Here is a 56621-nt window from a genome sequence, read left to right as displayed (position 1 = left end):
CGGTCCTCGTACTTGGCGATGGCGAGGAGCCGGAACATGTCCTCCATCTCCTGCCCGGTCAGTCCGACGGCCCGCGCGACCGACTCGTCCCTCTCCTCGCCGAGGTTGACCGCGCGCATGTAGGAGCGCATGGCCGCCATGCGGCGCAGCACCGCCTCGACGGGCACGGTGTCGCCGGCGGTGAGCAGCTCGGCGAGGTACTCGACGGGGATGCGGAGCGCGTCGATCGCGCCGAAGAGGTTCCCGGCGTCCTCGCCGTCGCTGCCGGTGGCGGCGACCGCGTCGACCACCGGGGAGAGCGGCGGCACGTACCAGACCATCGGCATCGTGCGGTACTCCGGGTGGAGCGGCAGCGCGACCTGGTAGGTGGCGATGAGGTCGTGGACCGGGGAGCGGCGGGCCGCGTCCAGCCACTCGTCGGTGATCCCGGCGGCCCGCGCGGCGGCGGCGACCGCCGGGTCGTGCGGGTCGAGGAAGCACTCCAACTGGGCCGGGTACAGGTCGTGTTCGTCCTCGACGGCCGCCGCCTCCGCGACCTTGTCGGCGTCGTACAGCATCACGCCGAGGTACCGCATGCGGCCCACGCAGGTCTCGGAGCAGACCGTCGGCATGCCGACCTCGACGCGCGGGAAGCAGAAGGTGCACTTCTCGGCCTTGCCGGTGGCGTGGTTGAAGTAGACCTTCTTGTACGGGCAGCCGGTGACGCACATCCGCCAGCCCCGGCACTGGTCCTGGTCGACGAGGACGATGCCGTCCTCCTCGCGCTTGTACATGGCGCCGGACGGGCAGGCGGAGACGCACGCCGGGTTGAGGCAGTGCTCGCAGATGCGGGGCAGGTAGAACATGAAGCTCTGTTCGAACTCGAAGCGGATCTTCTCGCCGACCTGCTTGCGCACCTTCTCGACCAGCGGGTCCTGGGGACCGTGCTCGGGGGCGCCGCCGAGGTTGTCGTCCCAGTTCGGCCCCCACTCGACCTTGTCGAGCGGTTCGCCGGTCACCTGGGAGACGGGCCGCGCGGTCGGCAGGTCGTCACCGGCGGGTGCCTCGGTGAGGTTCTTGTACTCGTACGTCCACGGCTGGTAGTAGTCGTCGAGCTCCGGCAGCTCCGGGTTGGCGAAGATCTGCCCGAGCCGCTTCAGCCGCCCGCCGGCCCGCAGCCGCAGCCGCCCCGAGCGGGTGCGCTCCCAGCCGCCCTTCCAGCGCTCCTGGTCCTCCCAGCGGCGGGGGTAGCCCTGGCCGGGGAGGGTCTCGACGTTGTTGAACCAGACGTACTCGGTGCCCTGCCGGTTGGTCCACGCCTGCTTGCAGGTGACCGAACAGGTGTGGCAGCCGATGCACTTGTCGAGGTTCATGACCATGGCGACCTGTGCCATGACGCGCATCTCAGTACTCCACCTTCTGGTCGCGGCGGCGGATGACCGTCACCTCGTCGCGCTGGTTGCCGGTCGGGCCCAGGTAGTTGAAGGCCCAGGTCAACTGGGCGTATCCGCCGACGAGATGGGTCGGCTTGAGCATGACCCGGGTCAGCGAGTTGTGGATGCCGCCCCGGCGGCCGGTCTTCTCCGTCTTCGGGACGCCGACCGTGCGCTCCTGCGCGTGGTTCATGTAGACCGTGCCGGCGGGCATCTTGTGGGAGACGATCGCGCGGGCGGTGACCACGCCGTTGCGGTTGACCGCCTCGATCCAGTCGTTGTCCCTGACCCCGATGGCGTCGGCGTCCTGCGGCGACATCCAGATCGTCTGCCCGCCCCGGCCGAGCGTCATCATGTACAGGTTGTCCTGGTACTGGGAGTGGATCGCCCACTTGTTGTGCGGGGTGAGGTAGCGCACCGCGACCTGCTTCCCGTCGCTCGACCCCAACTCCGGTTCCCCGTACAGCCGGTGCATGTCCAGCGGCGGCTTGAAGACGGGCAGCGACTCGCCGACCTCGTGCATCCAGTCGTGGTCGAGGAAGAAGTGCTGGCGCCCGGTGAGCGTGTGCCAGGGCTTGAGGTGCTCGGTGTTGACGGTGAAGGCGGTGTAGCGGCGCCCGCCGGACTCGCTGCCCGACCACTCGGGCGAGGTGATGACCGGCACGGGCCGGGCCTGGGTGTCGGCGAAGGTGATCCGCTTGCCCTCGGCCTCGGCCGCGAGGTGGGCCATCTCCTGGCCGGTCCGCTTCTCCAGCGTCTCGAAGCCCTGGGTGGCGAGCCGCCCGTTGGACGTGCCGGAGAGGGAGAGGATCGCCTCGCACGCCCGCTGCGCGGTGTCCAGACGCGGACGCCCGTCCGCGACCCCGCCCCTGACCAGGCCGTTCTTGGCGCCGAGGTAGGCGACCTCCTCGGCGACGTCGAAGGTGATCGCCTTCGTCGTCACCCCGAGCCGGTCGACCAGCGGGCCGAGCGCGGCGAACTTCTCGCCGACGGCGCCGTAGTCCCGCTCGACCACCGCCAGGTTGTACATCGTGCGCCCCGGCACCGGCTCGCACTCGCCCTTCGACCAGTCGAGCGCCACCCCGCCGGGCTGCGCCATCTCGCCGCCGGCGGTGTCGTGCTGGAGCGCCGTCGTGACGAGGTCCTTGCGCACGCCCAGGTGCTCCCCGGCCAGCTCGCCGAAGCGGCGGGCGAGGGCGAGGAAGGCGTCGTAGTCGGAGCGGGCCTGCCACGGCGGGTCGACGGCCGGGGTGAAGGCGTGCAGGAAGGGGTGCATGTCCGTGGAGGACAGGTCGTGCTTCTCGTACCAGGTGGCGGCCGGGAGGACGACGTCCGAGAGGAGCGTCGTCGACGTCATCCGGAAGTCCATGGCGAGCAGCAGGTCGAGCTTGCCCTCGACGTCCTCCTCCCGCCACGTCACGTCCCTCGGGGTGCAACGCGGGCCGTCGGAGGGGAGGTTGGAGTGGGTGCCGAGGAGGTGCTTGAGGAAGTACTCGTTGCCCTTGGAGGAGGAGCCGAGAAGGTTGGCCCGCCACACGTTGAGCACCCGGGGCCAGTTCCCCGGCGCGTCCGGGTCCTCCCCGGCGAAGCCGAGCGTGCCGTCCTTCAGCGCCTTCACGGTGTCGGCGACCGGGTCGTCCTGCGCGCCGAGCTCCAGCGGGTTGCGGTCGAAGGTCGGGTACGAGGGCATCCAGCCCATCCGCGCCGAGGCGGCCAGGCAGTCGGCGCCCGTCATGCCGTCGAAGCGGCCGGTGCCGAGCGGTGAGGCCAGCGACTCGGCGGGCAGGGTGTCGTACCGCCACTGGTCGGTGTGGAGGTAGAACCAGCCGGCGCCGATCATGTGCCGGGGCGGCCGGCCCCAGTCGGAGGCGCTCGCGAGGGTGGCCCAGCCGGTCACAGGACGGCACTTCTCCTGGCCGACGTAGTGGCCCCAGCCGCCGCCGTTGCGGCCCTGGCAGCCGGTCAGCGTCAGCAGGGCGAGGAAGGCGCGGTAGATCGTCTCGGAGTGGAACCAGTGGTTGGTGCCCGCGCCCATCAGGATCATGCAGCGGCCGTGCGAGCGCTCGGCCGTGTCGGCGAACTCCCGTGCCACGCGCGCCGCCTGGGCCGCCGGGACCGAGGTCAGCGTCTCCTGCCAGGCGGGGGTGCCGGGCTGCGAGGCGTCCTCGTACGACTCCGGCCACGCGCCCGGCAGACCCTCGCGCCCGACCCCGTACTGGGCGAGCAGCAGGTCGTACACGGTGGTGACCAGCGGCCCGCCCTCGGAGAGCCGCCGCACCGGAACCCCGCGTCGCAGCACCTCGCCCTCCTCGTCGAAGCGCGGCAGCACCACCTCGGCGGAGGCGCCCTCCTCCAGGAGGGAGAGCCGGGGGCGTACGTCTCCGAGGTCGAGGTTCCAGTCGGGTTCGCCGGCCGTGCCCCAGCGGTGTCCGAGGGTGCCGTTCGGCACGATCGGCTCGCCGGTGGCGTCGTCGACGAGGACGGTCTTCCACTCGGCGTTCTCGACGTCCTGACCGAGGTCGGCCGCGGTGACGAACTTGCCCGGGACCAGGCCCTGTTCGGTCTCCTGGAGGGTGATCAGGAAGGGGAGGTCGGTGTAGGTGCGGACGTAGTCCGCGAAGAACGGCGTCTCCCGGTCGACGAAGAACTCCTTGAGGACGACGTGCCCCATCGCCAGGGCCAGCGCCCCGTCCGTCCCCGGGTGCGGGTGCATCCACTCGTCGGCGAACTTGGTGTTGTCCGCGAAGTCCGGCGAGACGGTCACGACCTTCTGGCCCCGGTAGCGCGCCTCCGTCATCCAGTGGGCGTCCGGCGTGCGCGTCACCGGCACGTTCGAGCCCCACATCATCAGATACGCCGCGTCCCACCAGTCGCCGGACTCCGGCACGTCCGTCTGGTCGCCGAAGACCTGCGGCGAGGCCACCGGCAGGTCCGCGTACCAGTCGTAGAAGGAGAGCATCGGCGCGCCGATGAGCGAGTGGAAGCGGGCGCCCGCCGCGTGCGAGGCCATCGACATCGCCGGGATGGGGGAGAAACCGGCCACCCGGTCGGGGCCGTGCTCCTTGATGGTGTGGACGTGCGCGGCGGCGGCGATCTCCACCGCCTCCTCCCAACTCGCCCGCACCAGACCGCCCTTGCCCCGGGCCTGCTGGTAGGTGCGGCGGCGCACCGGGTCGCGCTGGATGTCCGCCCAGGCCAGCACCGGGTCCTTCAGGCGCTTCTTCGCCTCGCGGTACATCGCGAGGAGGGTGCCCCGGACCATGGGGTGCCGGACCCGGGTGGGGGAGTAGCTGTACCAGGAGAAGGAGGCGCCCCGGGGGCAGCCGCGCGGCTCGTACTCGGGCCGGTCGGGGCCGACGGACGGGTAGTCGGTGGCCTGGGTCTCCCAGATGATGATCCCGTCCTTGACGTACACCTTCCACCGGCACGAGCCGGTGCAGTTGACGCCGTGGGTGGAGTACACGACCTTGTCGTGGCTCCAGCGGTCCCGGTAGAACGACTCGCCCTCCCGCCCTCCGGTGCGGTGCACCGTCCGAAGGTCCTCGGAGACCTCGGAACGGGAGAAGAACCTTCCCGCTCGGAGGAGGATCTCGGCGGCTTCGGGCTGCTCCTGCTGCACGTCAGGCTCCTTCACGACGATGCGTTCAGCAGCCCGAGCCTAGGCCGGGCGAAAGGGCCGGAAGGGGGGCCAATGGTCCCGTACGGGTGTGACCAAATCCCGCATTTGTCCCGGGGCCCGATGTGTGAGGCTGTCCCGGTGAGCACTCTGAGACGGTGGATACCGAACCAGCACGGGGCCTGGGCCATGCTCGCCGTGCCCTACCTCGCGGGAGTCCTGACCGGCTCCCCGACCTGGCTCCAACTCCCCGTCTTCCTGGCGTGGTTGCTCGGCTACTGCGCCGTCTTCCACGCGGAACAGTGGGTACGGCTCCGACGCGCGTCCCGCAACCCCCGGGCCGCCGCACGGCACTCCCGCCCCGCGCTGGTCCTCTCCACCGCCACGACCGCCTTCGGCCTGCCCCTGCTGGTGGCCGAGCCCTGGCTCGCGGTGGCCGGCGCCCTGATGGCGCCCTTCCTCGCCGTGAACGTCGTCTACGCCCGCCGCAACCGCGAACGGGCCCTCGCCAACGGCCTCGTGGCCGTCGTCCCCGCCTGCGGGATGCTGTTCGTCGCGCTCCGGCTCGGCGGCGGCACGGTCACCGAGGGCCTCGCCCCCGCGCTCGCCTGCCTGCTGTACTTCGCCGGCACCGTCCCGTACGTGAAGACGATGATCCGCGAGCGGAACTCGGCGGCGTACCGGAAGGGCTCGGTCGCCTACCACGCGGTGGCGCTGGTGGCGGCGACCTTCCTCAGCCCCTGGCTCGCCGTCCCCTTCGCCCTCTACCTCGCCCGCGCGGTCGCGCTCCCCGGCCGGGGACTCAGGGTCCCGGTCGTGGGAGCCGTCGAGGTCGGCTGCTCGGTACTGCTGCTCGCCTTCCTGGTGGGCGTCTACGGCTGATGCCCCCGGTGTCCACGGCCGGGCTACAGCGCTCCCCGCTTCGTCAGCCAGTTGAAGCAGATCCAGCCCGGCAGGACCGGCAGCCACAGGGTCAGCAGACGGTAGAGCAGCACCGCCGGGGTGGCGACCTCGATGGGCAGGCCCACCGCGACGAGGCCGCCGATGAGCGCGCCCTCGACCGCGCCGACACCACCGGGCGTCGGCGCCGCCGAGCCCAGCGCGTTGCCCGCGAGGAAGACCACGGCCACGCCCGCGAAGCTGACCGACGCGCTGCCGTGCCCGAAGGCGCGGATCGACGCGTCGAGGCAGAGGACGAACACACCGGTCAGCAGCAGCATCCCGCCGATGCCCGTGACGAGCTTCATCGGCCGCTGGAGCACGTCCAGCATGCGCGGCACCACGCCCGCGAAGAGCGACCGCAGCCGGGTGGAGACGAACTTCCGGATGAACGGGATCGCCGTCATCACCAGGACCAGCACCGCCACCGTCAGCAGACCGGCGATCACCGTCCTCGACGGCGTGAACGACTGCGACTTCTCGGTGCCCGTCAGATAGCCGAAGGAGAGCAGCAGCAGGATGTGCGCCCCGAGCCCGAAGAGCTGCGAGGCGCCGACGCTCGCCACCGCGAGCCCCGGGCGCACGCCCGCGCGCTGGAGGAAGCGGGTGTTGAGGGCGACACCGCCGACCGCCGCCGGGGCGACGATCTTCACGAACGAGCCGGCGACCTGCGCCACCACCGTCCGCCAGAAGCCGACCCGCTCCGGCACGAAACCGAGCAGGCTCATCGCCGCCGCCAGATAGCTGATCGCCGAGAACACCACGGCCGCGGCCACCCACCGCCAGTCCGCCTCGGCGACCGTGGACAGCGGGGTCCTGGCGATCTGCGAGAGCAGGAAGTACGCGGCCACCGCGCCCGCGATCAGCGAGATCAGCGTCCGCGGCTTGATCCGCTCCAGCCGGACCGGCTCCACCGGCGCCTGCGGCCGGATCAGCAGCACCTGCCGGCGGATCTGCGCGAGCATGTCCTCCTCGCGGGCCTCGTCCAGGGCCTCGTCGAGCGCCCGCTTCTCCGCCTTCTTGTCCGCCTTCTTCTCGGCCTTCTCGGCCTTGGGGTCGGCGCCGGGCGCCGGAAGGCCCGCGTGGGCGGCCTCCTTGGCCTGCTCCCGCTCCTTCTTCGCCTCCTCGGAGGCGGCGAGGACCGCCTCGCGCTCCCGCTGCGAGCGCTCCCGCGCCAGCCGCCGCAGGGTCGCGCGGGTCGACCGGCTCAGCGCGATCGGCTGGAGCAGCGGCAGACAGTCCGCCACCGCGTCCGGGCCCAGCACCTCCACGGCCGCCGCCACCGTCCGCTCCGCCCCGACCCGCAGGCCCAGGGTGGTGAGGAACTGGGCGATGTCCATCCGCAGCACCAGATCGCCGGCCGCGATCTCGCCGCCGCGCAGATCCGTCAGGAAGACCCTGCCGGAACGATCCATCAGGATCGCGTCCCCCGACAGCCTGCGGTGCGCGATCCGGCGCGACTGGAGCGCCTTCACCTGCTCCCACGCGCCGCGCGCCAGCTCGTCGGTGATCTCGCCGTCGTCCAGCGAGTCCAGGCTGCGGCCGCCGATGTGCTCGTACACGAGCATCACCGCGTCCGGCCCCAGCTCGGAGGTGGCGATCAGCTTCGGCGCGTTCGCCCCGGCCGCGATCGCCGCGTACGCGAGCAGCGCCTCCTGCTCCAGCGCCTGCCGGAGTGAGACGATCGACCGGCGGGTGGTCACCGTCCGCAGGGTGATCCGCCGCCACAGCCGGTAGAAGAAGCCGTGCGCCTGCTGCTCCCGGTCGACGACGGTGACGTCCAGCGGCGGCCCGTCCTCCAGGGTCACGATGTACCGGCGGCCCCGGTCCCCGCTCTCCGCGGTCTCCGGCACCTCCTCCGCGCGCAGCGCCGTCACCGGCCGGAAGCCGACCCGGCGCAGTCCGGCGAGGAGGGTCTGCCCGGTCGGCCGGACGTTCGGGGAGCCGACCGCATACAGCGTGCCGTACGCCACCGTCCAGCCGATCAGCACGGTCAGGATGATCGAGAAGGCGGTGGTGTAGCCCGCCACCAGCATGGTGAAGGCGTCGAGGAGCAGCACCGTCCACAGCGAGAACCGCCAGCGGGGCCGGCGGGCCATCCCGACGGCCGTCATGTACGCGATCACCGGCGCGAGGTAGTTGTGCACCGGGTCGGTCAGCCCGCCGCCGCCCGCCGACTGGGTCAGCGCGTCCTGGATCGTGTCCGGCGCGGCCCTCGCCACCCACAGGTCGATCGCGAGGGTGACGCCGTGCGCGAGCACGGCCGCGAGGACGCCGTCCGCGATCCGCAGCCCGTCCCGTTTCACCAGCCGCTCGATGGCGAAGGCCACCGGCAGGACCAGGATCGCGATCGACGAGACCAGCCCGGCGATCTTGACGAAGACGTCGGAGGCGCCGACGGCCCCCTTGTTGATGTCCTGCTCCAGGCCGGACGTGGTGCCGTGGGCGAAGGCGGCGATGGCGAGGACGAGGGCGATGGCCAGCACACCGGCCAGCAGACGCATCAGGTCGGAGGGCCGGTGGACACGGGCGGCGAGCAGCGGCTCGTCGCCGGAGACCCGCTCGGGAGGCATGTCGGGCCGAGCCTCACCGGGAGGCTGAGTGTCCTGACCCATCACCATGTCCGTCTCTGCGTGTACTTCTGTTACTTCTACCGCGTCTGCTGTTTCTGCTCGCGTCTGCCGCTGTTGATCTCGTATCACCAGTCACCGCCCGCACGATGGTGGCATGAAGAGCCGCCCGGCGGAGGCATCAGGGGCATGTCGGTGGGGTGAGGCAGGATGAGACGGATGAGCCTGGAGGGACCCGTGGGACAGACCGGAGCGAGCGGAGCGGAAGACTCCGGACCGGCGGGGGAGCTGCCCCCGTACGCCGAGGCGGTGCTCGACGTCGCCGACCGCATCCCGCCCGGCCGGGTGATGACCTACGGCGACGTCGCCGAATGGCTCGGCGAGGGCGGCCCCCGCCAGGTCGGCCGCGTCATGTCCCTCTACGGCGGATCCGCCCCGTGGTGGCGGGTCGTGCGCTCCGACGGCACCCTGCTCCCCGGGCACGAGCTGCGCGCCCTCGGCCACTACCGCGACGAGGGCACACCGCTGCGGCAGCGCGGCCCGGCCGCCGACGGCCACGTCCCGAAGATCGACATGCGCCGCGCCCGCTGGGACGGCCAGGGCGCCGGCCCTCACGGGCACGAACCGGAATGAGCGGTACGGCGCCCGGCGGGCACCGGGCGTGCCGGATCTCACACGGCGCCCACGGGCCCGCGTCGTCCCCGCGGAGGCCGGGAGACCGCCCGTCCGGTCCGGAAGCCCGCCCGTCCGGTCCCGGAGACCAGGGCCCACCGCCGCCCGGTTTCGCGTAACGTCGACGGGCGTGCCGCGGAGGGCACGGACACGGGTACGCGCGCGTGCCGGGGTCCGTACCCCGCTCCGTACGCTCGTCACCCCGGTGACTCCTGCCGTCACCGGGATCACTCGCCTCACCCGCACAGCCCGCACCGCCCGCATCACCGGCACCACATCACCACCGACCAGGACCGGCCAACCACGTGAGCTCCTCCTCCACCACCCGGCCGACGCCGCCGCACCAGGGACAGCCGTACCCGGGCGCGGGCCGGCAGCGGACCCCCGGCGCGTACCGGCTCGTGCGCACGGCTCCGGCCCCGGTGGATCCCCCTCAGCTGGACGCAGCGCAGCGGGCGGTGGTTGAGCACGACCGGGGGCCGCTCCTCGTCCTCGCCGGACCCGGCACCGGAAAGACGACGACGCTGGTGGAGGCCGTCGCCGCCCGTATGGAACGCGGCACCGACCCCGAGCGGATCCTCGTCCTCACCTTCAGCCGCAAGGCCGCCGTCGAACTCCGCGACCGGATGGCCACCCGGCTCGGCGGCCGCCGCCCGCCCCAGGCCACCACCTTCCACTCGTACTGCTACGCCCTCATCCGGGCCCACCAGGACGCCGAACTCTTCGCCGAACCCCTCCGGCTCCTCTCCGGCCCCGAGCAGGACCTCGCCGTCCGCGAACTCCTCGCCGGCCAGATCGACCTCGAACGGACCGGGATAGGCGGCGTCCGCTGGCCCGACGAACTGCGCGCCTGCCTCACCACTCGCGGCTTCGCGGACGAGGTCCGCGCCGTCCTCGCCCGCTCCCGTGAGCTCGGCCTCGGCCCCGACGCGCTCCGCCGCTTCGCCGAACGCGTCGGCCGCCCCGACTGGAAGGCCGCCGCGGGCTTCCTCGCCGAGTACCTCGACGTCCTCGACCTCCAGGGCGTCCTCGACTACACCGAGCTGGTGCACCGGGCCGTCCTGCTCGCCGAACGGATCACGCTGCCCGGGTACGACGCCGTGTACGTCGACGAGTACCAGGACACCGACCCCGCCCAGGTCCGGCTCCTGACCGCCCTCACCGGCGGCGGGCGGAACACGGTCGTCGCCTTCGGCGACCCCGACCAGTCGATCTACGCCTTCCGCGGCGCCGACGTGAACGGCATCCTCGACTTCCCCGCAGCCTTCGGCGGAGCCCCCGTCCGCGTCCTCGGCACCTCCCGCCGGGCCGGCGCGGGCCTCCTCGCCGCCACCCGGGAGCTGACCCGGCGGATGCCGATGACCCGCCTGCCCGCGGCGGCCGTACGCGCCCACCGCGAGCTGTCGCCGGTACGCGAGGGAGGCCGGGCCGAGGCGTACACGTACCCCACCGCCTCCGCCGAGGCCGAGAACATCGCCGACCTGCTGCGCCGCGCGCACCTGGAGGACGGCGTCCCCTGGCACGACATGGCCGTCCTCACCCGAGCCGCCGCCCCACTCCCCTCCCTCCGCCGAGCCCTCACCTCAGCAGGCGTCCCAGTAGAAACAGACGCAGCAGACACCCCCCTCCGCCACGAACCAGCAGTAGCCCCTTTGCTACTGGCCCTCAGGGCTGTAGCCGCTGCCCCCCAGGTTGTGGGCGCCGCCGCCCCCACCCAGGTTGTGGGCATGCCTCCCGCCCCCACGCCGGTTGTGGGCATGCGTTCCGCCGGGGCGGAACGGGTGGGCACAACCGACCACGGCGCTGAGCCGCCCCCCGAGCCTTCACCCGCCGAGCCCGCACAGGACGAGCCCGCACAGGCCGAGCCCGCACGGGACGAGCCCGCACAGGCCGAGCCCCCCGCATGGCTGGACGTCCAGACGGCCCTAGAGCTCCTCGCCTCGCCCCTAGCCGGCGTAGACCCCGCAGACCTGCGCAGACTCGGCCGCGCCCTCCGCGACGAGGAACGCGCCGCGGGCAACAAGATCCCACCCCCCTCCGACACCCTCCTCGCCCGCGCCCTCGCCGAACCCGAACGCCTCGCCGCCCACGACCCCGCCTACGCCCGAGGCGCCCACCGCCTGGGCCGCCTCCTCCAGGACGCCCGTGCCCTGCTCGCCGCGGGCGGCACCGCGGAGGAGGCCCTGTGGGCGCTGTGGAACGGCACCCCCTGGCCCGGCCGCCTGGAGCGCGCCGCCCTCCGCGGCGGCCCCGCCGGCCGCAACGCCGACCGGGACCTCGACGCCGTCTGCGCCCTCTTCGAGACCGCCGCCCGCGCCGAAGAGCGCCTCGGCGGCCGCGGCGTGCTCAACTTCCTCGAAGAGCTCGACGCGCAGGACATCGCCGCCGACACCCTGACCCGCCGCCACACCCGCCCCGACGCCGTCCGCCTGATGACCGCGCACCGCTCCAAGGGCCTGGAGTGGAGCCTCGTCGTCGTCGCCGGCCTCCAGGAGGGCCTGTGGCCGGACCTGCGCCGCCGCGGCTCCCTCCTCGAAGCCGACCGCATCGGCCGCGACGGCCTCGCCGAGCCCCTCACCCCCGGCGCCCTCCTCGCCGAGGAGCGCCGCCTCTTCTACGTGGCCGCCACCCGCGCCCGCGAGCGCCTCGTCGTCACCGCCGTGAAGGCCCCCGCCGAGGACGGCGACCAGCCCTCCCGCTTCCTCACCGAGCTGGGCGCCGAGCCGAAGGAGGTGCCCGGCCGCCCCCGCCGCCCGCTCGCCGTCTCCGCGCTCGTCGCGGAACTGCGGGCCACCACCGTCGACCCGGACGCCTCGCCCGCGCTCCGGGACGCCGCCGCCCGCCGCCTGGCCCAGCTGGCGGCCCTCGCCGACGAGGACGGGCAGCCGATGGTCCCGGCCGCCCACCCGGACCGCTGGTGGGGCCTGCACGAGCCCACCCGCTCCGCCGTGCCGCTGCGCGACCGCGACCGCCCCGTCGCCCTCTCCCCGAGCGCCCTGGAGAACCTCGCCGCCACCTGCTCCCTCCAGTGGTTCCTGGGCCGCGAGGTCAAGGCCGCCGAGCCCGCCTCCGCCGCCCAGGGCTTCGGCAACGTCGTCCACGTCCTGGCCGACGAGGTCGCCTCCGGCCGCACCCCCGCCGACCTGGACGTCCTCATGGCCCGCCTCGACACCGTGTGGGACGCGCTCGCCTTCGACGCGCCCTGGAAGTCCGAGCAGGAGAAGGGGCACGCGCGCGTGGCGCTCGAACGGTTCCTGCGCTGGCACGTGATGGACCGCGGCGGCCGCACCCCCGCCGCGTCCGAGCACGGCTTCGACGTCACCCTGGAAGCGGGGGAGTACCAGGTCCGCATCCGCGGCTCCATGGACCGCGTGGAGACCGACGAGGAGGGCCGCGCCTACGTCGTCGACTTCAAGACCGGCAAGGCCGCCCCCACCCGGGACGAGGTCGCCCACCACCCGCAGCTCGCCGTCTACCAGCTCGCCGTCCGCGAGGGCGCCCTGGACGAGGTCTTCGACGGGCGCCGTCCCGAACCCGGCGGCGCCGAACTCGTCCAGCTGCGGCAGGCCGCCCCCAAGAAGGAGGGCGGCGACGCCCTGCCCAAGGTCCAGGCCCAGCAGCCCCCGGAGGGGGAGTGGATCGGCGACCTGCTCGCCACCGCCGCCGGCCGGGTCCTCGACGAACGCTTCACGCCGACGGCCGGCCAGCACTGCGCGACCTGCTCCTTCCGCGCCGCGTGCAGCGCCCGGCCCGAGGGCCGCCAGGTCGTCGACTGAGCGAGTGACGCGGGTCACGTTTCCGTTTGCGCATCCTTTGTCCACCCCCGTTCACCGTCCGTTGCGCGCCACCCCATAAGGTCTGCGTGAAGAGAACCTGTGAATATTCGCTTTCGAACACATCGAAGGCGCGTCGAACACGCTGAGGAGTACGTGCATGAGGGCCAACCGGAAGCTCTGGGCCGCGACGACGATCTGTCTGACCGCCGTCATCGGTCTCACGGGCTGCGGCAAGGGCGACGACAAGGCCGCCGACCCCTTCGCGGGCGTCTCGGCCGACGACATCGCCAAGAAGGCCGTCGAGGCGACCAAGGCCGCCACCTCCGTCCACATGAAGGGCGAGGGCAAGAACGACGGCAAGGACATGACCCTCGACTTCAGCGTTGACGACAAGGGCACCTGCCAGGGCACGATGTCCGCCGGCACCGAGGGCAAGGCCGAGGTCATGCGCACCGGCGGCTTCACCTACATGAAGGCTGACGACGCCTTCTACAAGAGCACCGGTGGCGAGGAGGGCGCCTCCGCCGAGGAGGGCGCCGCCATCGCCGCCCTGCTCAACGGCCGCTGGATGAAGATGCCGGCCGATGACGCGGACTCCAACGACCTCGGCGAGTTCTGCGACCTGAAGGCGATCTTCGCCGACATGGACAAGGAGACCGAGACCACCGGCCTCACCCGTGAGGCCGACGCCGACGTCGACGGCACCGCAGCCGTCGTCCTCAAGAGCAAGGCGGACAAGAAGGGCGAGACCACCACGCTGTACGTGGCCAAGGACTCCGCCAAGCCGTACATCCTCCGCTCCGTCACCGCCGGCGGCGAGGAGCCCGGCACGGTCACCCTCAGCGACTACGGCAAGCCGCTGACCGTCACCGCCCCGCCCGCCGACCAGGTCATGGACCTGGAGGCGCTCATGAAGGCCGGCGCCGGCAGCTGACCCCCCGGCCGAGTAGCGACCACGCGCGCGTGGGGCGACCCTGGTGACAGGGTCCGGGGGGACGAGGAGGCTCGTATGCGGTCCCAGTCCAGCCACCGGAAGCTCCGCGCCGCGGCGGTCGTCTGCGTCGCCGTCGCCGTCGCGGGCCCCGCCCCGGCGGCGGCCTGGGCGGCCACGACGGCACCCCAGGGCCCCGCCGTCGCCCCGACGCCCGACCCCTTCGACGACCTCACGCCCGCAGCGATCGCCGACCGGGCCGTCGACGCCACCCGCTCCGCCGACTCCCTGCGCATGACCGGCAGGATCGTCTCCGACGGGCAGAGGCTCGACGTCGACTTCTCCGTCGACGACCGGGGCGCCTGCCAGGGCCGCATCGGCATCGACGAGGGCAGGGCCGAACTCCGCAGGCTCGACGAGATCACCTACATGAAGGGCGACGAGGCGTTCTGGCGGACCTCGATGGCCTCCCAGGGAGTGCCCGAGAACCAGATCGCCCCGATCATCGAACTCGTCAAGGGCCGCTGGCTCAAGATCGCCCCCGGCCAGGCCGGCAGCGGCGACCTCAGCGAGGTCTGCGACCTCGACTCCCTCCTCGACGGCCTCGGCGAGGACAAGGACGACCGCCAGGGCCTCACGCGCGGCCCCGACCGCGAGATCGACGGCACCCCCGTGGCGACCCTCGTCACCAAGAAGTCCGACGGCGTGACGACCACCGTCTCCGTCGCCCAGGAGGGCAAGCCGTACATCCGCGAGGTCGTCAGGACCGGCGGCGACGAACCCGGCAGGATGACGCTCTCCGACTACGACCGCCCCGTGAACGTCACCGCCCCGCCCGCCGACCAGACCGTCGACCTCTCCCGGCTCGACCCCGGCACCCGCGCCTGACCCCCCGCACGGAACCGCGAGGAGGCGCACGGAACCGCACGGAACCGCAGGTGGGAGCCGTAGGGGACGGGAATGTCCGACCGCCCCGTTAGCCTCTTCAAGGTGACCGCACGCATCACCGACCCCGAGCAGCTCAAGGAGCTCCTCGGCATCCCCTTCACGCCGGAGCAGACGGCCTGCATCACCGCGCCGCCCGCCCCGCAGGTCATCGTGGCCGGAGCCGGCTCCGGCAAGACCACGGTGATGGCGGCCCGCGTCGTCTGGCTGGTCGGCACCGGCCAGGTCGCCCCCGAGCAGGTCCTCGGCCTCACCTTCACCAACAAGGCGGCCGGCGAACTCGCCGAGCGCGTCCGCACCGCCCTCGTCCGCGCCGGCGTCACCGACCCCGACCCGATCGACCCCGAGAACCCCCCGGGCGAGCCCCGCATCTCCACGTACCACGCCTTCGCCGGGCAGCTCCTCACCGACCACGGCCTGCGCATCGGCCTCGAACCGACCTCCCGGCTCCTCGCCGACGCCACCCGCTTCCAGCTCGCCGCGCGCGTGCTGCGCGAGGCCCCCGGCCCGTACCCGGCGCTCACCAAGTCCTTCCCGACCCTCGTCGAGAACCTGCTCGCGCTCGACGGCGAGCTCGCCGAGCACCTCGTCGAGCCCGGGGACCTCCTCGCGTACGACGCCGAGCTCCTCACCGCCCTCGCCGGCGCGAAGCTCACCAACGACGACCTGCGCAAGCTCCCCGAGACCGCCGCCGCCCGCCGCGAACTGACCGGACTCGTCACCCGCTACCGCGCCGCCAAGCGCTCCCGCGACCTCCTCGACTTCGGCGACCAGATCGCCCTCTCCGCGCGGCTCGCCACCACCCGCCCCGAGGTCGGCGCGATCCTCCGCGACGAGTTCCGGGTCGTCCTCCTCGACGAGTACCAGGACACCTCCGTCGCCCAGCGGCTCCTCCTCTCCGGCCTCTTCGGCCAGGGCACCGGCCACCCCGTCACCGCCGTCGGCGACCCCTGCCAGGCCATCTACGGCTGGCGCGGCGCCTCCGTCGCCAACCTCGACGACTTCCCCGCCCACTTCCCGCACGCCGACGGCACCCCCGCGAGCCGTCAGTCCCTCTCCGAGAACCGCCGCAGCGGCGGCCGCCTCCTCGACCTCGCCAACGGCCTCGCCACCCCCCTGCGCGCGATGCACGCGGGCGTGGAGGCACTGCGCCCCGCCCCCGGCGCCGAGGCCGACGGCACCGTCCGCATCGCCCTCCTCCCCACCCACGCGGAGGAGATCGACTGGCTCGCCGACTCCCTCGCCCACCTCGTCCGCACCGGCCGCGAGCCCGGCTCCATGGCCGTCCTGTGCCGCACCGCCGGCGACTTCCCCGCGATCCACGCGGCCCTCGTCTCCCGCGACGTCCCCGTCGAGGTCGTCGGCCTCTCCGGGCTGCTCCACCTCCCCGAGGTCGCCGACCTCGTCGCCGTCTGCGAGGTCCTCCAGGACCCCGGAGCCAACGCCTCCCTGGTCCGCCTCCTCACCGGCCCCCGCTGGCGCGTCGGCCCCCGCGACCTCGCCCTCCTCGGCCGCCGCGCCCGCCTCCTCGTCCACCGCGGCGGCGCCGGCGCCGACCCCGCGCAGAAGCTCGCCGCCGCCGTCGAGGGCGTCGACCCCGCCGAGGTCGTCTCGCTCGCCGACGCCCTCGACACCTTCCTCGACTCCGGCGGCCACCCCGACGACGGCCTGCCCTTCTCCGCCGAGGCCCGGGTCCGCTTCGCCCGCCTCGCCACCGAGCTCCGCTCCCTGCGCGCCTCCCTCGCCGACCCCCTGATGGACGTCCTCCACCGGGTCCTCTCCGTGACCGGCCTGGAGGTCGAGCTGTCGGCCTCCCCGCACGCGCTCGCGGCCCGCCGCCGCGAGACCCTGGGCAACTTCCTGGACGTCGCCGCCGGCTTCGCCTCCCTCGACGGCGAGGCGAGCCTCCTCGCCTTCCTCGGCTTCCTGCGCACCTCCGTCCAGTTCGAGAAGGGCCTCGACAACGCCCTGCCGGGCGGCGAGAACACGGTGAAGGTCCTCACCGCGCACAAGTCCAAGGGCCTGGAGTGGGACGTCGTCGCCGTCCCCGGCCTGGTCGCCGGCCAGTTCCCGTCCGCCCGCGCGCGTGAGTCCTGGACCTCCCAGCCCCAGGTCCTCCCGCACGCCCTGCGCGGCGACGCGGCGACCCTCCCGGACCTCGACACCTGGGACGCGGCCGCCATGAAGTCCTTCAAGGCCGCGATGACGGACCACCAGCACACCGAGGAACTCCGCCTCGGCTACGTCACCTTCACCCGCCCCCGCACCCTCCTCCTCGCCTCCGCCCACTGGTGGGGCCCCGCCCAGAAGAAACCAAGAGGCCCCTCGGCCTTCCTCCAGGAGCTGTACGCCCACTGCGAAAAGGGCCACGGCGACATCGAGGCATGGGCGCAAGAACCCGAAAAGGGCACCGAAAACCCCCTCCTGGCAGAAACGGACCAGGACCTCCCCTGGCCCCTCCCCCTGAACGAGGAGGCCCTGACCTGGCGCAGGCAGGCGGCGGAGGCTGTACGGACCCAGTTGTGGGCAATTGTTCCGCAGGGCGGAACGGGTGGGCACAACCCCCCCAGCACGGCGCCCGACCTCCAGGACCCGCACCCCGAGGACCTCTGGCTCCCGGGCGAGGCCCAAGAGACAATCCCGCACCCCAGGGAAACCCTCACTCCGGAGGAAGCGAGAACCATCGCCTCCTGGGACAGAGACCTCACCGCCCTGACAGCGGAGCTGCACCGCACCCGCGCCACCACCAGAGACGTCCTCCTCCCCGCCTACCTCTCCGCCTCCCAGGTCCTCCGCCTCGCCGAGGACCCGGACGGCTTCGCGCAGGAGCTGGCCCGCCCCATGCCGAAGCCCCCGCAGCCCGCGGCCCGCCGCGGCACCCGCTTCCACGCGTGGGTGGAGTCCCGCTACGAGGAGCTGCCCCTGCCCTTCCTCGGCCCGGAGGAGCTCCCCGGCGGCGAGGACTTCGCCGGCGAGCCGGAGATCGTCGACGAGCGGGACCTGGAGACCCTCAAGGAGGCGTTCGCCCGCACCCCGTACGCCCACCGCACCCCGTACCGCGTCGAGGTCCCCGTCCACCTCACCCTCGCGGGCCGGGTCGTCCGGGGCCGGATCGACGCCGTCTACCGGGACCCGGAATCGGGGGCGTACGAGATCGTCGACTGGAAGACCAGCCACCACCGCTCCGCCGACCCCCTCCAGCTCGCGCTGTACCGGCTCGCCTGGGCCGAGCAGCACGGCCTGGAGCCCGAGGAGGTGGCCGCCGCCTTCGTCTACGTCCGGACGGGTGAGGTGGCGCGTCCGGCCCGGCTGCCCGGACGGGCGGAGCTGGAGGCGATCCTGCTGGGCGGGGCACCCTCCGGCGCCGGATAGGCTCGGGAGCATGAGCGAGACCCCGGACAGCGTCGTCCAGCCCGTACGCGCGTACATCGAGCAGCACCGCGCCGCCTTCCTCGGCGAGCTCGCGGAGTGGCTGCGCATCCCGTCCGTGTCGGCGCAGCCGGAGCGGGCCGGGGACGTGCGGCGCAGCGCCGACTGGCTCGCCACGGCCCTGAAGGACACGGGCTTCACCACGGTCGAGGTCTGGGAGACCGACGGGGCCCCGGCGGTCTTCGCCGAGTGGCCGTCCGCCGACCCGGACGCGCCGACGGTGCTGGTCTACGGCCACCACGACGTGCAGCCGGCGGCCCGCGAGGACGGCTGGCACACCGACCCGTTCGAGCCGACCGTCGTCGACGGGCGGATGTACGCGCGCGGGGCGGCCGACGACAAGGGCCAGGTGTTCTTCCACACCCTCGGGGTCCGCGCCCACCTCGCCGCGACCGGCCGCACGGCGCCCGCCGTCCACCTCAAGCTGCTGGTGGAGGGCGAGGAGGAGTCCGGCTCCCCGCACTTCCGGGCGCTCGTCGAGGCCCACGCCGGCCGGCTCGCCGCCGACGTCGTGATCGTCTCCGACACCGGCATGTGGTCCGAGACCACCCCGACCGTCTGCACCGGCATGCGCGGCGTCGCCGACTGCGAGATCGACCTGTACGGCCCCGACCAGGACATCCACTCCGGATCGTTCGGCGGCGCCGTGCCCAACCCGGCGACCGTCGCGGGCCGGATCGTCGCCGCCCTGCACGACGCCGACGAGCGGGTCGCGATCCCCGGCTTCTACGACGGGGTGAGCGAACTCACGGAGGCCGAGCGGCGGCTCGTCGCCGAGCTCCCCTTCGACGAGGCGGCCTGGCTGCGCACCGCCCGCTCCCACGGCACCCTCGGCGAGGCCGGCCACTCGACCCTGGAGCGCGTCTGGGCCCGCCCGACCGCCGAGGTCAACGGCATCGGCGGCGGCTACCAGGGCCCCGGCGGCAAGACGATCGTGCCCGCCTCCGCCCACCTCAAGCTGTCCTTCCGGCTGGTCGCCGGCCAGGACCCGGACCGGGTCGAGACGCTGGTGCGGGAGTGGCTGGCCGGGCTCGTGCCCGCCGGGATCCGGTACGAGATCGTCTTCGGCGCCCCGACCCGCCCCTGCCTCACCCCGCTCGGCCACCCGGCCCTCACGGCGGTGGCCGGGGCGATGAGCCGGGCCTTCGACGGGGCCACCGTCCGCTACACGCGCGAGGGCGGCTCGGGACCGGCCGCCGACCTCCAGGACGTCCTGGACGCGCCCGTGCTCTTCCTGGGCATCTCGGTCCCGTCCGACGGCTGGCATGCGCCGAACGAGAAGGTCGAGCTCGACCTCCTCATGAAGGGCGTCGAGACGACCGCGTACCTGTGGGGCGACCTTCCGGCCGCCCTGAGCGCCGGCGAGCGCTGAGCGCCGGGCCGGACGCCGTAATGACTGACACCGAACCGGGGGAGCTGGAAGCACCTGTGAGCACCTTGAACAACGCGTTCGCGGACCGCCCGATCTCGCTCACCGCCCCGAGCGGGATCGACCGCGCGGCCCACCACCGGCTCGACGAGGCATGGCTCGCGGCCGCCTGGAGCCACCCCACCACCCGGGTCTTCGTGGTGTCGGGCGGCCAGGTGCTGATCGACGACCGCCCCGACGGCACGACCGAGCTCGTCATGACCCCGGCGTTCGAGGCGCCGGTCACCGAGACCCACCGCTACTTCCTCGGCACCGACCCCGACGGCGTCTCGTACTTCGCGCTCCAGAAGGACTCGCTGCCGGGCCGCATGGACCAGTCGGCCCGTCCGGCGGGCCTGCGGGAGGCCGGTCTGCTCCTGTCGCCCCGCGACGCGGGCCTGATGACCCACGCGGTCGCCCTGGAGAACTGGCAGCGCCTGCACCGCTTCTGCTCCCGCTGCGGCGAGCGCACGGTGATCGCGGCCGCCGGGCACATCCGCCGCTGTCCGGTCTGCGGCGCCGAACACTACCCGCGCACCGACCCGGCGGTGATCATGCTGGTCACGGACGACCAGGACCGGGCGCTGCTCGGCCGCCAGGTGCACTGGCCGGAGGGCCGCTTCTCGACGCTGGCCGGGTTCGTCGAGCCGGGCGAGTCGATCGAGCAGGCGGTGGTCCGGGAGGTCTTCGAGGAGGCCGGCGTCACCGTCGGCGAGGTCTCCTACGTGGCCAGCCAGCCGTGGCCCTTCCCGTCCAGCCTGATGCTGGGCTTCTTCGCGCGGGCCACCTCCCCGGAGATCGAGGTCGACGGCGAGGAGATCCACGAGGCCCGCTGGTTCTCCCGCGAGGACCTGGAGGCCGGCTTCGCCTCGGGCGAGGTACTGCCCCCCTACGGCATCTCGATCGCCTCCCGCCTCATCGAACTCTGGTACGGCAAGCCCCTCCCGAAGCCCGGCGACATCATCTGAACCGCCACCCCCACACAACGAGGAGCCCCCACCGGAAGCATCCGGCGGGGGCTCCTCACTGCGTACGGCTCAGGCCCCGAGCTTCTGCTTGACCTGAGCGAGCGACGGGTTCGTCAGCGTCGAGCCGTCCGGGAAGAGGACGGTCGGGACGGTCTGGTTGCCGCCGTTGGCCTTCTCCACGAACTCGGCCGAGGCGGGGTCGTGCTCGATGTTGATCTCGGTGTACGCGATGCCCTCGCGGTCCATCTGGCCCTTCAGCCGGCGGCAGTAGCCGCACCACTCGGTGCTGTACATCGTCACGGTGCCCTGCATGGCCAGGCGCTCCTCATGGTTCGGGGGTAGGTGCCGAAAGGGAGAACGTACGCCACCGGGCCCGCCATTCCCGCACGCCGGGTGACCTGCGCCGCTTCCGGCCCGCCGGGGTGATCATGCGACCGTACGACCACGGCCCCCGGCCTGTGGACGACGCGCCGCACCGGCCCGCCCGACCTGGCAGCATGGCGGAGTGACAGCAGCGACGCACTCCCCCCTCTTCCCCCGGGTCCCGGACACGGCCGACGCGGTGCTCGAAGGGCTCGACCCGGAGCAGCGCGAGGTCGCCCTGGCCCTGCACGGCCCGGTGTGCGTCCTCGCGGGCGCCGGCACGGGCAAGACGCGGGCCATCACCCACCGGATCGCCTACGGGGTGCGGGCGGGCGTGCTGCCGCCCGCGAGCGTGCTCGCCGTCACCTTCACCAACCGCGCCGCGGGCGAGATGCGCGGCCGGCTCCGCCAGCTCGGCGCGGGCGGGGTGCAGGCCCGTACCTTCCACTCGGCGGCCCTCCGGCAGCTCCAGTTCTTCTGGCCGAAAGCGATCGGTGGCCCGCTGCCCCGGCTCGTCGAGCGCAAGGTCCAGCTGGTCGCCGAGGCCGCGGCCCGCTGCCGGGTCAGGCTCGACCGGAACGAGCTGCGGGACGTCACGGCGGAGATCGAGTGGGCCAAGGTCACCCAGACCGTGCCCGCCGACTACCCGGCGGCCGTCGCCCGCTCCCGGCGGGACGCCCCCCGGGACCCGGCGGAGATCGGCCAGATCTACGCGATGTACGAGCAGCTCAAGGGCGAGCGCTCGGTGATCGACTTCGAGGACGTGCTGCTGCTCACCGTCGGCATCCTCCAGGACCGCCACGACATCGCCGAGCAGATCCGAAGCCAGTACCAGCACTTCGTCGTCGACGAGTACCAGGACGTCTCCCCGCTCCAGCAGCGCCTCCTGGAGCTGTGGCTGGGGGAGCGCGACAGCCTCTGCGTGGTCGGCGACGCCAGCCAGACGATCTACTCCTTCACCGGCGCCACCCCCGACCACCTGCTGGACTTCCGCACCCGCCACCCGCGCGCGACCGTGGTCAAGCTGGTCCGCGACTACCGCTCCACCCCCCAGGTCGTCCACCTCGCCAACGGCCTGCTGAACCAGGCGAGCGGCCGGGCCGCCGACCACCGCCTGGAGCTGATCTCGCAGCGCGAGCGCGGCCCCGAGCCCGTCTACACCGAGTACGGCGACGAGCCCGCCGAGGCCGAGGGCACCGCCCGCCGGGTGCGCGACCTGATCGCCGCCGGAGTCCCGGCCGGCGACATCGCCGTCCTCTACCGGATCAACGCCCAGTCGGAGGTCTACGAGCAGGCCCTCGCCGACGCCGGCGTCCCCTACCAGCTGCGCGGTGCCGAGCGCTTCTTCGAGCGCCAGGAGGTACGGGAGGCGGGCGCGGCCCTGCGCGGCGCGGCCCGCTTCGGCGCGAACGACTCGCTCCTCGACGGCGCCGACGACCTCCCGGCCCAGGTGCGGGCGGTGCTTTCCGGCCAGGGCTGGTCCAGCGAGCCGCCGGCCGGCTCCGGCGCCGTCCGGGACCGCTGGGAGTCGCTCGCCGCGCTCGCCCGGCTCGCCGACGACTTCGCCGCCGCCCACCCCGGCGCCACCCTCTCCGACCTGGTCGCCGAGCTGGACGAGCGGGCCGCCGCCCAGCACGCCCCCACCGTCCAAGGCGTCACCCTCGCCTCCCTGCACGCCGCCAAGGGCCTGGAGTGGGACGCCGTCTTCCTGGTCGGCCTCACCGACGGCATGCTGCCGATCACCTACGCGAAGACGGACGAGCAGATCGAGGAGGAGCGCAGGCTCCTCTACGTGGGCGTCACCCGCGCCCGCGTCCACCTCACGCTCTCCTGGGCGCTCTCCCGCTCCCCGGGCGGCCGCGCCTCCCGCGTCCCCAGCCGCTTCCTCAAGGGCCTGCGCCCCGGCTCCGGCAGCCGCGCCGGGGGCTACGGCGGGGCCGGCGGCATCGAGCGGGGCGGCCCCGGCGGCCCGCTCGGCGAAGGCGCCCGCCGCCGCCCGCGCGGCCCCGTCCGCTGCCGGGTCTGCGGCACCACCCTCACCGAGGCCGGCGCCATGAAACTGCTCCGCTGCGAGGACTGCCCCTCCGACATGGACGAGGGCCTGTACGAGCGGCTGCGCGACTGGCGCGCCGACCGGGCCCGCGAGCTCGGCCAGCCGGCCTATTGCGTGTTCACCGACAAGACGCTCATGGCGATCGCCGAGCGGGTTCCCGGTTCCGGGGGCGAACTCGCCGTGATCGCCGGGGTCGGCGCCCGCAAGCTGGACCGCTTCGGAGCCGACGTCCTCGCCATCTGCGCAGGTCAGGACCTGAGTGAGGAGGGTCTCACGAGTGCGGAGGACGTCTGATCGAAACTCGTGGGAAAAATAGTTTGCGCCTGCCCCGTCAAGCCCCATAGGTTCTTAACCACGCAGCAGCGGCTTCTATGAAGCCCTGTCTCGTGCTGTACTTGTCCAAATGAACATCGAGAGCCCGGCTCACCCCCGAGCTCTCCGAGACGCCGAGAGGAGGCGATTCCAGTGATCAGCAACATCAAGAGCAACACCGTCGTCAGCACCGCCAAAATGACCGATCGCTCGGTCGCCTCCGCCTGCTCGCTCGGCCTCTCCGCCATTGCGCTCCTTGGCAGCGGTCTGCCCGTCACCGGTCTGTCCGGTCGCGGCATGGCCCCCATCGAGCGCGATGAGCGACCGACCAAGGCACGGGTGGCTGAAGAGGGCAAGGCCGGATTTACGGCCTATGGCTTCGCGGCAGCCGGTGCCGGCAAGCAGCAGACGACGCAGCACCACACGATGTGGGCCTTCCGTGGGCTCGAACCCTGGAGTGATCCAGCCTGACCTGATCAGGCCGGCGCCTTCAGGGCCGCGGAACCCCACCCGGGATCCGCGGCCCTTCTGTTTGTCCCCGAACGGGGGCGACGGAGCGAAGGGGCCTCGGGACAAGAAAACCCGGTACCAGCCGAAGACCCGGCCCACCGGCCGGAAACGACCAGACGAGGAAAGACACCCGTGCAACTCGAAGCGCACGCCCCGTCCGTACCGCCTTCCGAAACGATCCCCCCGTCCGGCCTCACGGAGGACCACGCCTTGACCCCCCTGACATCGCTCACCGCGCTCGACGACGCCATCGAGAACCTCGGCGTCCCCGTCCCCTGCCGTGCCTACGACCCGGAGGTCTTCTTCGCCGAGTCCCCGGCCGACGTCGAGTACGCCAAGTCCCTCTGCAAGACCTGCCCGCTGGTCGCGGCCTGTCTCGCCGGCGCCAAGGAGCGCCGTGAGCCCTGGGGTGTCTGGGGCGGCGAGCTATTCGTCCAGGGCGTGGTCGTCGCCCGCAAGCGGCCCCGTGGCCGTCCGCGCAAGAACCCGGTCGCGGCATGACCGCCCTGACCTGGGAGGCACCGCACAAGGCCCCCAGGCGCACCGGAACGATCGACCACCCCCTCACGCACGATCCCCAGAAGCAGGCCCCGATGACCACGCCCGCCACCGAGCCCACCGGCTCCGCTACCCCCGACTTCACCACCGCCGGCGCCCCCGCGCCGCGTCAGAACAGGACCCGTGACATGCAACTCATCCCAGAAGCCCTGGCCCGTGCCCATATGCACGAGCGCCGGCGTGAGGCCGACGCGGAACGTCAGGCCGTGCGCCTGGTCGCCGCCCGGCGTATGCAGCGCCGCGCCGAGCGCGTCTCGCTGCGCGCCCGCCGCGCGCTGGCCATGGCCGTCATGAACTGAGCGCCCCACCAGGCGTCCCCGCGGGGGCCGGTCCGAACGGACTGGCCCCCGCGGTGCGTTGCCCCGCCGAGACCGCCCCGCCGGGCTATCGTCACGAGGATGAACGAGCCCCGCGCCGCGGAGGAGCCCGTGGCCTGCGCACGCTGCGGCAGGACCGCCGACACCCTCCCCCTCACCTGGACCTGCTCCGTCGAGAACGGCCGCCGCACGTACTTCTGCGAGGAGTGCGCCCGCGCCAACATCCGGGCCATCGAGGGCCGCCTCGACTCCTCCTGGTGGTGAGCGGCCCCCCGCCCGCCAGGACGCCCGCTAGGCCGCCGGGTCGAAACCGGGCAGCCAGGCGGTCAGCTCGTCCCGCAGCCGGACCGTCGCGTTCAGCTGGCAGAGCACGCCGATCGTGGACAGCGTCACCCGGTGGATCAGCAGATACGACGGCGGCAGGTTCAGCTGCCGCCCCAGCTGGTGCGCGGGGGAGCGGGGATCGGCGATCCGGGCCGCCTGCGTCCGCATCCAGCCCCGGGTGAAGACGAAGGACTCCACCTCCGCCGGCTCGATGATCGGCAGCAGGTAGGCCAGGACCTCCTCCGGGTCGAGCGCCACCGACTCCTTCACGAAGCCCTCCGAGCGCAGCATTCCGTACACCCGCTCGGCGTCGCCCTCCAGCGTCATCCGCAGACAGGCCCCGATCGTCTCCGGAAGCCCGCCCGGCAGCCGGTCCACCGTGCCGAAGTCCAGCACCCCGAGCCGCCACCCCGCCGGATCGTCCGCCCCGCCGTCACCGGCCGCCGGCAGCAGCCGGAAGTTCCCCGGATGCGGATCGGCGTGCAGCAGCCCCGTCCGCGCCGGACCCGAGAACAGGAACCGGGCCAGCAACTGCCCCGCCCGGTCCCGCTCCTCCTGACCGCCCTCCGCGATCACCTCCGCGAGCGGGATCCCCTCCATCCACTCGGTCACGAGCACCTGCTCCGCCTGGTGCACCACCTGAGGCACCACCACGTCCGGATCGTCCGCGAACACCTCCGCGTGCTCCCGCTGGGCCCGCGCCTCCAGGGCGTAGTCCAGCTCCTCCGACACCCGGTCGCGCAGCTCCGCGATGAGCGGCTTCACCTCGATCCCCGGCACCAGCGGCCCGAGCAGCCGGGCGAACCGGCCCAGTTGCGCCAGGTCCGACAGCAGGGCCTCCCCGGCACCCGGGTACTGCACCTTGACCGCGACCTCACGCCCGTCGTGCCAGACCGCCCGGTGCACCTGCCCGATCGACGCGGCCGCCGCCGGCTTGTCCTCGAACTCCAGGAACAGCTCCCGCCACTCCGACCCGAGCCGCTCCTCCAGGACCCCGTGCACCGTCCGCACCGGCATCGGCGGCGCCGCCTCCTGAAGCTTCGTCAGCGCCGCCCGGTAGGGACCGGCGATCTCCTCCGGCAGCGCCGACTCGAAGACCGACAGCGCCTGGCCGAACTTCATGGCCCCGCCCTTGAGTTCCCCGAGCACCTTGAACAGCTGCTCCGCCGTCCGCTCCTGGAGCTCCCGCGCCACGAACTCGGCCGACTTGCCCCCGATCCGCTTGCCCAGACCCCATGTCGCCCGGCCCGCGAAGCCCAGCGGCAACGCGGCCAACTTGGCGGTCCGGGTGACCGCCTTCCGGGGAAGATCAGACATGAGCCCCTCCAATTCCCAGACTGCCGTGCCGCGGGGAGCCGCGCCCCGCCATTGTGGACCGCGCCTCCCCGGCTGCGGAGGCGCCCACCCCCACCCTGCCGCGCGCGGCCCCGCAGGGACAGGCCGGGTGCGGGACCAGCCGCTCCGACCGCCACGCCAGCGACGGCAGCGCCGCCTCCCAGCGCGTCCCCGTGCTCGACGGCAACTCCCCGTCCAGAAAGGCCAGCGCGTGCGCCGCCGCGAGCCCCGCCACCGCCGTCGCCAGCGCCACGTCACAGGCCGGCAGCGGATGCGGCGCCCCCGAACGCCACTGCGCGAGCAGCCGGGGCCACGCCGGGTCCCGGTCCGTCGCCTCCTCCTGGAGACACCGGGCGCACGCCGTCCCGCCCGGCAGCACCAGCGGGCCCACCACCCCCGTCGCCTCCACCACCCCCGCGTACAGATGGGGGACCCCGGCCGCCGTCCACGGCTCCGCCGCCACCGGATCCGGCACCCGCACCCCCAGCCCGTCCCGGTCCGTCACCACCACGAGTGACACCGCCACCCCGCCGTCCCCGTCACCCCCCACCGCGCGCCGGCCCGCCCGCCGCGCGGCCACCGGACCGCGCGCCCAGCGCCCCACCAGCCGCCGCACCGCCGCCACCCGCCGCTCGCCGACCGCCTCCGCCGGCAGCCCGCCCGGCGCCGTCTCCCACGGCTCGACCCGGCCCCCGTCCACCACCTCCACCCCGCCCACGCCCGCCGCCGCGAGCAGCGCCGCCACCATCGCGCCCACCCGCCCGGCGCCCCGCACCCGCACCCGCCGCTCCCGCCGGGCCGCCAGCGTCCGCAGCGCCCGGTCCGGCTCCGGGCACACCACCGACAGCGAGGCCAGGTCCGCCCGCAGCGGATCCAGCGCCGTGTCCACCGCCCCCGCCTCGGGACCGGCCCGCCCCGGCCGACCGGCGGCCGCCTCCACCAGCAGCCCCACCGCCGCGAGCCGTCCGAGCAGCGCGTCGAGCCGCCCCTCCGGCAGCCCCAGCGCCGCCGCCTCCGCCCGCAGCAGCGCCGTCCCGCGCGTCCCGTCCATCAGCCCCAGCAGCCGGCCCGTTGCCGCGTCCACCGGATCCAGCACCACCGCGTGCGCCGGCGTCACTCCGTACTGCACACACGTCAGACTCCGCCACGCCCGGCGCAGCGCCGGCTTCACCATCGGATGCATTCCCGCCCCCGTTCCTCGTGCCCTCCGGAATCAGACTGCCCCTCGGCGCGCAACGGTGCGGAAAGTTGTCCACAGGCACGCCCGAAAGTCATATAGGTCATACGAAGGGGATTCCGTAGGCCCCGCCCGGTACCGTCGACGGCGTGCCAGTCGAGATCCGCAGGAGCGCCCGCCGCACCCGTTCCGTCTCCGCCTACCGCGAGGGGGACCGCACGATCGTCCTCATCCCGGCCCGGATGTCGGAGGCCGAGGAGCGCCGCTGGGTCGGGGTGATGCTGGAGAAGCTCGACGCCAAGGACCGGGACAAGGAGCGCCGCGCCACCCGCGGCGACGCCGAACTGGCCGAGCGCGCCGCCCGCCTCTCCGCTCAGTACCTCGGCGGGAAGGCCCGGCCCGACTCGGTCCGCTGGGTCACCAACCAGAACAGCCGCTGGGGCTCCTGCACCCCCGCCGAGGGCAGCATCCGGCTCTCCCACCGCCTCCAGCCGATGCCCGAGTACGTCGTCGACTACGTCCTCCTGCACGAGCTCGCCCACCTGCTCGTCCCCGGCCACGGCCCCGGATTCTGGCGGCTCCTGGAGGCGTACCCCCGCACCGAGCGGGCCCGCGGCTACCTCGAAGGAGTGGTCGCCGGGGACCGCCTCCCGACCCCGCCGGACGGCGACCGCACGCCCTGACGCGCGATTTCCCGATTCCGTACCGGATCCGACCTCCCCTGTCTCAATGTCGGCCCCAGCGGTTAGCCTGGCGCGAGTCATTCGCCATCGGGATGGGGGACGGTCGTTACGCATGGCCAGGGAATTCCAACGCGGCCACAAGGCCAAGATCAGTGATCTGACCGCGGGCACCGATCTGTACGTGGGCGTGCAGATCTCGGCTCCCGGGCTCACCTTCGACATCAGCTGCTTCGGCCTCGACGCCGACGAGCGGCTGTCCGACGACCGGTACTTCGTCTTCTTCAACCAGCCGAAGTCCCCCGAGGAGTCCATCCAGCAGCTCGGGGCGCAGGCCGGGGACACCGAGTCCTTCCGCGTCACCCTCGACCGGATCCCCCCGCAGATCCACAAGCTCGCGTTCACCGCCACCATCGACGGCGACGGCCAGATGTCGCAGGTCGGCCCCGGCTGGATCCGGATCGTGGCCGGTGGCGAGGAGGTCGCCCGCTACGCCTTCACCGGCGCGGAGTTCTCCACCGAGCGCGCGGTCATGCTCGGCGACTTCTACCTGAAGGACGTGTGGCGGTTCGCCGCCGTCGGCCAGGGTTTCGACGGCGGCCTGGAAGCGCTGCTGCGGAACTTCGGTGGCGAGGTCATGGAGGAGGAGCCCGCCGCCCCCCAGCAGGCCCCCGCCCAGGCCGCTCCCGCCTTCGGCGCCCCCGCCCAGGCCGCGGCGCCCCCGGCCTTCGGAGCCCCCGCGGCTCCCGCGCCGGCCCCCGCTCCCGCCCCCGGCTACGGCACCCCGCAGCCCGGCTACGGCGCGCAGCCGCCCACCCCACCGCCCGCCCCGCAGCCGGTGCACACCCAGCCGACGATGGTCGCGCCGCTCGCCCCCGCCCCGGTGCCGCCGCCGGCTCCCGCCCCGGCCGCCCCCGGCCCGTACGGGCAGCCGCCGCAGGCCCCCTACGGGCAGATCCCGGGCCAGACCCCGCCGCCGGGCGCCTCCTACGGCCAGCCGCCCGCGGCCCCGTACGGCCAGCAGCCCGGCTACGGCCAGCCCGCCCCCTACGGGCAGCAGCCCGGCATGCCCCCGGGCGTGCCGCCGCAGGGAGTCCCGCAGGGCGCGCCCGCGACCGGCGCCGGACTCGCCGCCGCGCTCGCCCCGTTCAAGGAGACCGCCACCGGCGCCCGCTGGACCCCGCAGAACCAGCAGCTCCTGCGGGTCGACCTCGCCATGGGCGGCACCCCCGTCCTGGCCCGCCAGGGCTCCATGGTCATGTACCAGGGCAAGGTCGACTTCTCCTACAAGGGCGCGGGCTTCGCCGGCCGGATCGTGGGCAACGCCACCGGCCAGGAGATGCAGCTGATGCGCTGCACCGGCCGCGGCCAGGTCTTCCTCGCCGAGAACGGCGCCCATCTGCACCCGATCGAGCTCCAGGGCGACGCCATCTGCGTCTCCGCGGAGAACGTGCTCGCCTTCGACGAGTCGCTCCAGTACGAGGTCCGCCGCATCGAGGGTCACGGCATCCCCGGCGGCGCGCTGTTCACCATGCAGTTCCAGGGCACCGGCACCGTGATCGTCAAGACCCACGGCATCCCCGTGGTCCTGCCCGTCACCCCGACGACCTTCGCCGACTGCAACGCGGTCGTCGCCTGGTCCGCCGCCTCGCAGGTCATCCTCTCCAGCCAGGTCCGGCTCCGGCGCAACGCCTACCCCGGCCACAGCGGGGAGACCGTGAACCTCCAGTTCCGGGGTGCCCCCGGCAACTTCATCGTCGTCCAGCCGTACGAGGTCTGAGGGAGCCCGACACCATGAACCAGCAGCTCGCGGGCTATGCCCCGACCCCCATCGCGGCCCGCATGGAGAACCACGGCCGCGCCATGCTCAAGGTCGCCATGGCCACCGGCCAGGACCTCTACGCCCGGGCCGGCTCGATGGTCGCCTACGAGGGCTTCATCAGCTACGAGCCCAACCCGCCCGCCGTCCGCCAGGTCGCCAAGGACTGGGCCACCGGCGAAGGCGCGCCGATCATGAAGTGCGTCGGCGACGGCCTGCTCTACCTCGCCGACTACGGCGCCGACGTCGTCGTGATCAACCTCCAGAACGACTCGATCTCCGTCAACGGCAGCAACCTCCTCGCCTTCGACGCCCACCTCCAGTGGGGCGTCGAGCGGGTCAAGGGCCTCGCCAAGTTCGCCGGCCAGGGCCTGTTCAACGTGGAGATCTCCGGCACCGGCTGGGTCGCCCTCACCTCGCGCGGCACCCCGATCGTCGTCGACTGCGGACGCGGCGAGGACGAGACGTACGTCGACCCCGACGCGCTCGTCGCCTGGTCGCCGGCGCTCAAGGTCAAGGGCAAGCGCAGCTTCAAGGCGTCCTCCCTCATCGGGCGGGGCAGCGGCGAGGCATACCAGATGGCCTTCTCGGGCCAGGGCATCGTCGTCGTACAGCCGAGTGAGGACAGCAGCGATCGCCTGCGGGTCCGGGGCTGAGGGGGAGCGAGAACACATCATGCAGAGCCCGCTTTTCAACCACGCCGAGCAGCAGAGCCAGGAGCGGTACGTCGTCCAGAACCCGCAGCTGCTGCGGGTCAGCCTCACCGGCCACGACGACATCCTGGCCCGCAAGGGCGCCATGGTCGCCTACCAGGGCCTCGTCGACTTCGACGGCGAGTACCAGAGCGGCAGCCAGCGCCAGGCCCGCGCCCGCACCGGCGAGGGCCTCGACCTGATGCGCTGCTCCGGACAGGGCACGGTCTACTTCGCCAACCTCGCCCAGTACATCCACGTCATCGAGGTCGAGCAGGAGGGCCTCACCGTCGACAGCTCGTACGTGCTGGCGCTCGACACGAGCCTGCACACCGAGGTCATCGCCGTCGACAGCCAGTACGGGGTCTCCGGCACCGGCAAGTACCAGCTGAACATCACCGGCCGCGGCAAGGTCGCCCTCATGACCTCCGGCCAGCCGCTGATGCTCCAGGTCACGCCCGACAAGTACGTCAGCGCCGACGCGGACGCGATCGTCGCCTGGTCCACCTCGCTGCGGGTCCAGATGCAGGCCCAGACGCACAACAGCAGCGTCCGCAGCCGCCGCGGCAACACCGGCGAGGGCTGGGAGCTCAGCTTCCTCGGCCAGGGCTTCGCCCTGGTCCAGCCCAGCGAGGTCATGCCCCCGCAGAACGCCGCGATCGGACAGGGCGCCGCCGCCCAGTTCGGCGTCGGCCAGCACGGCGCCCACGCCCAGAACCAGAACAACGCCTGGAACTGAGCGGACAGGGACACGGACACGGCGAAGGGCCCCCGGGAGAACCGGGGGCCCTTCGCCGTCACCTCACAGCCGGGCCAGCGTGCCCTCCAGGAGCCGCGCCACCGAGGTGTCCGCGACGCCGGCCACCTCGTCGTACGCGAACCACCTCAGGTCCAGCGACTCCTCGCTGATCCGCTCCACCCCGTCCGCCGGGGCCAGCGCCGCGTACTGCACGTCGAGGTGCCAGTGGCAGGGCGCCGGGATCGGATGCCGGTCGAGCCGCACCGGCCCGCCCGGCAGCAGCGTCAGACCCGCGATGCCCGACTCCTCGCCGGCCTCGCGCAGCGCCGCCTCCTCGACCGTCGCGTCACCCTCCTCGCAGTGGCCGCCCATCTGGAGCCACATGCCGAGCTTCTTGTGCAGGGTGAGCAGCACCCGCCCGCGCGAGGGGTCGATCACCAGCGCGCTGCTGGTGAGGTGCCCCGCTCCGCACGGCTTGTACATCCCGTCCGGATGCGCCGCCAGGTGCTCCAGGTAGAGCTCGCGCAGCTCCGGCTGGCCCTCGTACCCCTTCAGGACGAGGACCGCGTCGTCGTGCAGGCTCACTTCTCGTCGTCCCCGTCCTCGGGCTTGTCGCCCTGGGCCGCCTCGCCGAGCATCTTGTCGAGCTCGGAGAAGTCCAGGTGCTCGCGGTGGACGAAGCCGTCCGGGTCGTCGAGGTCGGTCGCCGTCGGCAGCATGTCGGGGTGCTCCCACAGGCCGTCGCGCCCGTCGACACCCCGGGCGTCGGTGAGCGAGGCCCACAGCCGGGAGGCGTCCCGCAGCCGGCGCGGGCGCAGCTCCAGACCGATCAGGGTGGCGAAGGTCTGCTCCGCCGGGCCACCGGTGGCCCGGCGCCGGCGCAGCGTCTCGCGCAGCGCGTCCGCCGAGGTCAGCCGGGTCTTGGCGGCCTCGTGGACCACCGCGTCCACCCAGCCCTCGACCAGCGCGAGCGCCGTCTCCAGACGGGCCAGGGACGCCTTCTGCTCGGGCGTGTCCTGCGGCTGGAACATGCCGGACTGGAGCGCTTCCTGGAGCTGCTCGGGGTGGGTCGGGTCGAGCTGGGAGACGGCCTCCTCCAGCTTCGAGGTGTCGACCTTGATCCCGCGCGCGTAGCTCTCGACCGCGCCGAAGAGGTGCGCCTTCAGCCACGGCACGTGCGCGAAGAGACGCTGGTGGGCGGCCTCGCGCAGGGCCAGGTAGAGCCGCACCTCGTCGGAGGGCACGCCCAGGTCCTTGCCGAAGGACTCCACGTTCAGCGGGAGCAGCGCGGCCCGGCCGGCCGGGCCGAGCGGCAGGCCGACGTCGGTGGAGCCGACGACCTCGCCCGCGAGCGCGCCGATGGCCTGCCCGATCTGCTGGCCGAACATGGCGCCGCCCATCGACCGCATCATGCCGATCAGCGGGCCCGCCATGGCCTGCATCTCCTGCGGCAGCACGTCGCCCATGGCCGTGCCGACCCGCTCGGCGACCGGGTCCACCAGCGCCTTCCACGCCGGGAGGGTCGCCTCGACCCACTCGGCGCGGCTCCACGCCACGGCGGTGCTCGCCCCGGAGGGCAGCGAGGTGGCCTGGTCGAGCCACAGGTCGGCGAGGCGGACCGCCTCCTCGACCGCGGACTTCTCGGCCGGGCCCACGCTGGCGTCCTTGACGCCGTCGGCGGTGCCCTGGGCGACCACCTGGCGGGCGATCTGCTTGGCCATGTCCCAGTTCACGGGACCGCCCTCGTAGCTGAGCATCTGCCCGAGCTGCTGGAAGGCCGCGCCCAGGTCCGACGGGTTCATCGACCCGAACATCGCGGCGAACGGATTGTCCGCGCCGCCCTGGCCGCCCATGCCGGGGAGGCCGCCGAATCCGAACGGGTTCGCCCCGAACGGATTGCCGCCGCCCTGGCCACCGGACCCCTGGCCACCTCCGGCGGGGTCCTTCTTCTTGCCTTCGTCGCCGTCCTCCGGCTCCTCCGGCGGAAGGCCGAATCCGAATGGGGTGTCACTCACAGGTTTCCTCGGCTCCTAGGGCCACCGGCTCCTGCCGGTGGCGACTGCCCGCTGCACAACACCAGCGTAGACATCCGGGTCGGATATGGGCTCATGTCTCCGCCGGGCCGTGCCCTGCGGCAGGATGGACGCCACCTGGTACGTACGCGTCATCCGCGTACGTACTGAAGACAACCACTGGAGTCGGTCGGTGAGTTCCCCAGATCCGCAGGTTCGCGGAGCGCGAAACCACTCAACCCGGTCCGCCGCGCGCGGTCCCGTCGTCGCGGTCACCGGCGCCGCCACGGGCGTCGGAGCCCTGCTGACCAGGCGTCTCGCCGATTCGGACGAGGTCCGGCAGGTCATCGGCATCGACGAGCGGCGCGGCGAGGTCGCGGAGGCGACCTGGCACGTCCTCGACGTGCGGGATCCGGCCATCGCGGAGAAGCTGCGCGGCGCCGACGTCGTCGTGCACCTCGCCGTCGACCTCGACCTGGAGACCGACCCCGCCGCCCGGACGGCCTACAACGTGCGCGGCACGCAGACCGTCCTCACGGCCGCCGCCGCGGCCGGTGTGCACCGGGTCGTCCTGTGCACCTCGACGATGGTCTACGGCGCGCTGCCCGACAACGACATCCCGCTCTCCGAGGACGCCGAGCTGCGGGCCACCGCCGAGGCCACCGGCGTCGGCGACCTGCTGGAGATCGAGCGGCTCGGCCGCCGCGGCTCCCGCGCCCACCCCGGCCTCAACGTGACCGTGGTCCGCCCGGCCGTCCTCGTCGGCGGTACGGACACGGCGCTGACCCGCTACTTCGAGTCGCCCCGGCTGCTCGTGGTCGCCGGCTCCCGCCCCACCTGGCAGTTCTGCCACGTGGACGACCTGGTCAGCGCCCTGGAGTACGCGGCCCTGGAGAAGGTCGACGGCGAGTTCGCGGTCGGCTGCGAGGGCTGGCTGGAGCAGGAGGAGGTCGAGGAGCTGTCGGGGATCCGCCGCATGGAGCTGCCCTCCGCGGTCGCCCTCGGCGCCGCCGCGCGGCTGCACCGGATCGGCCTCACCCCGTCCCCGGCCGGGGACCTCGCCTACACCATGCACCCCTGGGTGGTGAGCGTCGGCCGGCTCCACGACGCGGGCTGGCGGCCGAAGTGGACCAACGAGGAGGTCCTCGCGGCGCTCCTGGAGGAGGTCCAGGGCCGGCACACGGTCGCGGGCCGCCGGCTGGGCCGCAAGGACGCCACGGCGGCGGGCGCGGCGGGTGCCACGGTGGCCCTCCTGGGCACGGCGGCCCTGGTGCGGCAGATGCGGAAGCGGCGCGGACTGTAGGACCCTCCTACGGAGGGTCCCGGTCCACCGGTCGAAAACGCTATTCCGGGATGTCGGCGGCGTGCGGCACCATGGACGGCATGACCACGACGCACGACCACCCCGGTGAGCACGCAGCGGAAGACCCGATCAAGCTGCTCGCGATCCGCGACACCCCGCTCTCGGTCGACGAGGTCTTCCGGGCCGTCGGCGACTCAGCCGCGGGCGGCACGACCCTGTTCGTGGGCACCGTGCGCGACCACGACGGCGGCGCCGACGTGGACGCGCTGGGCTACTCGTGCCACCCGAGCGCCGAGGACGAGCTGCGCCGGGTCGCCGAGAAGGTCGTGGCGAACTACCCGGTCCGCGCCCTGGCGGCCGTCCACCGCGTCGGCGACCTCACGGTCGGCGACCTGGCGGTCGTCGTCGCCGTCTCCTGCCCTCACCGCGGCGAGGCGTTCGAGGCGTGCCGCATGCTGATCGACGACCTCAAGCACGAGGTCCCGATCTGGAAGCACCAGACCTTCTCGGATGGCACAGAGGAGTGGGTCGGAGCCTGCTGAGGGGGGTTTTCGGGGCGCAAGGCGACGCGCCGACACGGCGTAGCCGAACGCCCGATTTGCGTAACCGGCCCCCAGGCCCGAGCGTTGGTGACACAGATGAATAATCTGCTGATCAACTCACTGGGGATGGGAGGTCGGGATGGCAGCGCTGGCCTGGTTGCTGATTCCGCTTTTCGCAGTCGTCGGCGCGGCGATATGGGGAAGCTGGGTCCAGAGGAACAAGACCATAGGTGACGTGGCCGAGCTCGCCGGCTACGCCCGTTTCAGGGACGCCATGGAGCGTGCCCACCCGACCGCACCCGATTCCGCTCCGCTCCTCCCGGTCCACGAACCGGCCCCGACGGCGACCCCCGCCACCACCTCGCCCACGAGCTGAGGCCCGGCAGGGAGGGTCCCGTACGGACTGCCCCAGGGGTGCGCGCACAGGCGAGTCCCGTACTGTCGTTCCATGCCACGCCGCACCGCGACGATGCTCGCCTCCACCCTGGTCCTGATCTGCCTGCTGATCGCCGGCGTCCTGATCCCGGTGCCGTACTCGGAGATGAGCCCCGGCCCCACCGTCAACACGCTGGGCGAGGCGCGCGGCGAGCCGGTCCTCCAGATCTCCGGCCGCAAGACCTACCCGACCGACGGCCACCTCAACATGACCACGGTCAGGGTCACCAGCGCGGACTACAAGATGAACGCCGTCGAGGCGGTCTACGGCTGGCTGACCCACGACAACGTGGTCGTGCCGCACGACACCCTCTACCCGGACGGGAAGACGGAGGAGGAGTCGAGCCAGGAGAACGCGGAGGAGTTCAGCCAGTCGCAGGAGAGCGCCAAGGTCGCCGCCCTCGACGAGCTCGGCATCCCCTTCAGCACCCGCGTCGTCGTCGCCTCCGTGGTGAAGGACTCCCCGGCGGAGGGCACCCTCCACGCCGGTGACGTGATCAAGGCCGTCGACGGTGTGAAGGTCACGAAGCCGGCCGACGTCGCCGCGCAGGTGACCGAGCGGAAGCCGGGCGACAAGGTCGAGTTCACCGTCGTCCCGGCCAAGGAGGCGGCCGCCGCCGAGAAGGCACGCAAGGAGGCCACCGTCACCCGGAAGGTGGTCATCACCACCGTGAAGTCCGAGGAGGGCGACCGGGCGATCGTCGGCATCCAGGCGGGCACCGACCACGTCTTCCCGTTCACCATCGACATCAACCTGGCCGACGTCGGCGGCCCCAGCGCCGGCCTGATGTTCGCGCTCGGCATCGTCGACAAGCTGACCCCGGAGAGCCTGACCGGCGGCAAGTTCGTCGCGGGCACCGGCACCATCGACGACGACGGCAAGGTCGGCCCGATCGGCGGCATCCAGATGAAGCTCGTCGGCGCGCGGAACGCGGGCGCCGAGTACTTCCTGACCCCCGCCGACAACTGCGCCACCGCGGCCGGCGACACGCCCGACGGGCTGACCCTCGTCAAGGTCGACACCATCGCCGACGCGACGAAGTCGCTGGAGAAGCTCCGCAAGGGCGACACGGCGAACCTGCCGAGCTGCGCGAAGAGCTGAACGCGAAGAGCTGACCGCGAAGACCTGAAAGCGAAGGGCTGAGCCGGTACGCGACCGGCTCAGCGCCCCGTACCGCTCAGCTCTCGAAGGTCGCGGCGAGCGCGTCGGCGAGCCCCGGCACCAGGTCCGGGCCGGTCAGCACCTCGGTCGGCGAGTCCTTCTCGCGCAGCCGGATCGCCGCCTCGCGGGCACCGCCGCGCAGCACGGCCACGGTCATCCGCACCTCCTGGCGGTCCGGGTGCCGGGCCACCCACTTGTTCAGCGCGGCGCCGCTCAGGTCCTTGGGGACCTGGGCCTCCGCCGACGGCGGCAGCATCAGCCGCTCCACCGTGAGGGCACAGCCGGCGACCCCGGCGGGCCAGGCGATGGTGCCGAGGAACTCGTCGAGCGGCTTGCCCGCGGGGATCTCCTCCTGCTCGATCGGGGTGTAGGCGGTGGCGTCCTCGCCGAGCTTCAGCGAGGGTGCCTGGGCCCGCAGCCGAGCGGTGTCGACCAGGGCGAAGAGGCGGGCGGGCCGGTCCCAGCCGAGACCCGAGGCGTACTCGTCGATCTCGAGCACCGCACGGGTGAGGGGACTGGAGGCCATCGGCGGGCCCGAGGGGGAAACGTTGGACATGACCAATATCCTGCCTCCTCTTCCCCCCGAGACGGGAACTAGGTAAAGCGTCAGTAAGTTGCATCTGTGGGCTCTACGATCGCGGGGCCCGCTTTCCGACGCATCAACACCGAGGGGCGCACGTTGGCTTTCCAGATGCCTGACCGTGGCGGAGGCCCGTCCGGGCCAAGGATCAGAGTCGGCCGGCCGTCCCGGCGGGCCCGCACCCTGCTGATGACACTGGGCGTGCTGGCCGTCCTGGCCATGGCGTTCGTGATGTTCGCCGGGTTCTGGACGGACTGGCTCTGGTACCGCTCGGTCCAGTACTCGTCCGTGTTCACCACCACCCTGTGGACCAAGATCGGGCTGTTCGCGGTCTTCGGCCTGCTCATGGCCCTCGCCGTCGGCCTCAACATCTGGCTGGCGTACCGGCTGCGGCCGCCGCTGAGCGCGATGTCGCTGGAGCAGCAGAGCCTCGACCGGTACCGGATGGGCGTCGCCCCCTTCAAGAAGTGGGTGCTGCTCGCGATCACCGCCCTGGTGGGCCTGATCGCCGGCGCCTCCGCCTCCGGCCAGTGGCGCACCTGGCTGATGTGGGTCAACGGCGTGGACTTCGGCGAGAAGGACGTCCAGTTCGGCAAGGACGTCTCCTTCTACGCCTTCGACCTGCCCTGGTACCGCTTCCTGCTGGCCTTCGGCTTCGCGGCGGTGGTGCTGTCCCTGATCGCCGCGGCGATCACCCACTACCTGTACGGCGGACTGCGCGTCACCAGCCCCGGTGCCCGCGCCACCGCCGCCGCCACCGGCCACCTCTCGGTGCTCCTCGGCGTCTTCGTGGCGCTGAAGGCCGTGGCGTACTGGCTCGACCGGTACGGCCTGGCGGTGAAGTCCAGCGACTTCAAGGCCACCGGCAACTGGACGGGCCTGAGGTTCGTCGACGCCAACGCGTATCTGCCGGCGAAGACGATCCTCTTCTGCATCGCCGTCATCTGCGCCGTGCTCTTCTTCGCCACCCTGTGGCGCCGCACCTGGCAGCTGCCGGTCATCGGCTTCGGCCTGATGGTGCTCTCCGCGGTCCTGATCGGCGGCCTGTACCCGGCGATCGTGCAGAAGTTCCAGGTCCAGCCGAACGAGCAGGCCAAGGAAGCCCCGTACATCCAGAAGAACATCGACGCGACCCGCAAGGCGTACGCGATCGACGAGACCAAGCTGGAGAACTACTCGGGCAAGTCGACGGTCAAGGCCAAGGACAAGCTGCGGACGGACGCCGACACGGCGGCCGCCTACCGCGTCCTCGACCCGAACATCGTCTCGCCGACCTTCCAGCAGCTGGAGCAGAAGCGGAAGTACTACCAGTTCCCGACGACGCTCGACGTGGACCGCTACCAGGGCCAGGACGTCGTCATCGGTCTGCGCGAGCTGAACATCCGCGGCATCCCGAAGCGGAACTGGATCAACGACCACTTCACGTACACCCACGGCTACGGCGCCATCATGGCCCGCGGCACCCAGACCGACGCCAACGGCTCCCCGGTCTTCACCGAGTCGGGCCTGCCGACCACCGGTGACCTCGGGAAGTACCAGCAGCGGATCTACTACGGCGAGAAGACCGACCAGTACTCGATCGTGGGCGGCCCCCAGAAGGAGCTGGACTACGAGGAGAACGGCGAGAAGACCACCAGCTACCAGGGCAACAGCGGTGTCAGCCTGGAGAGCGCCTTCAACCGCGCGGCCTACGCGGTGGCCTTCAGCGAGCCGCAGATCCTCTACTCCGGAGCCATCGGCGACGGCTCGCGGATCCTGTACAACCGCACGCCCAAGCAGCGCGTCGAGGCCGTCGCCCCCTGGCTGACCATCGACGGCGACGCCTACCCGGCGGTCGTCGACGGCAAGATCCAGTGGATCGTCGACGCCTACACGACCACGAACGGCTACCCGTACGCCTCGCGGACCACGCTCGGCGACACCACGGCCGACTCGCTGACCGTCGGCAACCAGCAGCGCACGGTCGTCGCCCAGCAGAACCAGGTCAACTACATCCGCAACTCGGTGAAGGCCACCGTCGACGCCTACGACGGCAAGGTCACCCTCTACCAGTGGGACACCGAGGACCCGGTCCTGAAGACCTGGATGAAGGCGTTCCCCGACACGGTGAAGCCGAAGTCCGAGGTCAAGGGCGACCTGCTGGAGCACCTGCGCTACCCGCAGGACATGTTCAAGGTCCAGCGCGAGCTGCTGACCCGGTACCACGTCACCGACCCGGCCCAGTTCTACAGCGGCTCGGACGCCTGGCAGGTCCCGGACGACCCGACCAACAAGGAGGGCAACGCGGTCCCGCCGTACTACCTGAGCATGAAGATGCCCGGGGACACGGAGCAGCGCTTCTCGCTGACCACGACCTTCACCCCCAACGGGCGTCCCAACCTGGGCGGCTTCATGGCGGTCGACGCCGACGCCACCAGCAAGGAGTACGGCCGGCTGAGACTGCTGCGGGTGACCGAGGACGTGCCGGGCCCGGCCCAGGTGCAGAGCAAGCTCAACGGTCTGCCCGACGTCGCCCAGTTCGTACGGGACATGAGGGGCGCCGACTCGGACATCCAGTACGGCAACCTGCTCACCGTGCCGCTCGACGGCGGGTTCCTGTACGTCGAGCCGGTCTACGCCCAGGGACGGAACGCGCTCTATCCGCTCCTGAAGAAGGTCGCGGTGTCGTACGTGGACGCCGACCAGCCGGACGGCGACACCACCAAGGACACCACGGTGTTCGAGAACAACCTCACGGACGCCCTCAACGCGGTCTTCGGGGTGGAGGGCACGACCCCGCCGACGACCCCGCCGGGCACCGAGCAGCCGCCGACCACCCCGCAGCCGCCGGCCTCGGCGGACGCGGCGCTGAAGCAGGCCATCGCCGACGCCCAGAAGGCGTACGACGCGGGCGAGGCGGCCCTCGCCAAGGGCGACTGGACGGCCTACGGCAAGGCGCAGGAGGACCTCCAGGCGGCCCTGGAAAGGGCGGCCGAGGCAGGTGCCAGGATCCAGCCGCAGGGGGCTTCCGGCAGCTGACCTGCGAGGCTTCACCTCGCGTCGTGATAGTGTTACTTCATCGACGCGGGGTGGAGCAGCTCGGTAGCTCGCTGGGCTCATAACCCAGAGGTCGCAGGTTCAAATCCTGTCCCCGCTACTGACACGAGGGCTCGGATCCATAAGGATCCGGGCCCTCGTCGCGTGTCGGGGTGACGGGGGCCACCGAAGAGCGGTACGGAAGGGGCGAGTTGAGGCGCGACGTGTTTGACTTGTCTCTCTGTGGGCATGTCGACAAAACGCTGAGGTGACCTCAAGGGCTGCGGTATACCGGGTGTGCGCGGGTTGTGGGTGGTGCGACGATGGTATTTATGGGGGACAGGGCAACTCTGTTGGAGACAGGGCGGTTTGTGCAGCGGCACGCCAGAGATGCCGCGGACGAGATCATCGAGGCCGTGCCGGCCGTCGATGCGATCGTCGACACCACCGCCAGAATCGGGACCGCCCCGGATGCCGTCCCGGACACCGAGGCCGAGACCGACACCGAGACCGAGGGCCGGCACCGCAGGGCCGCCGAGCGCGGTGACACCGACGCCATGAGCGCCCTCGGCGCCCTCCTGCTGCGCCGCGGCGACCTCGACGGCGCCGAACCCTTCCTGCGCGGCGCCACCGCCGAGGGCGACCGGGCCGCCGCCAACAACCTGGGCGTCCTCCTCCACCAGCGCGGCTACCCCGACGAGGCCGCCGGCTGGTGGCGGGTCGCCGCCGTCGCGGGCTCCGCGCCGGCCGCGCACGCGCTCGGCCGGCACCACCGCGAGCGCGGCGACGAGCCCGCCGCCGAGTACTGGCTCCGCCAGGCCGCCGAACAGGGCCACGCCCTGGGCGCCTACGCCCTCGCCGACCTCCTGGAGCACCGCAGCGACGTCGGCGCCGAGCGCTGGCTGCGCGCCGCCGCCGAGCAGGGCCACCGCGAGGCCGCCTACCGCCTCGCCCTCGCCCTGGAGCGGCGCGCCACCGAGACCCTCCGCGGCCCGCACGCCTACGGCCCCACCGCCGCGGCCGGACGCGCCGGGCACGCGTACGACACCGCCGGCCGCCTCCGCGCGGCCGACACCCTCCGCACGGGCGAGCGCCCGCAGGCCGAGGCGGCGCGCCCCGAGGCCGCGCCGCCCCGGAGGGCGGGGGAGAGCGCCGTCGGCGGGCTGCTCGGCGAGGCCGAGCAGTGGTTCCGGCAGGCGGCCGCCCGGGGACACCGCCGGGCCGCGCTGCACCTCGGGGCCATCCTGGAACAGCGCGGCGAGCTGAAGGAGGCCGGGCGCTGGTACCTCAGCTCCGCCAAGGAGGGCGAGGCCAAGGCCGCCTGCGCCCTCGGCTTCCTGCTGCGCGACGCCGGCGACGAGGAGAGCGCCGCCGTCTGGTGGCTGCGCGCCGCCCAGGACGGCGACGGCAACGCCGCCAACGCCCTCGGCGCCCTGCACGCCGCCCGCGGCGAGCAGCAGACCGCCGAGCGCTGGTACCGCGCCGCCATGGACGCCGGGGACGTCAACGGCGCCTACAACCTCGGCCTGCTCTGCGCCGCCCAGGACCGCCTCCCGCAGGCCGAGCAGTGGTACCGCCGCGCCGCCTACGCCGGCCACCGCGAGGCCGCCAACGCGCTCGCCGTGCTGCTCCTCCAGGCCGGGGACGCGGGCGGCGCCGAGCCCTGGTTCTCCAAGGCCGCCGAGGCCGGATCCGTCGACGCCGCCTTCAACCTGGGCATCCTGCACGCCGGACGCGACGACGACCGCGCCGCGCTCGCCTGGTACGAGCGGGCCGCCGCCGCCGGGCACACCGAGGCGTCCCTCCAGGTCGGCATCGCCGCCCTCCGGGACGGCGACGAGCTGACCGCCGAGCGGCACCTGCGCTGCGCCGCGGGCGGCGGCAGCCCCGAGGCGGCCTTCCGGCTCGCCACGGTCCTCGACGCCCGCCGCCCCGAGCCCGGCCCGGTGGTCCTCGGCGCGCCCGTGGACCAGAAGACCGAGTGCGAGGAGTGGTACGAGCGGGCGGCCCAGCAGGGCCACCGCCGCGCCCAGGTCCGGGTCGGCATGCTCGCCGCCGGCCGGGGCGACCTCGCCGAGGCCGCCCGCTGGTACCGGGAGGCCGCCGACGCCGGGAGCCGCAACGGCGCCTTCAACCTCGGCCTGCTCCTCGCCCGCGAGGGCAGCGAGCGCGAGGCCGCCCTCTGGTGGACCCGGGCCGCCCGGGCCGGGCACGGCCGCGCCGCGCTCCGGCTCGCGCTGCTCGCCGCCCGCCGGGGCGAGCTCGCCGAGGGCCGCAGCTGGTGCGCCCGCGCGGTGGAGCTCGGCCCCGCCGAGGTCGCCGAGCGGGCGGCGCGGCTCAGCGAGGCGCTGCACCAGGAGCTCACGGCGTAAACGCGATTTGCTCCTGTCGCACCCGTCCCGTAAGGTTGGGTTCACCGACGCGGGGTGGAGCAGCTCGGTAGCTCGCTGGGCTCATAACCCAGAGGTCGCAGGTTCAAATCCTGTCCCCGCTACTCAGTAGCACGAAGGCCCGGATCGTATCCATATGATCCGGGCCTTCGGCGTTCCCAGACGTTTCCGGTGGTGGCGCACAGAAAAAGGCGCCCCCGAGGGGGCGCCCCGTCACGGTGCTTACGCCGTCGCGCAGTTCGGGCAGAGGCCGCGGTACGTGACCTCGACGTTCGAGATCGTGAAGCCGAAGCGCTCCGCGTCCGGCAGGTCCCCCAGCGGGTCGCCCGCCGGGTGGACGTCCCGGATCGCGCCGCAGCCGGCGCAGACCAGGTGCTGGTGCGGCCGGTGGGCGTTGGGGTCGTACCGCTTGGCGCGCCCGTCGGTGGCGACCTCGATGACCTCGCCGAGCGTGACCATCTCGCCCAGCGTGTTGTAGACGGTCGCGCGGGAGATCTCGGGCAGGCGCGCGACGGCGCGGGCGTGCACCTCGTCGGCGGTGAGATGCACGTGGTCGCCGTCGAGGACCTCGGCGACGACACGGCGCTGTGCGGTCATCCGCCAGCCGCGTCCGCGCAGACGTTCCAACAGGTCGCTCATGAAGGCCAGGGTAACAGCGGGCGGAATCGGGGCGGAGCGGGCTTCCAGCCCGTGGACCCGCCCGTGGACCCACCCGTGGACCGGCCGTGGACAGGGTCCCGGGCGGGTCTCAGTCCGCGACGCTGTGGGCCGGGAGCCAGCAGCGGATGATGTCGCGCACCGAGACCATGCCGACCGGGCCGACGCCGTCGAGGACGACCAGGTGGCGGAAGCCGCCGCGGGTCATCGCCTCGGCCGCCTCCTCCAGGGTCCAGCCGGGCGCGGCGAAGACCACCTCGTGGGTGGTGTGGGAGCCGGCCGTCTCGCGGTCGGGGTCCTCGCCCCGGCCGAGGGAGTTCAGGATGTCGCGCTCGGTGAGGATCCCGATGCCGGTGTCGCCGTCCAGGACGACGGCCGCGCCGACGCGGCGGACCGACATCAGCCGGGCGGCCTGGCGGAGGGTGTGGGCGGGTCCGACGGTGAGGACCACCGTGCTCATGGCGTCACGGACGAGCATGGATGGAGCCACCTCCTCGGCGAACCGCCCGCGTGAGGCGGTTCACAAATGCACAAGTGGGGGACTCCCAGCGTCGCACCGGGGGAGGGGGCCGACAAGGGGGCGCGCGAGGCGCCCCCGGGGGCGGGCGGGGGCGCGTTCAGGCGCCCGGCGCCCCCTCGTACCCCAGGTGACCCAGGAGCGCCTCGTGCAGCAGACCGTTGGAGGCCGCCGCGTTCCCGCTGTGCGGGCCGGGCCGTCCGTCGAGACCCGTGTACGAGCCGCCGGCCTCCTGCACCACGACCGCCACCGCCGCCATGTCCCACAGCGACAGCTCCGGCTCCGCGCACAGGTCCACGGTGCCCTCGGCGACCATCATGTACGGCCAGAAGTCGCCGTACGCCCGGGTCCGCCAGCACGCGCGCGTGAGGTCCAGGAACGCGTCCAGCCTCCCGCGCTCCTCCCAGCCGCTCAGCGAGGAGTACGCGAACGAGGCGTCGGCCAGCGAGGCCACCTGGGACACCCCGATCCGGGTCCCCGACTCCGGGCCCGCGCCCGTGAAGGCGCCGAGCCCCTTCGCGGCCCACCAGCGGCGGCCCAGCGCGGGCGCCGACACCACGCCGACCACCGGCTGGAAGCCGGTCTCGTCCTCCTCCATCAGCGCGATCAGGGTCGCCCACACGGGCACCCCGCGCACGTAGTTCTTGGTGCCGTCGATCGGGTCGATCACCCAGCGGCGCGGCCCGCTGCCCTCGACGCCGTACTCCTCGCCCAGGATCGCGTCCTCGGGCCGCTCCTTCTGGAGTCCCGCGCGGATCAGCTCCTCGGCGGCCCGGTCCGCCTCGCTCACCGGGGTCATGTCGGGCTTCGTCTCGACCTTGAGGTCGAGCGCCTGGAAACGGGCCATGGTGGCCACGTCGGCGGCATCCGCGAGGGCATGGGCAAGACGCAGGTCATCGTGGTAATCGGCCATGTCCGGCACTCTAGCGCCGCCCGGAGACCACCCGGCGTCCCGTCTCATCCGCCCCGGTGAACGCCGGGTTCCGCGCTCTTGACAGCGCCGCCGCGCCTGCCGACGCTGGGGGACCACCGTCCGGTCCGGAGGCGCGCATGCCCACCGCCCGCGAGGCCCTCCTCGACGCCGCTCACACCGCCCTGGCACGGCACTCCTGGTCAGCCGTCCGGATGGCCGACCTCGCCGTCGCCGCCCGGGTCTCCCGGCAGACCCTCTACAACGAGTTCGGCAGCAAGGAAGGGCTGGCCCGCGCCCTCGTCCGGCACGAGGCCGACGCCTACCTCGCCGGCGTGCGCCGGCTGCTCGCCGCCCCCGAACCGCCTGTGCGCGCCCTCGCCGCCGTCGCCGAGTGGACCGTCGCCCGGGCCGGCGACCGGCCCATACTCCGCTCGCTGCTCACCGGCGCCTGGACCGAGGGCCTGCCCCGGCCCCGCCCCGCCCGGCCGGGCGCCCGCCCCGCTCCCGTACCGGCGCAGCGCAGGGCCGACGCGGGACCGCCCGCGCCGGGGGAGCTGCTCGCGACGACCGCGCTCTGCGCGGGGGAGGGGTGGGCGGCCGGCTGCGAGCTGGCGCTGCGGCTCGCCGTCAGCCATGTGGTGGCCCCGGCGCTGCCGCCCGAGGGTCAGTGCGTCGAGCCGGACAGCTGGAGGCCGATGACCCCCACGATCACCAAGGTGATCGAGACGATCTTGAGCGTGGAGACCAGGTCGCCGAGGAAGACCATGCCGTAGATGGCCGTGCCGGCCGCCCCGATCCCCGTCCACACCGCGTACGCGGGACCCACGTCGAGCTTCCTCAGGGCCAGCGTCAGCAGTCCGAAGCTGCCCAGCGCGAAGCAGGCGAAGGCGATCGTCGGCCAGAGCCGGGTGAACCCGTGCGAGAGCTTCAGGCAGACCGCGAAGCCCGTCTCCAGGATCCCGGCGACCACCACCAGCAGCCACGCCATCGTTCCTGCCTCCCACCCGGTCGGATTCTCCACACTTGTGCGGTTATGTCCTTACCGGCTTGAAGGGAACCGTAAACACCGGGCGTCCCCCGCCGGGGCGGGTCAGTCGCCCTCGCGGCGCTCCCGGGTGGAGAGCAGGCGCCGCAGCGAGTACAGCCGCGCGGGGTCCGCGTGCCCCTCCTCCACCCAGGCGTCCAGGGCGCACTCGGGCTCGTCGTGGCTGCACGCGCGCGGGCAGTTCTCGGTGCCCGGCACCAGGTCGGGGAAGGCGAGGATGACCCGGGCCGGGTCGACGTGGTGGAGGCCGAAGGAGCGCACGCCCGGCGTGTCGATGACCCAGCCGTCGGCCGCGTCCAGCGGCAGCGCGAGCGCCGAGGTGGTGGTGTGCCGGCCGCGGCCGGTCACCGCGTTCACATGGCCGGTGATCCGCCGCTTCTCCTCCGGCACCAGCGCGTTGACCAGCGTCGTCTTGCCGACGCCGGAGTGGCCGACGAAGGCGGTGACCCGCCCGTCCAGGTAGGCGCGCACCCGGTCCGCCGCCCCGCCGTCGTACAGCTCGTCGCGGTTCACCACGACGTACGGGATGTCGAGGTCGCCGTAGAGCTCCAGGAGCTGCTCCGGGGGCGCCAGGTCCGACTTGGTCATCACCAGGAAGGGCGCCAGGCCGCCGTCGAACGCGGCCACCAGGCAGCGGTCGATCAGCCGGGGGCGCGGCTCGGGGTCGGCGAGCGCGGTGACGATGGCGAGCTGGTCGGCGTTGGCCACGACCACCCGCTCGTACGGGTCGTCGTCGTCGGCCGTGCGGCGCAGCAGCGACTCCCGCTCACCGATCCGCACGATCCGCGCCAGCGTGTCCTTCTCGCCGGAGAGGTCGCCCACCAGGGAGACCCGGTCGCCGACGACGGCCGCCTTGCGGCCCAGCTCGCGGGCCTTCATCGCCATCACCGTGCGGTCCTCGACCAGGCAGGTGAGCCGGCCGCGGTCCACGGTGAGGACCATGCCCTCGACGGCGTCCTCGTGCTTGGGGCGGAGGGTGGTCCGCGGCCGGGTGCCCTTGCGGTTGGGCCGCTGGCGGATGTCGTCCTCGTCGGTGTGCTTGCCGTAGCGCCGCATGGTTCAGGCTCCGAGCATTTCGGTCCACATCCCCGGGAAGTCCGGCAAGGTCTTGGCCGTCGTCGCCACGTCCTCGATCCGCACGCCCGGCACGGCGAGGCCGATGATCGCGCCCGCGGTCGCCATCCGGTGGTCGTGGTACGTGTGGAACACCCCGGCGCCCAGCGGGCGCGGGCGGATGTGCAGCCCGTCCTCGGTCTCGGTGACGTCGCCGCCCAGGCCGTTGATCTCCTTGGTGAGCGCCGCGAGGCGGTCGGTCTCGTGGAGCCGCAGGTGCGCCACCCCGCGCAGGGTGGAGGGGGAGTCGGCGAGCGCGGCGACGGCGGCGATGCCGGGGGTCAGCTCGCCGACCTCGCCGAGGTCCACGTCGATGCCGTGGATCCGGCCGGTGCCGGTGAAGGTGAGGCCGGCGTCGGTGAGCTCGCAGGCGCCGCCCATCTCGGTGAAGATCCGGCGCAGCTCGTCGCCGGGCTGGGTGGTGCGGGCCGGCCAGTCCGGGACGGTGACCCGGCCGCCGGTGACGAGCGCGGCGGCCAGGAACGGCTGCGCGTTCGACAGGTCGGGCTCGATGACGAGGTCGCGGCCGCGCAGCGCGGAGGGGGCCACCCGCCACACGTCGGGCTCGCCGCCGTGCTCGGGCTCGTCGATCTTGGCGCCCACCGCGCGCAGCATGTCGACGGTCATGCGGATGTGCGGCATGGACGGCAGCCGGCCGCCCACGTGCCGGACCTCGACGCCCTGGTTGAAGCGGGCGCCGGAGAGCAGCAGGGCGCTGACGAACTGGGAGGACGAGGAGGCGTCGATCTCGACGACCCCGCCCTCCAGGCCGCCGGCGCCGTGCACGGTCATCGGGAGGGCGCCGCGGCCCTCGTCGTCGATCCGGGCGCCGAGCGCGCGCAGTGCGTCGATCACGCCGTGCAGCGGGCGCTCGTGGGAGCGGGGGTCGCCGTCGAAGCGGACCGGGCCGTCGGCGAGGGCGGCGACCGGCGGCAGGAAGCGCATGACCGTGCCCGCGTTGCCGACGTCGACCGCGGCGGGGCCGCGCAGCGGGGCGGGGATGATCCGCCACGCCTCGCCGGTGCCGTCCGGGCCGACACCCTCCTCGATCTTCACTCCCAGGGTGCGCAGGCCCTCGGCCATGAGGAGGGTGTCGCGGGAGCGGAGCGGGCGGCGGACCCAGCCGGGCTCGGCGGCGAGCGCGGCGAGCACCAGGGCGCGGTTGGTGACCGACTTCGACCCGGGCACGGTCACGGTCGCGTCGACGGGACCGCTCGCGTACGGGGCGGGCCACAGGTCCGGGCCGGCGGCGGCGGAGTGCGACGGATCGGGGTGCGCGGGGGAGGCTGCGGTCATGCCCTCACTGTACGGGGGTGTCAGAAGCCCAGGAGCCAGCGACCGCCGCCGATCAGGCAGCAGAGGGACACCGTGTGGAAGAAGGCCAGCCACACCCCGGCGGGCACGTGGGTGAGCCGCGAGAGCTGGTCCGCGTCCGAGTCGGGAGCCCCTCCGTGGCGGCGCTTCGACTGGAGCTCGAAGGCCGGCCGGACCCCGCCCAGGAGCAGGAACCACACCACCGCGTAGGCGAAGACGGCCTGCACCTCGGGGGCGGCCAGCCAGGACACCAGGACGAAGAGCGCGCCGGTGAGGACGACGCTGAGGATCCCGTACGCGTTGCGGACCATCACCAGCAGGGCGAGCAGCAGCGCGGTCGCCGCCCACAGCAGCACGGCGACCAGGCCCGCGCCGAGCAGCGCCGCCCCGCCGAGGCCGAGCAGCGGCGCCGCGGTGTAGCCGGCGGCCAGGGTGAGGACGACGCCGAGGCCGGTGGGGCGGCCCCGGGTGACGGTGAGGCCGCTGGTGTCCGAGTGCAGCCGGATCGCCTCCAGGCGGCGGCCGGCGGCGAGCGCGACCAGGCCGTGGCCGCCCTCGTGGGCGATGGTGATCGCGTTCCGCGCGAACAGCCAGAGACGGCGGGGCACGGTGACGGCGAGCGCGGCGACGCCGGTGGCGATCACCAGCCACTCGGCCGGGGCGGCCTGCGGGCTGAAGAGGTCCATCCTTCGGTCCGCTCCTCTCGGGCTCGGGGATCGTGGCAGTGTGGCACGTATGTGCGGACGTTTTGCGGCCAGCCGGCGGCCCGAGGACCTCGTGGGGCTCTTCGGGATCGAGAAGTGGGAGCCGGCGGAGACCCTGGACCAGGACTGGAACGTGGCCCCCACCAAGGAGGTCCACGTGGTGCTCGAACGCCCTCTGAAAGACGCGGAGACGCGCCGTCCGGTTCGCCAGCTGCGCGCCCTGAAGTGGGGACTGGTCCCGTCCTGGTCGAAGTCGCCGGAGGGCGCGGCCCGGATGATCAACGCCCGGGCCGAGACCCTGCACGAGAAGCCCTCCTTCAGACGCGCCTTCCAGTCCCGCCGCTGCATCCTGCCCGCCGACGGGTATTACGAGTGGGTGACCGGCGCGGCCGAGCGCGACCTGGAGGTCGAGGGGAAGCGGAAGCGGCCCCGCAAGCAGCCCTACTTCGTGACCCCGGCCGACGGCTCGGTCTTCGCCATGGCCGGTCTGTACGAGTTCTGGCGCGACCCGGCGCTGCCGCCCGAGCACCCGGCCGCCTGGTGGGCCACCTGCTCGGTGATCACCACCGAGGCGGAGACCGCCCCGCTCGGCGTGGCGCCCGCCGAGGGCCCCGGCACCCTCGCGGAGATCCACCCCCGGATGCCGCTGATGCTGACCGAGGACCGCTGGGACGCCTGGCTGGACCCGGCCACCACCGGCCTCGACGAACTGCGCGCCCTGCTCGCCCCGCCGCCGGAGGGCCTGATGCGGGCCTTCCCGGTCTCCACCGCCGTCAGCAACGTCCGCAACAACGGCTCCGAGCTCCTCACCGAGCTGGCGGGACCCGAGGTCGGCACGCTGTTCTGAACGCGGCCCGGGGCGGGGCCCGGACGGCAGGATGGGGACGTGACGAAGATCGAGACCGTGCCCACCGACACCGGTGAGGCCCGCATCACATGGCACCCGGCGGCGAAGGCCCGCCACGTCCTCGCCCTCGGCCACGGCGCCGGCGGCGGCATCGAGGCCCGCGACCTGGCCGCCCTCGCCGCCGCCCTGCCCGCCCGCGGCGTGACCGTCGCGCTGGTCGAGCAGCCCTGGCGGGTCGCGGGCAAGAAGGTCGCGCCCGCGCCGAGGACCCTCGACACCGGCTGGCGCGGCCTCTGGCCCGCCCTCGCCGCTCCCGGGCTCCCGGTGGTCGCGGGCGGCCGCAGCGCCGGCGCCCGGGTGGCCTGCCGCACCGGCGCGGAGCTCGGCGCCGCCGCCGTCCTCGCGCTGAGCTTCCCCCTGCACCCGCCGGGCAAGCCGGAGAGCTCCCGCGCCGCCGAGCTGCTCTCCGCCGGCCTGCCCACGCTCGTCGTCCAGGGCGGCAACGACCCCTTCGGCAGGCCGGCCGAGTTCCCGTCCGGAGGCACGTACGAGCTGATCGAGATCCCGTACGGCGACCACGGCTTCGCCGTCCCGAAGCGAGCGCCGATCGGTCAGGAGGAGGCCGTCGGAAGGATCGTCGAGGGCGTCGCCGACTGGCTCGCCGCGCTGCGCTGAACCCCACCGGAGTCCCGGGAATGCCGGGGCCGCAACCGCTGTTGTGGAGAGCGTCGGTGTGAGAAGCGAGAGAGGGAGTCCGTCGCATGGGTTCGACCATCTGCCCGGAGCGGGCCAGGTCCGCGGAGCTCGACTGGACCGTGCTGGCCGCCCCCAAGGCCGCCCCGATTCGGGCGGCGGGCGGAGCGGTTCCTCGTCTATCCTCCGAGACGAGCGGGTCCGGCACCGGCCCCGTCACCGCGCTGGAGGAGGTGGGTCCGGTCACTGGGACCGACACAGGGACCGACGACGGCCCCGAGGAGACGACCGAGGAGCGCAACGCGCGCTTCGAGCGGGACGCCCTCGGCTACCTCGACCAGATGTACTCGGCCGCGCTGCGGATGACGCGCAACCCCGCGGACGCCGAGGACCTGGTGCAGGAGACCTACGCGAAGGCGTACGGCTCCTTCCACCAGTTCCGCGAGGGCACCAACCTCAAGGCGTGGCTGTACCGCATCCTCACCAACACCTTCATCAACTCGTACCGCAAGAAGCAGCGTGAGCCCCAGCGCAGCGCCGCCGAGGAGATCGAGGACTGGCAGCTCGCCCGCGCCGAGTCGCACATGTCGACCGGTCTGCGCTCCGCCGAGTCGCAGGCGCTCGACCACCTGCCCGACTCGGACGTGAAGGCAGCGCTCCAGGCGATCCCCGAGGAGTTCCGCATCGCGGTCTACCTCGCCGATGTCGAGGGCTTTGCCTACAAGGAGATCGCCGACATCATGGGGACCCCCATCGGTACGGTGATGTCCCGCCTGCACCGAGGCCGCCGCCAGCTCCGCGGCATGCTCGAGGACTACGCCCGCGAGCGCGGCCTCGTCCCCGCCGGCGCCGGAGAGTCGTCCAAGGATCTGAAAGGCGCGGACTCATGAGCTGCGGAGACCCGCACGAGACGGATTGCTCGGAAGTCCTTGACCATCTCTACGAGTTCCTCGACCGGGAGATGCCCGACAGCGACTGCACCAAGTTCGAGGTGCACTTCGAGGAGTGCTCCCCCTGCCTGGAGAAGTACGGCCTGGAGCAGGCGGTGAAGAAGCTCGTGAAGCGCTGCTGCGGCAGCGACGAGGTCCCCACCGACCTGCGCGCCAAGGTCATGGGCCGGATCGACCTGATCCGCGCCGGGGGCCTCGTCCCCGAACAGGACGCCCTCACCCAGGAGGCCCCGGCGCCCCAGGCACCGGCCACCCAGGAGTGATCGCACGGATGTGCGGAGGGTCACCCGCGCATCCGTCAGTTCGTATCACCCGATGGTAGGAATCGACGGCGGCCCGCCTTCCGCGGCCGCCGTCCTCGCTAGCCTCACCGCGTGACGGTCGTGAAGCCCCTCCCGCGAACGGCCCGCGCGTACATCGTCTGCGCCGCCCTCGGCGCCGGAGCGTGCGCCCTGCCCGCGCTCCTCCCCCCGTCGCCCACCCCCTGGGCGACCGCCGGACTCCTCGCCGCCCTGTACGCGCTCTGCGAGCTGCCCGCCCGCTGCCGCCTCCTCGGCCGCACCCTCGGCGGCTCCGTCCCCATGGGCACCGGCTCCTTCTACCCGGTCCTCCTCGCCGCCGCCCTGCTGCTCCCCCCGGCCGCCGCCGCGCTCGCCGCCCTCCCCGGCGGCCTTCTCGCCCGCGTCGAGGAACCCCCCGCCGGCTGGCGCCGCGCCTGGCGCGCCTCCGCCACCGCCCTCGCCGCCTTCGCCGCCGCCCACACCGCCACGGCCCTCGACGGCCCCGCCGCCCTCGCCGCCGCCGACGTCCCCCACGCGCTGCTTCCGGCCCTCGCCGCCGCCCTCGTCTTCTGCCTCGCCCTCACCGCCCTCGACGGCGGCATCCGCGCCACCGCCGACGGCCTGCCCCTCCGCGCCGCCTGGCGCGGACTCCTCGGCCGCGCCCTCGCCCCCCACCTCGTCCACGGCCTCGCCGGACTCATGATGGGCGTCCTCTGGCGCGGCGACCACGGGCCCGCCTCCGCCCTCCTCGTCCTGCTGCCCATGTACATCTCCTGCTGGGTCTTCTCCCAGTACCACCACGAGCGCGCCGCCCACCAGGCCACCATCCGCGCCCTCGTCCAGGCCGTCGACATCAAGGACAGCTACACCCGCGGCCACAGCGAACGCGTCGGCCACGCCTCCGTCCTGATCGCCCGTGAGCTCGGCATGCGCGGCGACCGGCTCGACGTCGTCCGCTTCGCCGGCATCCTCCACGACGTCGGCAAGCTCGGCGTCCCCACCCGCGTCCTGCGCAAGGACGGGCCGCTCACCCCCGAGGAGCGCCGGATCATCGAACTCCACCCCGAGTACGGCCACGAGATGGTCCGCGGCATCGGCTTCCTCGGCGAGGCCCGCGACGCCGTCCTCCACCACCACGAGCGCATCGACGGCAGCGGCTACCCCTACGGGCTGCGCGGCGAGGAGATCCCCGAGTGCGCCCGGGTCGTCGCCGTCGCCGACGCCTTCGACGCCATGACCTCCACCCGCTCCTACAGCCGCGCCCGGCCCGTCGCCACCGCCCTCGCCGAGCTGGAGCGGTGCGCGGGCAGCCAGTTCGACCCCCGGATGGTCGGCGCGCTGGTCCGTGCTCTCGACCGGTACGGATGGCAGACCGCCGTCACCGCCGACGAACCCGGCCGGCAGGTCCCCGCCCCTCGCACCCCCGGCCCGCTCGCCGCCAGGACCGAGGAGCCCGCGTGAACCGCCAGGGACTCCGCGTGAACCGACAGGACCCCGCGTGAGGCCCGGGGCGGTCACCGTCGGCGCCGTCCACGGCGCCGCCCTCCTCCTCGCCCTGGCCGGCCTCGGCTCCACCCTCTGGCACGGGACCGCCGAACCCGGCAACGCCCTCGCCTTCGGCGCCCTCATCGCCCTCGGGGAGCTGGCCCGCTGGGGCGCCCACCCCGGCGAGCGGGAGCCGGCCCCGCTCGCCGCCGCCGGAGCCCTCGCCTACGCCCTCCTCGGCCACGACGCCGGAACCGCCACCACCCACGGCGTCCTCCAGATCGTCGCCGTCTCCTGCGCCGGCGGGCTCGCCGGGATCGTCCCCCACATCGCCCGCGGCATCGGCCCCGACCCCGACCACCTCGCCCGCCGGGTCCTCACCGTCGGCTTCGCCGCCCTCTGCTTCCAGCCCCTCTACAACGCGGGCGCCGTCACCGGCCACCTCGGCACCGGCGCCCCCTACGCCCTCTTCCTGCTCCTCGTCCTCGTCCTGACCGGCCTCTGCGACGCCGTCCTCGCCGCCCTGCTGCTCCGCGCCCGCACCGCGTACCCGTACGGCCCCCTCCTCCGCGACGAGCTGCGCGCCCTCCTCGGCATCGGCTCCGCCGTCTGCGCCACCGGCGTCGTCATGGCCCTCGGCGTCGCCGCCGCCGGACTCTGGGCGCTGCCCGTCCTCGCCGTGCCGCTGCTCCTCACCCAGGTCTCGTACCGGCGGTACACGGCCGTCCGTACCGTCAACCGGCAGACGATCGCCTCCCTCGCGCGGGCGACCGAGATCGCCGGCTGCACCCCGCCCGGCCACGCCCGCAGGGTCGCTGCGCTCTCCACCGCCGTCGGCCGCGAGCTGGGCCTCGGCGGCGCCGAGCTGACCGTCCTGGAGTACGCCGCCCTCATGCACGACATCGGGCAGCTCTCCCTCGTCGACCCCGTCGCCGGCGGCGCCACCGCGCTCCTGCCCGCCGAGGACCAGCGCCGGATCGCCCTGCTCGGCGGCGAGGTGGTGCGGATGACCGGCGTCCCCGCGGCCGTCGCCCACGTCGTCGAGCGACAGGCCGACCCGTACCGCGAGCAGCCGCCGGCGGCCCGCATCGTCCGCGCCGTGAACGCCTACGACGACCTCGCCGGGGAGGGCGCGGGCGCGGCCCTGGAGGCCCTGGAGACGCTCCGGCTCGGCACCGCCCGCGACTACCACCCCGAGGTCGTCGCCTGCCTCGCCAGGGTCCTGGCCCGTGGCACCGCCCCGGGGGTGACCTCCGTCCCCACGGGGTAACCCATGGGTAATGAGCGCGCGTCCGACCGGGCATGGTTGGATGCGAACAAGAGGGTGAAGCGACCGGCAGGCGGGAATCGTGAGGATCTTCGGGAAGGTACGGCATCGGCCCTCCGCCTCGTGGCGGCAGGCCACCGACCGCGCGTTCACGCTGATCGGCGACGGACGGTACGAGGACGCGGGCGCGCTGCTCACCCGCGCGGCGGATCTGGAGCCCTGGCTCTCCGAGTCCTGGTTCAACCTGGCCCTGCTGCACAAGTTCCGGCACGACTGGGAGCAGGCCCGGGCCGCCGGACTGCGCGCCGTGGCCCTGCTCGACAAGGAGACCGGCGCCCCCGACTGGTGGAACGTCGGCATCGCCGCCACCGCGCTCCAGGACTGGCCGCTGGCCCGCCGCGCCTGGCAGGCGTACGGGCTGAAGGTCCCCGGCGCCTCCTCCGCCACCGGCGAGCCCGCCGGGATGGAGCTGGGCAGCGCCGCCGTCAGGCTCTCGCCGGAGGGCGAGGCCGAGGTGGTGTGGGGCCGCAGGCTCGACCCGGCCCGCATGGAGGTCCTCTCCATCCCGCTGCCCTCCTCCGGGCGCCGCTGGGGCGAGGTCGTCCTCCACGACGGCGTGCCGAACGGCGAGCGGACCACCACCGCCGGCCCCTCCTACCCGGTCTTCGACGAGATCGAGCTGTGGGCGCCCTCCCCGGTCCCCACCTGGGTCGTCCTCCTGGAGGCCGCCACCGAGGCCGACCGGGACGCGCTGGAGCAGCTCGCCGCCGAGGCGGGCTTCGCCGCCGAGGACTGGTCCTCGTCGGTAAGGCTCCTCTGCCGCGCCTGCTCGGAGTCGACCATGCCCAGCGCCGAGGGCGAGGGCGACCACGTCGACCCGCACGACCACAGCGAGCCCGGCCACCCCGGACCGCTCGGCCACCGCTCGCCCGGCGAGCTGTGGGTGCCCGAGCGCGAGTGCGGGATCGCCGCCCCGGCGAACCTGGTGCGCGGGCTCCTCGACGGCTGGGTCGCGGACAGCCCCGACAGCCGTGAATGGCGCGATCTCGAAGAGGTCTGCTGAGCCTCCCGCCCGGGGCCCGTAGGCTGTCCCCGACGGAATCGGGTTTTCAGGAAGGCGCGGCGGCACATGGCGCAGCAGGAGTCGGGCGAGCAGATCTTCACGGGCTACGCCCTGGACGACGACGGCTACATCGTGGACACGGAGCGGTGCGAGGAGCGTGAGCTCGCCCACCGCGAGCGGGGCACCTCCCGTCCCATCACGGTCGTCGGCAACCCGGTGCTGCACCACGAGTGCAAGGACGTCACCGAGTTCGGGCCCGAACTCGCCCAGCTGGTCGACGACATGTTCGCCAGCCAGAAGACCGCCGAGGGCGTCGGCCTCGCCGCCAACCAGATCGGCATCGGCCTCAAGGTCTTCGTCTACGACTGCCCCGACGACGAGGGCGTCCGCCACACCGGCCACGTGATCAACCCGGTGCTCCAGGAGCTCCCGGCCGACCGCCGCAACCTGGACGACTCCAACGAGGGCTGCCTCTCGGTCCCCACCGCCTACGCGGCGCTGGCCCGCCCGGACTTCGCCGAGGTCCACGGCCAGGACCTCCTCGGCAACCCCATCAAGGTCCGCGGCACGGGCTACTTCGCCCGCGCCCTCCAGCACGAGACGGACCACCTCTACGGCTTCCTCTACATCGACAAGCTCTCCAAGCGCGACCGCAAGGACGCCCTGCGCCAGATGGAAGAGGGCACCCCGCGCTACCCGGTCGTCGCCAACGACTGACCCCGCAGGCGTACGCCGAAGGGCCCCGCACTCCTGGAGTGCGGGGCCCTTCGGCGTATCCGGACGGACTA

General features: G+C 73.2%; 49 protein-coding genes and 2 tRNA genes (2 of these 51 only partly in view). 34 read left to right on the top strand and 17 right to left on the bottom strand.

From position 1 onward, the window contains the following. Both narH and ACFXMG_RS36885 read right to left on the bottom strand, forming a co-directional pair. A protein-coding gene (narH, locus tag ACFXMG_RS36890; protein ID WP_383828005.1) for a nitrate reductase subunit beta crosses the window boundary here: on the bottom strand, positions 1-1382 show its 5' portion. 154 nt of this gene lie to the left of the window's left edge; 1382 of the gene's 1536 nt are visible here — the first part of the coding sequence; its start codon is at positions 1380-1382; its stop codon lies beyond the left edge, outside the window. Position 1383: 1 nt separating this feature from the next. Then, a complete protein-coding gene (locus ACFXMG_RS36885; RefSeq protein WP_383828003.1) occupies positions 1384-5031 on the bottom strand; it encodes a nitrate reductase subunit alpha in 3648 nt (1215 codons plus the stop codon). A 138-nt stretch (positions 5032-5169) separates the two neighbouring features. Here ACFXMG_RS36885 and ACFXMG_RS36880 point away from each other — a divergent pair, with 138 nt between their 5' ends. After that, positions 5170-5910, top strand: coding sequence for a YwiC-like family protein (locus ACFXMG_RS36880; protein ID WP_383828001.1), 741 nt, complete (start codon positions 5170-5172; stop codon positions 5908-5910). Positions 5911-5933: 23 nt separating this feature from the next. Here the strand turns inward: ACFXMG_RS36880 and ACFXMG_RS36875 are convergent, their stop codons facing one another. Beyond that, a complete protein-coding gene (locus ACFXMG_RS36875; RefSeq protein WP_383827999.1) occupies positions 5934-8582 on the bottom strand; it encodes a lysylphosphatidylglycerol synthase domain-containing protein in 2649 nt (882 codons plus the stop codon). 165 nt (positions 8583-8747) lie between these two features. Between ACFXMG_RS36875 and ACFXMG_RS36870 the strand changes: the two genes are divergently transcribed. From ACFXMG_RS36870 to nudC, 7 genes are all read left to right on the top strand, one after another. Beyond that, positions 8748-9170 (top strand): MGMT family protein, encoded by a 423-nt coding sequence (locus ACFXMG_RS36870; protein WP_383827997.1) that lies wholly within the window; start codon positions 8748-8750, stop codon positions 9168-9170. A gap of 344 nt (positions 9171-9514) precedes the next feature. Continuing rightward, positions 9515-12985 (top strand): ATP-dependent helicase, encoded by a 3471-nt coding sequence (locus ACFXMG_RS36865; protein WP_383827994.1) that lies wholly within the window; start codon positions 9515-9517, stop codon positions 12983-12985. A gap of 157 nt (positions 12986-13142) precedes the next feature. Then, positions 13143-13919 (top strand): hypothetical protein, encoded by a 777-nt coding sequence (locus ACFXMG_RS36860; RefSeq protein WP_383827992.1) that lies wholly within the window; start codon positions 13143-13145, stop codon positions 13917-13919. 75 nt (positions 13920-13994) lie between these two features. After that, positions 13995-14804 carry a hypothetical protein gene (locus ACFXMG_RS36855; RefSeq protein ID WP_383827990.1) on the top strand — a complete coding sequence of 270 codons (810 nt, stop codon included), beginning with the start codon at positions 13995-13997 and terminating at the stop codon, positions 14802-14804. A 102-nt stretch (positions 14805-14906) separates the two neighbouring features. Beyond that, positions 14907-18233: a UvrD-helicase domain-containing protein gene (locus ACFXMG_RS36850; protein ID WP_383827988.1), complete on the top strand. Its 3327-nt coding sequence runs from the start codon at positions 14907-14909 to the stop codon at positions 18231-18233. 10 nt (positions 18234-18243) lie between these two features. Continuing rightward, the gene (locus tag ACFXMG_RS36845) at positions 18244-19662 is read left to right on the top strand and encodes a dipeptidase (protein ID WP_383827986.1); all 1419 of its coding nucleotides are present in this window, start codon (positions 18244-18246) and stop codon (positions 19660-19662) included. A 56-nt stretch (positions 19663-19718) separates the two neighbouring features. Beyond that, positions 19719-20666: an NAD(+) diphosphatase gene (gene nudC / locus ACFXMG_RS36840; RefSeq protein WP_383827984.1), complete on the top strand. Its 948-nt coding sequence runs from the start codon at positions 19719-19721 to the stop codon at positions 20664-20666. 69 nt (positions 20667-20735) lie between these two features. Here nudC and ACFXMG_RS36835 read toward each other — a convergent pair whose 3' ends face one another. Continuing rightward, positions 20736-20978 (bottom strand): mycoredoxin, encoded by a 243-nt coding sequence (locus ACFXMG_RS36835; RefSeq protein WP_383827982.1) that lies wholly within the window; start codon positions 20976-20978, stop codon positions 20736-20738. A gap of 193 nt (positions 20979-21171) precedes the next feature. On the opposite strand from ACFXMG_RS36835, the gene ACFXMG_RS36830 reads away from it, so the two are divergent. The 5 genes from ACFXMG_RS36830 to ACFXMG_RS36810 all read left to right on the top strand — a co-directional run bounded on the left by ACFXMG_RS36830 (position 21172) and on the right by ACFXMG_RS36810 (position 25043). Then, positions 21172-23376, top strand: coding sequence for an ATP-dependent DNA helicase UvrD2 (locus ACFXMG_RS36830; protein WP_383827980.1), 2205 nt, complete (start codon positions 21172-21174; stop codon positions 23374-23376). Positions 23377-23550: 174 nt separating this feature from the next. Then, on the top strand, positions 23551-23865 hold the full coding sequence (locus ACFXMG_RS36825; RefSeq protein WP_383828019.1) for a hypothetical protein: 315 nt from the start codon (positions 23551-23553) through the stop codon (positions 23863-23865). 171 nt (positions 23866-24036) lie between these two features. Next, a complete protein-coding gene (locus tag ACFXMG_RS36820) occupies positions 24037-24405 on the top strand; it encodes a WhiB family transcriptional regulator (RefSeq protein WP_031013886.1) in 369 nt (122 codons plus the stop codon). Beyond that, positions 24402-24761, top strand: a complete 360-nt coding sequence (locus ACFXMG_RS36815; RefSeq protein WP_383827978.1) for a hypothetical protein — start codon at positions 24402-24404, stop codon at positions 24759-24761. The genes ACFXMG_RS36820 and ACFXMG_RS36815 overlap by 4 nt, the downstream gene beginning before the upstream one ends. Before the next feature lie 99 nt (positions 24762-24860). Continuing rightward, entirely contained in the window at positions 24861-25043 is a 183-nt protein-coding gene (locus ACFXMG_RS36810; protein WP_383827976.1) for a hypothetical protein, read from the top strand. Positions 25044-25070: 27 nt separating this feature from the next. On the opposite strand, the gene ACFXMG_RS36805 is transcribed toward ACFXMG_RS36810, so the two are convergent. Further along, on the bottom strand, positions 25071-26420 hold the full coding sequence (locus ACFXMG_RS36805; RefSeq protein WP_383827974.1) for an ABC1 kinase family protein: 1350 nt from the start codon (positions 26418-26420) through the stop codon (positions 25071-25073). Further along, the gene (locus ACFXMG_RS36800) at positions 26413-27621 is read right to left on the bottom strand and encodes a TOMM precursor leader peptide-binding protein (protein ID WP_383827972.1); all 1209 of its coding nucleotides are present in this window, start codon (positions 27619-27621) and stop codon (positions 26413-26415) included. Before ACFXMG_RS36800 ends, ACFXMG_RS36805 begins: the two co-directional genes overlap by 8 nt. A gap of 143 nt (positions 27622-27764) precedes the next feature. Between ACFXMG_RS36800 and ACFXMG_RS36795 the strand changes: the two genes are divergently transcribed. The 4 genes from ACFXMG_RS36795 to ACFXMG_RS36780 all read left to right on the top strand — a co-directional run bounded on the left by ACFXMG_RS36795 (position 27765) and on the right by ACFXMG_RS36780 (position 31545). Continuing rightward, positions 27765-28298, top strand: a complete 534-nt coding sequence (locus ACFXMG_RS36795; RefSeq protein ID WP_383827970.1) for a M48 family metallopeptidase — start codon at positions 27765-27767, stop codon at positions 28296-28298. A 112-nt stretch (positions 28299-28410) separates the two neighbouring features. Continuing rightward, a complete protein-coding gene (locus tag ACFXMG_RS36790; RefSeq protein WP_383827968.1) occupies positions 28411-30075 on the top strand; it encodes a TerD family protein in 1665 nt (554 codons plus the stop codon). Between the two features lie 14 nt (positions 30076-30089). Then, on the top strand, positions 30090-30770 hold the full coding sequence (locus ACFXMG_RS36785) for an AIM24 family protein (protein WP_383827966.1): 681 nt from the start codon (positions 30090-30092) through the stop codon (positions 30768-30770). A 19-nt stretch (positions 30771-30789) separates the two neighbouring features. Next, a complete protein-coding gene (locus ACFXMG_RS36780; protein ID WP_383827964.1) occupies positions 30790-31545 on the top strand; it encodes an AIM24 family protein in 756 nt (251 codons plus the stop codon). A gap of 63 nt (positions 31546-31608) precedes the next feature. On the opposite strand, the gene ACFXMG_RS36775 is transcribed toward ACFXMG_RS36780, so the two are convergent. Together ACFXMG_RS36775 and ACFXMG_RS36770 are read right to left on the bottom strand one after the other, a co-directional pair. Beyond that, complete coding sequence (locus tag ACFXMG_RS36775) at positions 31609-32130, bottom strand: NUDIX hydrolase (protein WP_383829358.1); 522 nt, start codon at positions 32128-32130, stop codon at positions 31609-31611. Continuing rightward, positions 32127-33560 (bottom strand): zinc-dependent metalloprotease, encoded by a 1434-nt coding sequence (locus tag ACFXMG_RS36770; protein WP_383829361.1) that lies wholly within the window; start codon positions 33558-33560, stop codon positions 32127-32129. The genes ACFXMG_RS36775 and ACFXMG_RS36770 overlap by 4 nt, the downstream gene beginning before the upstream one ends. Positions 33561-33750: 190 nt before the next feature. On the opposite strand from ACFXMG_RS36770, the gene ACFXMG_RS36765 reads away from it, so the two are divergent. The 4 genes from ACFXMG_RS36765 (at position 33751) to ACFXMG_RS36750 (ending at position 36939) form a co-directional block, all read left to right on the top strand. Continuing rightward, complete coding sequence (locus tag ACFXMG_RS36765) at positions 33751-34860, top strand: SDR family oxidoreductase (RefSeq protein ID WP_383829364.1); 1110 nt, start codon at positions 33751-33753, stop codon at positions 34858-34860. A gap of 80 nt (positions 34861-34940) precedes the next feature. Next, complete coding sequence (locus ACFXMG_RS36760) at positions 34941-35402, top strand: molybdenum cofactor biosynthesis protein MoaE (protein ID WP_383829367.1); 462 nt, start codon at positions 34941-34943, stop codon at positions 35400-35402. Between the two features lie 235 nt (positions 35403-35637). Beyond that, positions 35638-35778 carry a hypothetical protein gene (locus ACFXMG_RS36755; protein ID WP_383829428.1) on the top strand — a complete coding sequence of 47 codons (141 nt, stop codon included), beginning with the start codon at positions 35638-35640 and terminating at the stop codon, positions 35776-35778. Positions 35779-35850: 72 nt separating this feature from the next. Continuing rightward, a complete protein-coding gene (locus ACFXMG_RS36750) occupies positions 35851-36939 on the top strand; it encodes a PDZ domain-containing protein (RefSeq protein WP_383829370.1) in 1089 nt (362 codons plus the stop codon). Between the two features lie 76 nt (positions 36940-37015). On the opposite strand, the gene ACFXMG_RS36745 is transcribed toward ACFXMG_RS36750, so the two are convergent. Further along, a complete protein-coding gene (locus ACFXMG_RS36745) occupies positions 37016-37555 on the bottom strand; it encodes a PPA1309 family protein (protein ID WP_383829373.1) in 540 nt (179 codons plus the stop codon). 135 nt (positions 37556-37690) lie between these two features. Here ACFXMG_RS36745 and ACFXMG_RS36740 point away from each other — a divergent pair, with 135 nt between their 5' ends. From ACFXMG_RS36740 to ACFXMG_RS36725, 4 genes are all read left to right on the top strand, one after another. After that, positions 37691-40597 carry a UPF0182 family protein gene (locus ACFXMG_RS36740; RefSeq protein WP_383829376.1) on the top strand — a complete coding sequence of 969 codons (2907 nt, stop codon included), beginning with the start codon at positions 37691-37693 and terminating at the stop codon, positions 40595-40597. Between the two features lie 44 nt (positions 40598-40641). Next, a tRNA-Met gene (locus tag ACFXMG_RS36735) sits at positions 40642-40715 on the top strand. Positions 40716-40917: 202 nt separating this feature from the next. Further along, positions 40918-42966 carry a sel1 repeat family protein gene (locus ACFXMG_RS36730; protein WP_383829379.1) on the top strand — a complete coding sequence of 683 codons (2049 nt, stop codon included), beginning with the start codon at positions 40918-40920 and terminating at the stop codon, positions 42964-42966. Positions 42967-43014: 48 nt separating this feature from the next. Then, positions 43015-43088: transfer RNA gene (locus ACFXMG_RS36725), tRNA-Met, on the top strand. A 118-nt stretch (positions 43089-43206) separates the two neighbouring features. Here the strand turns inward: ACFXMG_RS36725 and ACFXMG_RS36720 are convergent. From ACFXMG_RS36720 to hisN, 3 genes are all read right to left on the bottom strand, one after another. After that, positions 43207-43623 (bottom strand): Fur family transcriptional regulator, encoded by a 417-nt coding sequence (locus tag ACFXMG_RS36720; protein WP_383829382.1) that lies wholly within the window; start codon positions 43621-43623, stop codon positions 43207-43209. Positions 43624-43732: 109 nt separating this feature from the next. Further along, positions 43733-44119, bottom strand: coding sequence for a cyclic nucleotide-binding/CBS domain-containing protein (locus tag ACFXMG_RS36715; RefSeq protein WP_383829385.1), 387 nt, complete (start codon positions 44117-44119; stop codon positions 43733-43735). A gap of 139 nt (positions 44120-44258) precedes the next feature. After that, on the bottom strand, positions 44259-45071 hold the full coding sequence (hisN, locus tag ACFXMG_RS36710; RefSeq protein ID WP_383829388.1) for a histidinol-phosphatase: 813 nt from the start codon (positions 45069-45071) through the stop codon (positions 44259-44261). A gap of 137 nt (positions 45072-45208) precedes the next feature. On the opposite strand from hisN, the gene ACFXMG_RS36705 reads away from it, so the two are divergent. Continuing rightward, positions 45209-45844, top strand: coding sequence for a TetR/AcrR family transcriptional regulator (locus ACFXMG_RS36705; RefSeq protein ID WP_383829391.1), 636 nt, complete (start codon positions 45209-45211; stop codon positions 45842-45844). On the opposite strand, the gene ACFXMG_RS36700 is transcribed toward ACFXMG_RS36705, so the two are convergent. The 4 genes from ACFXMG_RS36700 to ACFXMG_RS36685 form a co-directional block, all read right to left on the bottom strand. Beyond that, positions 45736-46059, bottom strand: a complete 324-nt coding sequence (locus ACFXMG_RS36700) for a DMT family transporter (RefSeq protein WP_383829422.1) — start codon at positions 46057-46059, stop codon at positions 45736-45738. The two genes, ACFXMG_RS36705 and ACFXMG_RS36700, sit on opposite strands and share 109 nt — an antisense overlap. 102 nt (positions 46060-46161) lie before the next feature. Further along, complete coding sequence (gene rsgA, locus ACFXMG_RS36695; RefSeq protein ID WP_383829394.1) at positions 46162-47172, bottom strand: ribosome small subunit-dependent GTPase A; 1011 nt, start codon at positions 47170-47172, stop codon at positions 46162-46164. Between the two features lie 3 nt (positions 47173-47175). Continuing rightward, the gene (gene aroA / locus ACFXMG_RS36690; RefSeq protein ID WP_383829397.1) at positions 47176-48525 is read right to left on the bottom strand and encodes a 3-phosphoshikimate 1-carboxyvinyltransferase; all 1350 of its coding nucleotides are present in this window, start codon (positions 48523-48525) and stop codon (positions 47176-47178) included. A 20-nt stretch (positions 48526-48545) separates the two neighbouring features. Continuing rightward, positions 48546-49229 (bottom strand): M50 family metallopeptidase, encoded by a 684-nt coding sequence (locus tag ACFXMG_RS36685; RefSeq protein ID WP_383829400.1) that lies wholly within the window; start codon positions 49227-49229, stop codon positions 48546-48548. Between the two features lie 49 nt (positions 49230-49278). On the opposite strand from ACFXMG_RS36685, the gene ACFXMG_RS36680 reads away from it, so the two are divergent. The 8 genes from ACFXMG_RS36680 to def all read left to right on the top strand — a co-directional run bounded on the left by ACFXMG_RS36680 (position 49279) and on the right by def (position 56550). Next, complete coding sequence (locus ACFXMG_RS36680) at positions 49279-50094, top strand: SOS response-associated peptidase (protein ID WP_383829403.1); 816 nt, start codon at positions 49279-49281, stop codon at positions 50092-50094. Positions 50095-50133: 39 nt separating this feature from the next. After that, positions 50134-50769 (top strand): alpha/beta family hydrolase, encoded by a 636-nt coding sequence (locus ACFXMG_RS36675; RefSeq protein WP_383829406.1) that lies wholly within the window; start codon positions 50134-50136, stop codon positions 50767-50769. Positions 50770-51020: 251 nt separating this feature from the next. After that, positions 51021-51677 carry a sigma-70 family RNA polymerase sigma factor gene (locus ACFXMG_RS36670; RefSeq protein ID WP_189946678.1) on the top strand — a complete coding sequence of 219 codons (657 nt, stop codon included), beginning with the start codon at positions 51021-51023 and terminating at the stop codon, positions 51675-51677. Further along, a complete protein-coding gene (gene rsrA / locus ACFXMG_RS36665) occupies positions 51674-52000 on the top strand; it encodes a mycothiol system anti-sigma-R factor (RefSeq protein ID WP_383829410.1) in 327 nt (108 codons plus the stop codon). Before ACFXMG_RS36670 ends, rsrA begins: the two co-directional genes overlap by 4 nt. A 120-nt stretch (positions 52001-52120) precedes the next feature. Then, the gene (locus ACFXMG_RS36660; protein ID WP_383829425.1) at positions 52121-53479 is read left to right on the top strand and encodes an HD-GYP domain-containing protein; all 1359 of its coding nucleotides are present in this window, start codon (positions 52121-52123) and stop codon (positions 53477-53479) included. Between the two features lie 37 nt (positions 53480-53516). After that, on the top strand, positions 53517-54773 hold the full coding sequence (locus ACFXMG_RS36655) for an HD-GYP domain-containing protein (protein WP_383829413.1): 1257 nt from the start codon (positions 53517-53519) through the stop codon (positions 54771-54773). Positions 54774-54852: 79 nt separating this feature from the next. Continuing rightward, entirely contained in the window at positions 54853-55833 is a 981-nt protein-coding gene (locus ACFXMG_RS36650; protein WP_383829416.1) for a tetratricopeptide repeat protein, read from the top strand. Between the two features lie 66 nt (positions 55834-55899). Then, positions 55900-56550, top strand: coding sequence for a peptide deformylase (gene def / locus ACFXMG_RS36645; protein ID WP_383829419.1), 651 nt, complete (start codon positions 55900-55902; stop codon positions 56548-56550). Positions 56551-56618: 68 nt separating this feature from the next. Here the strand turns inward: def and ACFXMG_RS36640 are convergent, their stop codons facing one another. Beyond that, positions 56619-56621 carry the end of a ribonucleotide-diphosphate reductase subunit beta gene (locus tag ACFXMG_RS36640; protein WP_383830929.1) on the bottom strand. It continues 1014 nt past the right edge of the window, so 3 of the gene's 1017 nt are visible here — the last part of the coding sequence; its start codon lies off the right edge, out of view; its stop codon occupies positions 56619-56621.

The sequence above is a fragment of the Streptomyces sp. NPDC059201 genome (assembly GCF_042754585.1).
In the GTDB taxonomy this organism is placed as follows: Bacteria; Actinomycetota; Actinomycetes; order Streptomycetales; family Streptomycetaceae; genus Streptomyces.
This window is presented reverse-complemented; position numbering and strand designations above follow the sequence as displayed.

Bases quoted from the DNA above. Each gene is read 5' to 3' on its own strand.
- ACFXMG_RS36790 (WP_383827968.1), top strand. From the start codon at position 28,411: ATGGCCAGGGAATTCCAACGCGGCCACAAGGCCAAGATCAGTGATCTG.
- ACFXMG_RS36685 (WP_383829400.1), bottom strand. From the start codon at position 49,229: ATGGACCTCTTCAGCCCGCAGGCCGCCCCGGCCGAGTGGCTGGTGATC.
- ACFXMG_RS36810 (WP_383827976.1), top strand. From the start codon at position 24,861: ATGAACGAGCCCCGCGCCGCGGAGGAGCCCGTGGCCTGCGCACGCTGC.
- ACFXMG_RS36870 (WP_383827997.1), top strand. From the start codon at position 8,748: ATGAGACGGATGAGCCTGGAGGGACCCGTGGGACAGACCGGAGCGAGC.
- ACFXMG_RS36730 (WP_383829379.1), top strand. From the start codon at position 40,918: ATGGTATTTATGGGGGACAGGGCAACTCTGTTGGAGACAGGGCGGTTT.
- ACFXMG_RS36855 (WP_383827990.1), top strand. From the start codon at position 13,995: ATGCGGTCCCAGTCCAGCCACCGGAAGCTCCGCGCCGCGGCGGTCGTC.
- hisN (WP_383829388.1), bottom strand. From the start codon at position 45,071: ATGGCCGATTACCACGATGACCTGCGTCTTGCCCATGCCCTCGCGGAT.
- ACFXMG_RS36740 (WP_383829376.1), top strand. From the start codon at position 37,691: ATGCCTGACCGTGGCGGAGGCCCGTCCGGGCCAAGGATCAGAGTCGGC.
- ACFXMG_RS36785 (WP_383827966.1), top strand. From the start codon at position 30,090: ATGAACCAGCAGCTCGCGGGCTATGCCCCGACCCCCATCGCGGCCCGC.
- ACFXMG_RS36845 (WP_383827986.1), top strand. From the start codon at position 18,244: ATGAGCGAGACCCCGGACAGCGTCGTCCAGCCCGTACGCGCGTACATC.
- ACFXMG_RS36715 (WP_383829385.1), bottom strand. From the start codon at position 44,119: ATGCTCGTCCGTGACGCCATGAGCACGGTGGTCCTCACCGTCGGACCC.
- ACFXMG_RS36760 (WP_383829367.1), top strand. From the start codon at position 34,941: ATGACCACGACGCACGACCACCCCGGTGAGCACGCAGCGGAAGACCCG.
- rsgA (WP_383829394.1), bottom strand. From the start codon at position 47,172: ATGCGGCGCTACGGCAAGCACACCGACGAGGACGACATCCGCCAGCGG.
- ACFXMG_RS36700 (WP_383829422.1), bottom strand. From the start codon at position 46,059: ATGGCGTGGCTGCTGGTGGTGGTCGCCGGGATCCTGGAGACGGGCTTC.
- ACFXMG_RS36750 (WP_383829370.1), top strand. From the start codon at position 35,851: ATGCCACGCCGCACCGCGACGATGCTCGCCTCCACCCTGGTCCTGATC.
- aroA (WP_383829397.1), bottom strand. From the start codon at position 48,525: ATGACCGCAGCCTCCCCCGCGCACCCCGATCCGTCGCACTCCGCCGCC.
- def (WP_383829419.1), top strand. From the start codon at position 55,900: ATGGCGCAGCAGGAGTCGGGCGAGCAGATCTTCACGGGCTACGCCCTG.
- ACFXMG_RS36705 (WP_383829391.1), top strand. From the start codon at position 45,209: ATGCCCACCGCCCGCGAGGCCCTCCTCGACGCCGCTCACACCGCCCTG.
- ACFXMG_RS36800 (WP_383827972.1), bottom strand. From the start codon at position 27,621: ATGCATCCGATGGTGAAGCCGGCGCTGCGCCGGGCGTGGCGGAGTCTG.
- ACFXMG_RS36680 (WP_383829403.1), top strand. From the start codon at position 49,279: ATGTGCGGACGTTTTGCGGCCAGCCGGCGGCCCGAGGACCTCGTGGGG.
- ACFXMG_RS36815 (WP_383827978.1), top strand. From the start codon at position 24,402: ATGACCGCCCTGACCTGGGAGGCACCGCACAAGGCCCCCAGGCGCACC.
- rsrA (WP_383829410.1), top strand. From the start codon at position 51,674: ATGAGCTGCGGAGACCCGCACGAGACGGATTGCTCGGAAGTCCTTGAC.
- ACFXMG_RS36745 (WP_383829373.1), bottom strand. From the start codon at position 37,555: ATGTCCAACGTTTCCCCCTCGGGCCCGCCGATGGCCTCCAGTCCCCTC.
- ACFXMG_RS36875 (WP_383827999.1), bottom strand. From the start codon at position 8,582: ATGGGTCAGGACACTCAGCCTCCCGGTGAGGCTCGGCCCGACATGCCT.
- ACFXMG_RS36805 (WP_383827974.1), bottom strand. From the start codon at position 26,420: ATGTCTGATCTTCCCCGGAAGGCGGTCACCCGGACCGCCAAGTTGGCC.
- ACFXMG_RS36720 (WP_383829382.1), bottom strand. From the start codon at position 43,623: ATGAGCGACCTGTTGGAACGTCTGCGCGGACGCGGCTGGCGGATGACC.
- ACFXMG_RS36860 (WP_383827992.1), top strand. From the start codon at position 13,143: ATGAGGGCCAACCGGAAGCTCTGGGCCGCGACGACGATCTGTCTGACC.
- ACFXMG_RS36835 (WP_383827982.1), bottom strand. From the start codon at position 20,978: ATGCAGGGCACCGTGACGATGTACAGCACCGAGTGGTGCGGCTACTGC.
- ACFXMG_RS36780 (WP_383827964.1), top strand. From the start codon at position 30,790: ATGCAGAGCCCGCTTTTCAACCACGCCGAGCAGCAGAGCCAGGAGCGG.